This is a genomic window from Bradyrhizobium sp. DOA9, from assembly GCF_000617845.2.
In the GTDB taxonomy this organism is placed as follows: Bacteria; Pseudomonadota; Alphaproteobacteria; order Rhizobiales; family Xanthobacteraceae; genus Bradyrhizobium.
This window is the reverse complement of the sequence record NZ_DF820425.1, coordinates 3773452-3830480: the sequence shown is the minus strand read 5'-3', so window position 1 is coordinate 3830480 and position 57029 is coordinate 3773452. Positions and strand designations below refer to the sequence as shown.

51 protein-coding genes and 3 riboswitches (2 of these 54 only partly in view) are annotated in these 57029 nt (G+C 67.0%); of the genes, 13 read left to right on the top strand and 38 right to left on the bottom strand.

All coding sequences use genetic code 11. The features are described 5' to 3' along the window. From BDOA9_RS17760 to hydA, 10 genes are all read right to left on the bottom strand, one after another. Nucleotides 1–198, bottom strand: partial view of an ABC transporter permease gene (locus BDOA9_RS17760; RefSeq protein WP_025035306.1) — the start only. Its footprint begins 744 nt before the window's first position; the window shows 198 of its 942 coding nt (coding positions 1–198); its start codon is at nucleotides 196–198; its stop codon lies beyond the left edge, outside the window. A gap of 17 nt (nucleotides 199–215) precedes the next feature. After that, entirely contained in the window at nucleotides 216–1820 is a 1605-nt protein-coding gene (locus BDOA9_RS17755) for an ABC transporter substrate-binding protein (protein ID WP_025035305.1), read from the bottom strand. A 150-nt stretch (nucleotides 1821–1970) separates the two neighbouring features. Further along, on the bottom strand, nucleotides 1971–3641 hold the full coding sequence (gene nikE / locus BDOA9_RS17750) for a nickel ABC transporter ATP-binding protein NikE (protein ID WP_025035304.1): 1671 nt from the start codon (nucleotides 3639–3641) through the stop codon (nucleotides 1971–1973). Further along, nucleotides 3638–4486: an ABC transporter permease gene (locus tag BDOA9_RS17745; protein WP_025035303.1), complete on the bottom strand. Its 849-nt coding sequence runs from the start codon at nucleotides 4484–4486 to the stop codon at nucleotides 3638–3640. The genes nikE and BDOA9_RS17745 overlap by 4 nt, the downstream gene beginning before the upstream one ends. Further along, on the bottom strand, nucleotides 4483–5517 hold the full coding sequence (locus BDOA9_RS17740) for an ABC transporter permease (protein WP_025035302.1): 1035 nt from the start codon (nucleotides 5515–5517) through the stop codon (nucleotides 4483–4485). The genes BDOA9_RS17745 and BDOA9_RS17740 overlap by 4 nt, the downstream gene beginning before the upstream one ends. Nucleotides 5518–5545: 28 nt before the next feature. Beyond that, nucleotides 5546–7165, bottom strand: coding sequence for an ABC transporter substrate-binding protein (locus BDOA9_RS17735; protein ID WP_025035301.1), 1620 nt, complete (start codon nucleotides 7163–7165; stop codon nucleotides 5546–5548). Nucleotides 7166–7284: 119 nt separating this feature from the next. Then, nucleotides 7285–8721, bottom strand: a complete 1437-nt coding sequence (locus BDOA9_RS17730; protein WP_025035300.1) for an NAD(P)-binding domain-containing protein — start codon at nucleotides 8719–8721, stop codon at nucleotides 7285–7287. Continuing rightward, entirely contained in the window at nucleotides 8718–9467 is a 750-nt protein-coding gene (locus BDOA9_RS17725) for an SDR family oxidoreductase (RefSeq protein ID WP_025035299.1), read from the bottom strand. The genes BDOA9_RS17730 and BDOA9_RS17725 overlap by 4 nt, the downstream gene beginning before the upstream one ends. Nucleotide 9468: 1 nt before the next feature. Further along, nucleotides 9469–10443 carry an NAD-dependent epimerase/dehydratase family protein gene (locus BDOA9_RS17720; protein ID WP_025035298.1) on the bottom strand — a complete coding sequence of 325 codons (975 nt, stop codon included), beginning with the start codon at nucleotides 10441–10443 and terminating at the stop codon, nucleotides 9469–9471. Between the two features lie 16 nt (nucleotides 10444–10459). Next, entirely contained in the window at nucleotides 10460–11929 is a 1470-nt protein-coding gene (hydA, locus tag BDOA9_RS17715; protein WP_025035297.1) for a dihydropyrimidinase, read from the bottom strand. Nucleotides 11930–11985: 56 nt separating this feature from the next. On the opposite strand from hydA, the gene BDOA9_RS17710 reads away from it, so the two are divergent. After that, on the top strand, nucleotides 11986–12648 hold the full coding sequence (locus BDOA9_RS17710) for an aspartate/glutamate racemase family protein (RefSeq protein ID WP_025035296.1): 663 nt from the start codon (nucleotides 11986–11988) through the stop codon (nucleotides 12646–12648). Here the strand turns inward: BDOA9_RS17710 and BDOA9_RS17705 are convergent. The 8 genes from BDOA9_RS17705 to BDOA9_RS38870 form a co-directional block, all read right to left on the bottom strand. Then, entirely contained in the window at nucleotides 12645–13313 is a 669-nt protein-coding gene (locus BDOA9_RS17705) for a flavin reductase family protein (RefSeq protein WP_025035295.1), read from the bottom strand. The genes BDOA9_RS17710 and BDOA9_RS17705 overlap by 4 nt on opposite strands. Next, a complete protein-coding gene (locus BDOA9_RS17700) occupies nucleotides 13310–14242 on the bottom strand; it encodes an N-carbamoyl-D-amino-acid hydrolase (RefSeq protein ID WP_025035294.1) in 933 nt (310 codons plus the stop codon). The genes BDOA9_RS17705 and BDOA9_RS17700 overlap by 4 nt, the downstream gene beginning before the upstream one ends. A 103-nt stretch (nucleotides 14243–14345) precedes the next feature. Next, nucleotides 14346–16022: a long-chain-fatty-acid--CoA ligase gene (locus tag BDOA9_RS17695; RefSeq protein ID WP_025035293.1), complete on the bottom strand. Its 1677-nt coding sequence runs from the start codon at nucleotides 16020–16022 to the stop codon at nucleotides 14346–14348. Further along, nucleotides 16019–17314, bottom strand: coding sequence for an aminotransferase class III-fold pyridoxal phosphate-dependent enzyme (locus BDOA9_RS17690; protein ID WP_025035292.1), 1296 nt, complete (start codon nucleotides 17312–17314; stop codon nucleotides 16019–16021). Before BDOA9_RS17690 ends, BDOA9_RS17695 begins: the two co-directional genes overlap by 4 nt. A 10-nt stretch (nucleotides 17315–17324) precedes the next feature. Then, complete coding sequence (locus tag BDOA9_RS17685; RefSeq protein ID WP_025035291.1) at nucleotides 17325–18905, bottom strand: hydantoinase B/oxoprolinase family protein; 1581 nt, start codon at nucleotides 18903–18905, stop codon at nucleotides 17325–17327. Further along, nucleotides 18902–20911 (bottom strand): hydantoinase/oxoprolinase family protein, encoded by a 2010-nt coding sequence (locus BDOA9_RS17680; RefSeq protein WP_025035290.1) that lies wholly within the window; start codon nucleotides 20909–20911, stop codon nucleotides 18902–18904. Before BDOA9_RS17680 ends, BDOA9_RS17685 begins: the two co-directional genes overlap by 4 nt. A gap of 430 nt (nucleotides 20912–21341) precedes the next feature. Beyond that, complete coding sequence (locus tag BDOA9_RS17675) at nucleotides 21342–22775, bottom strand: PepSY domain-containing protein (protein ID WP_025035289.1); 1434 nt, start codon at nucleotides 22773–22775, stop codon at nucleotides 21342–21344. A gap of 12 nt (nucleotides 22776–22787) precedes the next feature. Beyond that, nucleotides 22788–25145 carry a TonB-dependent receptor gene (locus BDOA9_RS38870; RefSeq protein ID WP_025035288.1) on the bottom strand — a complete coding sequence of 786 codons (2358 nt, stop codon included), beginning with the start codon at nucleotides 25143–25145 and terminating at the stop codon, nucleotides 22788–22790. 115 nt (nucleotides 25146–25260) lie between these two features. Beyond that, a riboswitch (cobalamin riboswitch) is annotated at nucleotides 25261–25463 on the bottom strand. A gap of 72 nt (nucleotides 25464–25535) precedes the next feature. Here BDOA9_RS38870 and BDOA9_RS17665 point away from each other — a divergent pair. Further along, a complete protein-coding gene (locus tag BDOA9_RS17665) occupies nucleotides 25536–26108 on the top strand; it encodes a histidine phosphatase family protein (RefSeq protein WP_025035287.1) in 573 nt (190 codons plus the stop codon). Here BDOA9_RS17665 and cobT read toward each other — a convergent pair. The 8 genes from cobT to BDOA9_RS17625 all read right to left on the bottom strand — a co-directional run bounded on the left by cobT (nucleotide 26101) and on the right by BDOA9_RS17625 (nucleotide 33293). Beyond that, nucleotides 26101–27153, bottom strand: coding sequence for a nicotinate-nucleotide--dimethylbenzimidazole phosphoribosyltransferase (gene cobT, locus BDOA9_RS17660; protein ID WP_025035286.1), 1053 nt, complete (start codon nucleotides 27151–27153; stop codon nucleotides 26101–26103). The two genes, BDOA9_RS17665 and cobT, sit on opposite strands and share 8 nt — an antisense overlap. A 9-nt stretch (nucleotides 27154–27162) precedes the next feature. Beyond that, nucleotides 27163–27912, bottom strand: a complete 750-nt coding sequence (gene cobF, locus BDOA9_RS17655; RefSeq protein ID WP_025035285.1) for a precorrin-6A synthase (deacetylating) — start codon at nucleotides 27910–27912, stop codon at nucleotides 27163–27165. A 38-nt stretch (nucleotides 27913–27950) separates the two neighbouring features. Further along, complete coding sequence (locus BDOA9_RS17650) at nucleotides 27951–28628, bottom strand: energy-coupling factor ABC transporter permease (protein WP_025035284.1); 678 nt, start codon at nucleotides 28626–28628, stop codon at nucleotides 27951–27953. A gap of 37 nt (nucleotides 28629–28665) precedes the next feature. Then, nucleotides 28666–28884, bottom strand: a riboswitch (cobalamin riboswitch). 45 nt (nucleotides 28885–28929) lie between these two features. After that, nucleotides 28930–29661: a uroporphyrinogen-III C-methyltransferase gene (gene cobA, locus BDOA9_RS17645; RefSeq protein ID WP_025035283.1), complete on the bottom strand. Its 732-nt coding sequence runs from the start codon at nucleotides 29659–29661 to the stop codon at nucleotides 28930–28932. Next, entirely contained in the window at nucleotides 29658–30968 is a 1311-nt protein-coding gene (locus BDOA9_RS17640) for a cobyrinate a,c-diamide synthase (RefSeq protein WP_025035282.1), read from the bottom strand. Before BDOA9_RS17640 ends, cobA begins: the two co-directional genes overlap by 4 nt. Next, nucleotides 30968–31750, bottom strand: coding sequence for a precorrin-4 C(11)-methyltransferase (gene cobM / locus BDOA9_RS17635; RefSeq protein WP_025035281.1), 783 nt, complete (start codon nucleotides 31748–31750; stop codon nucleotides 30968–30970). The genes BDOA9_RS17640 and cobM overlap by 1 nt, the downstream gene beginning before the upstream one ends. Continuing rightward, nucleotides 31747–32115: a cobalamin biosynthesis protein gene (locus BDOA9_RS17630; RefSeq protein WP_025035280.1), complete on the bottom strand. Its 369-nt coding sequence runs from the start codon at nucleotides 32113–32115 to the stop codon at nucleotides 31747–31749. Before BDOA9_RS17630 ends, cobM begins: the two co-directional genes overlap by 4 nt. Continuing rightward, nucleotides 32112–33293: a bifunctional cobalt-precorrin-7 (C(5))-methyltransferase/cobalt-precorrin-6B (C(15))-methyltransferase gene (locus BDOA9_RS17625; protein ID WP_025035279.1), complete on the bottom strand. Its 1182-nt coding sequence runs from the start codon at nucleotides 33291–33293 to the stop codon at nucleotides 32112–32114. The genes BDOA9_RS17630 and BDOA9_RS17625 overlap by 4 nt, the downstream gene beginning before the upstream one ends. On the opposite strand from BDOA9_RS17625, the gene BDOA9_RS17620 reads away from it, so the two are divergent. Then, on the top strand, nucleotides 33292–34038 hold the full coding sequence (locus BDOA9_RS17620; protein ID WP_025035278.1) for a cobalt-precorrin-6A reductase: 747 nt from the start codon (nucleotides 33292–33294) through the stop codon (nucleotides 34036–34038). The two genes, BDOA9_RS17625 and BDOA9_RS17620, sit on opposite strands and share 2 nt — an antisense overlap. Here BDOA9_RS17620 and cobJ read toward each other — a convergent pair. The 7 genes from cobJ to BDOA9_RS17585 are packed head-to-tail and all read right to left on the bottom strand — an operon-like array spanning nucleotide 34014 to nucleotide 41918. Beyond that, nucleotides 34014–34748: a precorrin-3B C(17)-methyltransferase gene (gene cobJ, locus BDOA9_RS17615; protein WP_025035277.1), complete on the bottom strand. Its 735-nt coding sequence runs from the start codon at nucleotides 34746–34748 to the stop codon at nucleotides 34014–34016. The two genes, BDOA9_RS17620 and cobJ, sit on opposite strands and share 25 nt — an antisense overlap. After that, nucleotides 34745–35476, bottom strand: coding sequence for a precorrin-2 C(20)-methyltransferase (locus BDOA9_RS17610; RefSeq protein WP_025035276.1), 732 nt, complete (start codon nucleotides 35474–35476; stop codon nucleotides 34745–34747). Before BDOA9_RS17610 ends, cobJ begins: the two co-directional genes overlap by 4 nt. A gap of 2 nt (nucleotides 35477–35478) precedes the next feature. Beyond that, entirely contained in the window at nucleotides 35479–36108 is a 630-nt protein-coding gene (locus BDOA9_RS17605; protein WP_025035275.1) for a precorrin-8X methylmutase, read from the bottom strand. Next, nucleotides 36108–37271, bottom strand: coding sequence for a precorrin-3B synthase (gene cobG / locus BDOA9_RS17600; RefSeq protein WP_025035274.1), 1164 nt, complete (start codon nucleotides 37269–37271; stop codon nucleotides 36108–36110). The genes BDOA9_RS17605 and cobG overlap by 1 nt, the downstream gene beginning before the upstream one ends. Further along, a complete protein-coding gene (gene cobN, locus BDOA9_RS17595; RefSeq protein ID WP_025035273.1) occupies nucleotides 37268–40513 on the bottom strand; it encodes a cobaltochelatase subunit CobN in 3246 nt (1081 codons plus the stop codon). The genes cobG and cobN overlap by 4 nt, the downstream gene beginning before the upstream one ends. Continuing rightward, complete coding sequence (gene cobW / locus BDOA9_RS17590) at nucleotides 40513–41547, bottom strand: cobalamin biosynthesis protein CobW (protein ID WP_025035272.1); 1035 nt, start codon at nucleotides 41545–41547, stop codon at nucleotides 40513–40515. Before cobW ends, cobN begins: the two co-directional genes overlap by 1 nt. Next, the gene (locus BDOA9_RS17585; RefSeq protein WP_025035271.1) at nucleotides 41544–41918 is read right to left on the bottom strand and encodes a DUF1636 family protein; all 375 of its coding nucleotides are present in this window, start codon (nucleotides 41916–41918) and stop codon (nucleotides 41544–41546) included. Before BDOA9_RS17585 ends, cobW begins: the two co-directional genes overlap by 4 nt. Before the next feature lie 94 nt (nucleotides 41919–42012). After that, nucleotides 42013–42233: riboswitch (cobalamin riboswitch) on the bottom strand. Between the two features lie 40 nt (nucleotides 42234–42273). Here BDOA9_RS17585 and cobO point away from each other — a divergent pair. Both cobO and BDOA9_RS17575 read left to right on the top strand, forming a co-directional pair. Continuing rightward, nucleotides 42274–42909, top strand: coding sequence for a cob(I)yrinic acid a,c-diamide adenosyltransferase (gene cobO / locus BDOA9_RS17580; RefSeq protein ID WP_025035270.1), 636 nt, complete (start codon nucleotides 42274–42276; stop codon nucleotides 42907–42909). A 7-nt stretch (nucleotides 42910–42916) separates the two neighbouring features. Beyond that, the gene (locus BDOA9_RS17575) at nucleotides 42917–44365 is read left to right on the top strand and encodes a cobyric acid synthase (RefSeq protein WP_025035269.1); all 1449 of its coding nucleotides are present in this window, start codon (nucleotides 42917–42919) and stop codon (nucleotides 44363–44365) included. On the opposite strand, the gene cobD is transcribed toward BDOA9_RS17575, so the two are convergent. Both cobD and cbiB read right to left on the bottom strand, forming a co-directional pair. Then, nucleotides 44354–45319, bottom strand: coding sequence for a threonine-phosphate decarboxylase CobD (gene cobD, locus BDOA9_RS17570; protein WP_025035268.1), 966 nt, complete (start codon nucleotides 45317–45319; stop codon nucleotides 44354–44356). The two genes, BDOA9_RS17575 and cobD, sit on opposite strands and share 12 nt — an antisense overlap. A gap of 11 nt (nucleotides 45320–45330) precedes the next feature. Beyond that, entirely contained in the window at nucleotides 45331–46272 is a 942-nt protein-coding gene (gene cbiB / locus BDOA9_RS17565; RefSeq protein ID WP_025035267.1) for an adenosylcobinamide-phosphate synthase CbiB, read from the bottom strand. A 120-nt stretch (nucleotides 46273–46392) separates the two neighbouring features. Between cbiB and cobU the strand changes: the two genes are divergently transcribed. The 5 genes from cobU (at nucleotide 46393) to BDOA9_RS17540 (ending at nucleotide 52178) form a co-directional block, all read left to right on the top strand. Continuing rightward, nucleotides 46393–46896, top strand: a complete 504-nt coding sequence (gene cobU, locus BDOA9_RS17560; protein ID WP_025035266.1) for a bifunctional adenosylcobinamide kinase/adenosylcobinamide-phosphate guanylyltransferase — start codon at nucleotides 46393–46395, stop codon at nucleotides 46894–46896. Continuing rightward, on the top strand, nucleotides 46893–47675 hold the full coding sequence (gene cobS / locus BDOA9_RS17555; protein WP_025035265.1) for an adenosylcobinamide-GDP ribazoletransferase: 783 nt from the start codon (nucleotides 46893–46895) through the stop codon (nucleotides 47673–47675). Before cobU ends, cobS begins: the two co-directional genes overlap by 4 nt. Nucleotides 47676–47679: 4 nt before the next feature. After that, nucleotides 47680–48312 (top strand): 5,6-dimethylbenzimidazole synthase, encoded by a 633-nt coding sequence (gene bluB, locus BDOA9_RS17550; RefSeq protein WP_025035264.1) that lies wholly within the window; start codon nucleotides 47680–47682, stop codon nucleotides 48310–48312. 141 nt (nucleotides 48313–48453) lie between these two features. Then, nucleotides 48454–49488: an ABC transporter substrate-binding protein gene (locus tag BDOA9_RS17545; RefSeq protein WP_025035263.1), complete on the top strand. Its 1035-nt coding sequence runs from the start codon at nucleotides 48454–48456 to the stop codon at nucleotides 49486–49488. Continuing rightward, nucleotides 49485–52178, top strand: a complete 2694-nt coding sequence (locus BDOA9_RS17540) for a hybrid sensor histidine kinase/response regulator (protein WP_025035262.1) — start codon at nucleotides 49485–49487, stop codon at nucleotides 52176–52178. Before BDOA9_RS17545 ends, BDOA9_RS17540 begins: the two co-directional genes overlap by 4 nt. Here the strand turns inward: BDOA9_RS17540 and BDOA9_RS17535 are convergent. After that, nucleotides 52175–53086 carry a LysR family transcriptional regulator gene (locus tag BDOA9_RS17535; RefSeq protein WP_025035261.1) on the bottom strand — a complete coding sequence of 304 codons (912 nt, stop codon included), beginning with the start codon at nucleotides 53084–53086 and terminating at the stop codon, nucleotides 52175–52177. The genes BDOA9_RS17540 and BDOA9_RS17535 overlap by 4 nt on opposite strands. Before the next feature lie 129 nt (nucleotides 53087–53215). Here BDOA9_RS17535 and BDOA9_RS17530 point away from each other — a divergent pair, with 129 nt between their 5' ends. Beyond that, a complete protein-coding gene (locus BDOA9_RS17530; RefSeq protein ID WP_025035260.1) occupies nucleotides 53216–54154 on the top strand; it encodes a ring-cleaving dioxygenase in 939 nt (312 codons plus the stop codon). Further along, nucleotides 54151–54777, top strand: coding sequence for an alpha/beta hydrolase (locus BDOA9_RS17525; RefSeq protein WP_025035259.1), 627 nt, complete (start codon nucleotides 54151–54153; stop codon nucleotides 54775–54777). Before BDOA9_RS17530 ends, BDOA9_RS17525 begins: the two co-directional genes overlap by 4 nt. A gap of 40 nt (nucleotides 54778–54817) precedes the next feature. On the opposite strand, the gene BDOA9_RS17520 is transcribed toward BDOA9_RS17525, so the two are convergent. Beyond that, complete coding sequence (locus BDOA9_RS17520) at nucleotides 54818–55792, bottom strand: magnesium transporter CorA family protein (RefSeq protein ID WP_025035258.1); 975 nt, start codon at nucleotides 55790–55792, stop codon at nucleotides 54818–54820. Between the two features lie 227 nt (nucleotides 55793–56019). On the opposite strand from BDOA9_RS17520, the gene BDOA9_RS17515 reads away from it, so the two are divergent. Then, nucleotides 56020–56934, top strand: coding sequence for an arginase family protein (locus tag BDOA9_RS17515; protein WP_025035257.1), 915 nt, complete (start codon nucleotides 56020–56022; stop codon nucleotides 56932–56934). Between the two features lie 3 nt (nucleotides 56935–56937). Here the strand turns inward: BDOA9_RS17515 and BDOA9_RS17510 are convergent, their stop codons facing one another. Then, nucleotides 56938–57029 carry the 3' portion of a serine hydrolase domain-containing protein gene (locus BDOA9_RS17510; protein ID WP_025035256.1) on the bottom strand. Its footprint extends 982 nt past the window's final position, so 92 of the gene's 1074 nt are visible here — the last part of the coding sequence; its start codon lies beyond the right edge, outside the window; it ends in the stop codon at nucleotides 56938–56940.

The following is a 57029-nucleotide window of genomic DNA, read 5'->3' as shown; positions in this document are numbered from 1 at the left end:
TCCGAACTGGACCAGGAAGGGCCGGTCCAGCCCGAGGCTCTGGCGGATGCGCTCCACATCCTCCGGGCTTGCCTGATCGCCCGCGATCACCACGGCCGGATCGCCGGGCGCGATGTAAAGCAGGCTGAACACGAACAGCGCGACGATTGCCATGACCGGCAAGGTCGCGACGATGCGACGGAGGATGTAGGAGAGCATCTGGCCTCAGCGCACGATCATGCGGACTTCGACACGCCCCAGAAGAACGGCAGCGGTCCCTTGGCAACGCCGGTGACGTTCTTGCGCCACGCGGTGTAGCTCAGGAAGAAACCGGTCGGCGCGTAGACGACGTCATCGATCGCCGCCTTGTTGAGGCGGCCCATGGCGGCCTTCTCCTCGTCGATGTTCTTGGCCTCGAACCAGGAGGCGACCTCCTTTTCGGTGGCCTCGCTGGTGGGCCAGCCGAACCAGGCCTTGTCGCCGTTGGCGCGAATGGCGGTGTAGGGAGCCGGATTGACGCAATCCGCGCCTGCGTGCCAGGTGTGGAACATGTTCCAGCCGCCCTGTCCCGGGGGCGTCTTCTGTGCGCGGCGGGAGCCGACCGTGCCCCAATCGGTTGCGACGAAGTCGACATTCATGCCGAGCTTCTTGAGAAGGTCGGCGGTGACGTCGCCCATCGCCTTAGTGATCGGCTGGTCCTGCGCGACGAGGCACGTCACCGGCTGGCCGGAATAGCCGCTCTCGGCGAGCAGCTTCTTGGCGGCGTCCAGATCGCGCTTGCCCTTCAGGATCTCGCCGCCGACTTCAGTGTAGAGCGGCGTATCCGGCGTGAAGTAGCCGGGCAGCGGCTTCCACAGCGAATTGTCGTCGCCGACGATCGCGCGCATGTAGTCTTCCTGGCTGAGCGCCATCAGCACCGCACGCCGCGCCCTGACGTCGTTGAACGGCGGATAGAGGAAGTTCATGCGGAACGAGCCGATATTGCCGAGGGGATCGCCGATATCGACGCTGATATTCTTGTTCTTCTTCAGAACCGGAACGAGATCCGCGATCGGGTTCTCCCACCAGTCGATCTCGCCGTTCTGCAACGCGGCCGCCGCCGTTGCCGGATCCGGCATGATCACCCATTCGACGCGGTCGACCATCACCTGCTTGCCCCCGGCCAGCCACGACGACTTCTCCTGCCGCGGTGAATAGTCCGCGAATTTCTCGAACACGGCCTTCGCACCGGGGACCCACTCGCTCTTGGCGAACTTCAGCGGACCGGAGCCGATATATTCGGAAATCTGCTTGAACGGATCGGTCTGCGCGATGCGCTCCGGCATGATGAAGCTGCAAGGCGAATTGTTCTTGCCGAGCGCGTAGAGCAATTTCGGGAAGGGCTGCTTCAGCACCCATTTGAAGGTGCGGTCGTCGACGGCCGTGAGCTCCTGCTGCAGCGCCTTGATCATCAGGCCCATCGGATCGCGCGCCGACCAGCGCGTCAGGCTTGCCACGACGTCCTTGCTGAGCACCGGCTCGCCATCGTGGAACTTGAGGCCGGGCCGCAGCTTGAACGTCCAGGTGGTGCCGTCGTCGGTCACTTCCTCGGACTCGACCATCTGCCGCTGCGGCCGGAACGAGGAATCGATGCCGTAGAGCGTGTCCCAGACCATCGCGGCGGCATTGCGCACGACATATTGCGTGCCCCAGATCGGGTCGAAATTGGCGAGATTGGCCTGGGGCACGAAACGCAGGGTGCGCGCCGCGGCACCCTGGGCGATCGCCGGGGCCGACAGGCCGCCCGTCAATGCCAGGCTGCCCGCGCCAGCCAGTCCCTTCAATACCGTCCTGCGATCCATGAAGTCCTCCCAGAAATGCCGTGATGCCAGCTGTTCATTGGCAAAGGGCAAGTGAAACCGAACCCATTTGCAAGCAAATGGTATGCCACTAAATGCGGCTTCGCCAGCGGGATCTCACCCTTTGGCGGTCCAGCAATGCGGGTTCGGGGCTCACAGAGCGGCCGCCAGCATCGGCCCGGTCTCGATATGCGGGATCGCCTCGACCAATTTGCGCGTGTAGTCGGTCTTTGGATTATCGAACAGCGCCCGGCTCTCGCCCTGCTCCACGATGCCGCCGTTGCGCAGCACGATGGTCCGCTCGCACAGCATGCGCACGACGTTGAGATCGTGGCTGACGAACAGCAGCGCAATATCGTTCTCGCGCCGGAGGCGATCGAGCAGCTGCAGCACCACCGCCTGCACCGAGACGTCGAGCGCGGCGGTCGGCTCGTCCAGCACCAGCAGCCGCGGCCGGCAGGCGATGGCGCGGGCGATGCCGACGCGGGCCTTCTGCCCGCCGGAGAGCTGATGCGGAAACCGCGGCAACAGATCGAGCGGCAGTCCGACCCGCTCGGCGCATTCTTCCACCCGTTTGCGCAAGCCTTCGCCCGCGCGCATGCCGCCCAGCCGCATCAAGGGATGGGCGATGCAATCGAACGCCGAGAAGCGCGGGTTGAGGCTCTCGTTGGGGTCCTGAAAGACCATCTGGATGTCTTTGCGCAACGGCGAGCGGTGGAAATCGCGCGCCGCCACGTGTCCGATCGATTGCCCGTCGAACACGATGTCGCCCTCGCTCGGATCGATCAGGCGGCAGATCATGCGCGAGGTCGTGCTCTTGCCGGAGCCGGATTCGCCGACCAGCCCGACGCTCTCGCCGCCCGCCATCGTCATCGAGAAGTCGGCCACCGCGGCGGCACCCTGATCGAAACGTTTTGCCAGTTTACGCACTTCCAGCAGCGGCGGGGTGCCGTGTGCTGGCTCCCGCCTGGACTTGCTCACGATAGGTGCGTAGCGCTCGCGCTCCTCCTCCGTCACGAGATCCTCGATCCGCGACGTCGCCGTCGGCGATGCCGCAACCAGGCGCCTCGTATAGGCGTGCTGCGGCGCGCTGAAAAGGATGCCGGGGCTCGCCTCCTCGACGATGCGGCCGCGCTCCATCACGGCGATGCGGCGGCAATAGCGCGCCGCGAGGCCGAGGTCGTGCGTGATCAGGATCGTGGCCATGCCTCGCGCGGCGGCAATGTCTGCCAGCAGATCCATCACCACCTTCTGCGTGGTGACGTCGAGGCCAGTGGTCGGCTCGTCCGCGATCAACAGCGCAGGATTGCAGGAGATCGCGATCGCGATCATGACGCGCTGGCACATGCCGCCGGAGAGCTCGTGCGGATAGGCGTTCATCCGCGCCTCGGGATCGCGGATCTGAACGGCGCGCAAGAGGTCCAGCGCCTCGGCACGCGCGGCCTCTTTCGAGATGCGCTTGTGGGTCAGGATCGCGTCCGCGATCTGCAGGCCGATGGCGCGGATCGGATTGAGCGCCGCCCGCGGATTCTGGAAGATCATCGACATCGCGGCGCCCTGCAGCTGCCGCAGGTCATCGCCGCGGAGCTTGGTGACGTCCTGCCCGCGGAACAGGATCTTGCCGGCGGTGACGCGGCCGGCGGCATCGAGCAGCCGCGTCGTCGCAAAGCCGGTGACCGACTTGCCCGAGCCGCTCTCGCCGACGAGGCCGAGCATCTCGCCGGCCTTCACCGTGAGCGTCACGCCGCGCACGGCCTCGACCATGCCCCGCCGCGTCGAGAACGCGACGTGGAGGTCGTCGATCCTGAGCAATTCCTCGCTCATGTGCGCATCCGGGGATCGAGAATGTCCCGCATGCCGTCGCCGAGAAGGTTGAAGCACAGTACCGCCAGCATCAGCGCAAGGCCCGGAAAGGCCACCAGCCACCAGCGTCCGGTCGAGATGAAGCGCGCCCCTTCCGCGACCATGATGCCCCACTCCGGCGTCGGCGGCTTGACGCCGAGGCCGATGAAGGAGAGGCCGGCGGCGTTGAGAATGGCCCAGCCCAGATTGAGCGAGATCTGCACCGCCATCGCCGGCAGGATGTTCGGCAGCAGGAAGCGCAGCACCACCGAGAAATGGCTCTCGCCGCAGGCGCGCGCGGCCTCGACCCAGCCGACATTGCGGCGGACGTTGACCTCGGCGCGCGCGAAGCGGATGTAGAACGGAAGATTGATGATCGCGGTCGCGATCACGATGTTCTCGATCCGGTTGCCCAGCGCTGCGACCATCGCCATCGCCAGCACGAACAGCGGAAACGCCATCATCACGTCGACGAAGCGGCCGACGGCGCGATCGAGCCGTCCGCCGGCGTAGCCGCAGAAGGAGCCGACGACGGCGCCGATCACGAAGGAGATGCCGACCGCGGTGACCGCGATGGCAAGGTCGAGCCGTGCGGCGATGATGAGACGGCTGAACACGTCGCGGCCGAGCTGGTCGGTGCCGGCGAGATGCGCGGCGCTCGGCGGCTGCAGCGCCTCCGACACATTGGAGACCACGGGATCATAAGGCACGATCCAGGGACCGAAGATCGCGACCAGGACGAACAGCGTCACTCCGGCCGCGGCCACCGCCGTGAGCGGATTGCCGCGCAGGATCCAGACCGAATGGCGAAGGGTTGCGCTGGTCATTCGATCGACACCCTGGGATCGGCGATGCCGTAGCAGATGTCCACGACGAGATTGACCAGCACGAACAAGCTGGCCATCAGCAGCACGAAGCCCTGCACCGGCGCATAGTCGGACGACAGCAGCGCATCGAGCGCATAGGAGGCAACGCCCGGCCAGGAGAACACTTTCTCCACCAGCACGTTGGCGCCCAGCATGGTCGAAAACACGATGCCGGCAATGGTGATGACGGGCAGGATCGCGTTGCGGAGCGCGTAAGTGACGACGACCTTGCGCCAGGACAAGCCGACCGAGCGCGCGGTGCGCACGAAATCGCTGCCGAGCGAGACCAGCATCGAGGCGCGGGTGATCCGCGCCAGCGGCGCGATCACGAACAGCGCCATGCTGACCGCCGGCAGGATCAATTGCCTGCAGGCCGCCCACCAGCCCTCGAAGTCGCCGGCGAGCAGGAAGTCGATCGACAAGAAGCCGGTGCGCTGCGGCGGCAGCGAGGTGAAGACGTCGATCCGACCGGTCGGATCAGGGGCCAACCCGAACAGATAGTAGAAGACGTAGATCAGGAGCAGGCCCGAGACGAAGGTCGGCACGCAGACGCCGAGGGCGCAGAACAGCCGCACGCCGTGATCGATGATCGATCCCGGCCGCAGCGCCGCAATGACGCCGAGCGGCACCGCCGCGATCAGCGCGATCAGGAGGGCGGTGAAGGTGAGCTCGAGCGAGGCCGGCAACCGCTCGCGCAAATCCTTCAGCACCGGCTGCCCGGTCATCATGGAGCGGCCGAGATTGCCGTGGCCGATGTCGGAGAGATAGAACACGAGCTGCTCCGGCACGGATTTGTCGAGCCCCATCTGCCTGCGGATCTGCTCGATCTCCTCCTTGCCGGCATTGGGCCCCGAGGCGAAGAACACCGCGGGGTCGCCGGGCAGCACGCGCATCAACAGGAAGGTGAAGACCAGCACACCGAACAGCGCCGGCAGCGACGACAACAGCCGCCTGCCCGCCCGCACCATCGTTGCACCGAGACCGGTCCTCACCATTCAGCGTCCCTGCTGGCCGCTGAAGTCACTTGCGGCTGACATCGCGATAATCCACCTGGCGATGGAACTCGTAGGTGTAGCCTTCGATCGACGGCGCCATCACCGCGTCCTGATTGGGTTGCCACAGCATGATCTGCGGCATCAGGTCGAAATGCATCGCGTTGAGCTTGCGGCCGGCTTCCTCGTACTTGGCCTTGTCAGGCTCGAAGCGTGCCTCCTGCGCAATCGCGGCAAGGTCCGGATTGTTGATCGAAGAGTAATTCCAGCGCTGATTGCCGGTGTAGAAGTTGCGGTAGAAATAGTCCGTCGACGGCAGCCAGGCGACGATGCCTTCGGTGAAGAACGGCAGCTTCTTCTCGTTGATCTGCGTCGACATCTGCGCGTCCGGCAGCTTCTGGATGTCGACCTTGATGCCGATCTTGCCGAGCGATTCCTTGACGAGGGCCGCCATCGGCTCGGCCGTCGCGGCCTGGCCGACATTGAAGCTGAAGGTGGTCGAGAAGCCTTCGGGCAGACCTGCAGCCTTGAGGTACTCCCTGGCCTTGTCGAGATCCATCTTCACCGGCTGCTGGAACGGATAGATGCCGTTCGCCGGCTTGCCGTCCGGCCAGGTCGCGCCGAACAGCGGCGCGCCGCGGCCGAACAAGGCCGCCTTGAACATGTCCTCATAGGGCAGCGCGGAAGCGATGGCGCGGCGCACATTGACGTTGTCGAAGGGCGGGATCTGGTTGTTCATCGAGACATAGGTGACCGCGTTGTATTGCGGCGTCGAGATCACCTTGAGCTTGCCCTTGGCCTCCAGCGACTGCACGTCGCTCGCCTGCAGATCGAGCACGAGATCGGCATCGCCGCGCTCGACGAGGTTGGCGCGGGTCGCCGGCTCCGGCACCGACTGCACGATCACGCGCTTGAAGAACGCGGGCTTGTTGGCCGAGCCGCGGTTCCAGCTCTCGTTGCGCTTGATGATCACCTGCTCGCCGGGCTTGAAGCTCTCGACCGCATAGGCGCCGCTGCCGGCGGTGTGCTCCTTCAGCCAGGCCGTCGCCCAGGGATCGTCAGCCGTCGCATGCTCCTTTGCCACTTTCGAGTTGATGATCATGGGATAGACGGTGGCAAGATTAGGCAGCGCAAGCTTGTCGGGCTTTGGCAGCGTCACCTCGATGGTGAGGGGATCGATCACCTTGAACTGATCGGCCGACGTCAACGATCCCGTCAGCAACTGCGCCTTGCCGAGGATCGGCGCGGTGACGCAGCGATCGAGCGACCACTTCACGTCCTCGGCGGTGACGGGCGAGCCGTCCTGGAACTTTGCATCCTTGCGCAGGCGAAAGGTGATCTTCAGGCCGTCCGGACTGACGTCGTAGGATTCGGCGAGCTCGCCGGTGATCGTGTCGAGGTCGAACACCCATTTGCCATTGAGCTGCTTGCGGCCGAACGCCACCAAGCGGTCGTAGGTGCTCATGCTCAGCGCGAAGGATTCGCGCGTCGAGCCGGGAATGTTCGGATCGAGCGTGTTGACGGATGCGCCGGTGACATAACGCAGCGTCTCGGCCCGGGTTTGCGCCTGCGACGGCGCGGCGGCGATGAGCAACAGCGCGGTGGTGGCGAGGACGGACGAGGCCAGCCTGAAAGACACAAAACGCATTGGTTTTTCCCTGAATTTCGAACGAGAACGCCAGCAAGGCAGGTTCAGAAGGAAGCAAGTTGCGCGCCAGTCCGATCGGACATTTCGAGGGGCGCGACGTCGCGACTTCGCATGGGTGATCACAGCGATTCCCCCATTTCTCGCGCCTGACGCGTCACCACGGCCTGCGGCACGTCATAGGCGCTGAGCGAAGCCCAGTGCCGTTCGATGTCGGCGCGAAACAGCCCGCGCGTCAGGCCGTGGACCAGCTTCGGCACGGCGGTCGTCATCGCGTTGATCGACGAGCCTGACGGACCGAAGCTCATGGTGGAGGCGATGGCGAAGAGATGGATGTCGGAGACCCACGGCGTCTGCCCCGGCACGCGTTCGGTGAAGGCATAGTCGTCGGCGAGATAGGGAAAGCGGCCGAGGCGTTCGTTGCGTTCGTCCTTCGGCGGCTGGTAGCGGTCGGCCCAGGTGGCGATGTTGCCGGCGAATTTGGCGAGCTCGCCGCGGCCGGCAAAATCCATGTCGATGCCGGTCCCGCAGATGACGAAATCGGCGGTGATGGCGCCGCGCGGCGTCTGGAGTTCAATGCCGCTATCGGTCTTGCGCGCGGCTTCGACCGGCGCGCCTTCGTGCAGTGTGAAGTTGGCGTGACGCGCGCAGCGGTCATAGGTGGCCTGCGGAAATCCCTCGCGCATCTCGAGAATCTTGCGCATGAAGCGCCAGCGCCAGGCATCGTCGAGATCGCTGAGATGACGCAGGAAGCCGCGGAAGGTCAGCCAGCGATAGGGCTGGATCAACTGGATCTGCGCACGGCGGCACAGCAGGTGCACTTCAGCGGCACCGGCCTCCAGCGCAGTCGCAGCATTGTCGAAAGCGGACGCGCCGGCGCCGATCACGGCGACGCGCTTGCCGCGCAGGCGTTCGAAATCGATGTCGTCGGCGACAGTCGCGACTGAGCTTTCCGGCAGATGCGCCAGCTGCTCCGGAATCATCCAATCGCCCATGCCCTCCTGCCCCGTCGCCAGCACGATCTTGCGAGCGTAGAACGTCTCGGCACCAGCCGCATGCTTCACCCGTGCGGCGAGCAGGCCGTCGGGGCCTTGTGAAATCTCCAGCAGCTCGCAGCCATTGGCCACCGGCAGACCGATCGCCCGTCGCAGCCAGAGCAGATATTCCGCCCAATGCTCACGCAGGATCAGGCTGAGCTGTTGCCAGCTCTCCTTGCCGAAGCGGGCTTCGTGCCAGGACTGGTAAGTCAAGCTCGGGATGTCGAGGTCCGGCCCCGTATAATCCTTCGGGCTGCGCAACGTGGGCATGCGGGCATAGGTCCGCCACGGGCCCTCCTTGCCTTCCTCCGCCTTGTCGATCACCAGGATGCTGCTGACGCGGGAGCGCATCAGGCCGAAGCCGATGGCAATGCCGGACTGGCCGGCCCCGACGATCAGAACGTCCAGCGCAGCGTTGCCGTCCGGTCCGATCTTCGGTTCGAGCCAGGCGGCGTGGGGATGCGCGATCCTGGCGAGATCGGCGCGCACGTCCGCTTCGAGCTGGGTGAGCGCCTCACTCATGCCGCGAGCCAGCCTCCGTCGACCACCATCACGGTGCCGGTCGTGAACGACGAGGCATCGCTGGCGAGATGCAGCGCGGTCTGCGCGATCTCCTCAGGCACGCCGAACCGCTTCATGGCGTGGCGGTTGCGCGAGGCTTCGCGCACCTCGTCCGGATTGGCGTGGCGGGCAAAACTGCGCCGGAGCATCGGCGTGTCGATCGCACCGGGCGCGATCGCGTTGACACGGATCCCGTCGGTGGCGAAATCCACCGCCATGGTCCGCGTCAGGCTGACGATCGCGCCCTTGGCCGCGATATAGGCGCTGTTGCCCTTGCCGCCGGCAATCGCGAGCTGCGAGGCCAGCGTGATGATCGAGCCGCTGTTCTGCCGCTGCATCTGCGGCACCGCGGCCCGCGCCCACAGCCAGGTGCCGCCGACATTGGCGCGGAACACCGCATCCCAATCCTCCAGGCTCGTCGTCAGCACCGTGCCGCCGCAGGAGAAGCCGGCTGCCGTTATGAGGATATCGAGCCGGCCATAGCGGGCCACGACGTCGCCGACAACGGTCTCGGCGAATGCGGCATCGCCGACGTCGCCGAGATGCGTCGTCGCTTCGCCGACCAGGCTCATTGTTTCCTCGAGGCCCGCGGCATCACGATCGACCAGAGCGAGGCGCGCGCCCTCCTCCGCGAACAGTTTTGCGCTGGCGCGGCCGATGCCCGAGCCTGCTCCCGTGATGATGGCCGTGCGCCCCTGCAGCCGCATGTCAGATCCACTCCTTGTGCTGCTTCAGCCACGCGCTCATCGCGGCAGCGGACTCGTTGCAGCCGAACCGCGCGCGCCAGCCGAATTCGTCGGCCATTCGCGTCACCGACAGCGGCGCGCGATAAGGCCCGTGCAGCTTGATCGCCGTCTTCTCTCCGGGCGCCGCGAGCCGGCACTCCAGGCCGGGATGCAACGCTGCGAACGCCTCGCCCCATTGCAATGCGGGCCACGCCGCGCCGTTCGAAATGTTGTACAGCCGGTGGCGAGGGCGCTCGGCCTCGACCAGAATCGCGACAGCTTCGGCAGCGTCCGGCGCGTAGGTCCAGTCTCGCAGACCCGGCTCCGGCATGATGGCCGGCTCGCCGCGCGCGAATGCGGCCAATATCTGATATTGGAGGCTCGGCGTATCGCGCACCGAACCGGGGCGCTCCCACGGCCCGAACACCGCAGTCAACCGCACACTCAGGAAATCACCGCCGAAAAGTTCGGCGTGCCGTGCCACCGATCGTTCCGAGGTGAACTTGCTGATGGCGTAGAACGAGACGGGATCGCAGGGCGTGTCCTCGTCCAGAATATCGACCCGCGCACCCGCGGCGCCGTAGGCCGACGCCGACGACAGATTCACGACGCGGCGAACGCCGTGGCGGATCGCGGCTTGCAGGATCGGGATCTGCGCCATGACGTTGATCTCGAGAACGCGTGCGGGCGATGCCCGTTCGAGGTCTTCGCCGGCGGTGACTGCCGCGCCGAGCACGATCGCATCGCAGCCTTTTGCGACAAGGGCATCGATGCCGTCCGCGTCGGTGATATCGCCCTGCACCGCCTTGAGCCGTGCGCCGTAGTCGGCAAGAGCTCGCTGCGCGGATGACGGCAACGGTGCACGATCATAAAGCGTCACCTCGTGCCCGCGCGCGAGCAGCACCTCGGCGAGATTGAGGCCGACAAAGCCGGTGCCGCCGAAGATGACGATCCTCATCGCGCGCGTTCCACCATCACAGCAGCTTTGCCCCGAAATTCCGCTCCGGATCCATGTCGGCGACGAGCCGGCCGGTGGGCTTGGCCGCCTCGCCGCCGCTGCGCGCCAGGAATTTTCCGCTGCCGGCGCTCGCAAGGCACTTGTCGCCCTCGATGATCACGCGGCCGCGCGAGAGCGTCGTCACCGGCCAGCCCTTCAGCTTGCGGCCCGCGAACGGCGTGTAGCCGGTGAGGTCATGCATCATCTCGTCGGCGATGGTGACTTCGCGGTTCGGATCCCAGATCGCGATATCGGCGTCGGCGCCGACGGCGATCGAGCCCTTGCGCGGATGCAGGTTGTAGATCTTTGCCGGCGCGGTCGCGGTCAGCTCGACGAACTTTTCCAGGCCGAGCCGTCCCTTCGACACCATCGCGTCGAACAACAGCGGCAGCCGCAGTTCCAGGCCCGGCAGGCCGTTGGCGACCTGCTTGAAGTTGGGATTGGGGCCGGCGAGCAGCTTGCCGGTCTCGTCATAGCGATACGGCGCGTGGTCCGACGAGATGGTCTGGAGATCGCCGAGCGAGAGCGCCTGCCACAGCGCCTCCTGGTCGGCATGCGTGCGCGGCGGCGGGCTGCACATCCACTTCGCGCCCTCGGACCCGGGCTTGTCGAGATCATTGGCGGTCAGGAACAGGTATTGCGGGCAGGTCTCGGCGAAGACCTTGAGCCCCTGCCCGCGCGAGTCGCGGATCACCTTGGCGCCCTCGGCGGTCGAGACATGGAAGATCATGATCGGTTGGTCGATCAGCGCCGCCATGCCGATCAGCCGGGTGAAGGCTTCCGCCTCCGACACGCGGGCGTGGCTGACGGCGTGGTATTTCGGCATGGTGTAGCCGCGCGACAGCAGCCGCTTGACCATCCAGGCGATGATGCCGTGGTTCTCGGCATGCGCGCACAGCATCGCGCCGGACTGACGCGCGGCGAGCAGGATGTCGAGCAAGGGCTCGTCGTCGACCTTGAGGCGGTCGTAGGTCATGAAGATCTTGATCGAGGCATGGCCTTGCTTGACCAGCGCCGGGATGTGCTCCTCGACCGTCTCCCTGGTCGCGTCCGCAATGATCATGTGAAAGGCGTAGTCGATCACCGCGCCCTTCTTCGCCAGGGCGTGATAGTCCTCGACGACCTCAGGCAGCTTCATGCCGACATGCTGGGCTGCAAACGGAATCACCGTGGTGGTGCCTCCGAAAGCGGCGGAGACGGTGGCGCTCTCGAACGTATCGGCGTTCATGATGCCGGCGGCCGAGAGCTGCTCGATATGAGCGTGGCTGTCGACGCCGCCGGGCAGCACCAGCTTGCCGCGCGCATCGATCTCGCGCTTGGCGGGGGCAAGCCCGCGGCCGACGGCCGCAATGGTCTCCCCGGAGATGGCGACGTCAGCCTCGAAGACGTCGGTCGTGGTGGCGACGCGGCCGCCGCGGATGATCATGTCGTAAGCGGGTTCAGTCATGCGGCACTCCGTGATAGGCTCAAGGCACGTTCTCTTAATCTCGCAGGAAGACCATCATGACCCGGCCGCGCATTCTCGTCATCAACCCGAACTCCAACCACAAGGTCACGCAAGGGCTCGAGGATGCGCTGAAGCCGCTCGATTTCGAGGGCGGGCCGGAGGTGGTCTGCCAGACGCTGGCCGAGGGTCCGTTCGGCATTGAAAGCCAGGCGGACGCCGACAGCGTTGCGATACCTTTGCGAAAGCTGGTCGAAAGCGACAACAGCTCGGCCGCCTTCGTCATTGCCTGCTACAGCGATCCCGGGCTCCAGGTCTGCCGCGAAGGCACCGACCGGCCCGTGTTCGGCATTGCCGAGTGTGGCGTGCTGACGGCGCTGTCCCGCGCGGAGACCTTCGGCGTCATCGCAATCGCGCAGCGCTCGATCCCGCGGCACATGCGCTATCTCAGGCAGATGGGCCTGACCGACCGCTTTTCCGGTGAGCGGCCGCTCAACATGAGCGTCGCCGAGACCGCCTCCGGCGAAGGCACGCTCGCCAAGATGATCGAGGTCGGCCGCGAGCTGCGCGACGAGGACGGCGCCCGGGCCATCGTGATGGGCTGCGCCGGCATGGCGCGCCACCGCCGTGCGCTGGAAGACGCGCTGCGCATCCCCGTGATCGACCCGACACAGGCGGCCGTCACCATGGCGCTGGGCACGGTGCAGTTCTCGGCTCACTAGGCGTCCTTCAGCTCTTTGGTTTCCTGGCGCGCGAGCCATTGCGCATGGCTCTCGCGGACAAGGGCAAACGTGTCCCGCTGCGTGGTGTAGAGATTGCCGAACATGCGGCCGATCGGCCGATAGGCGTCGAGATCGACATACATGTTCGCGGTATCGACCAGGCCCTCGCGGGCGTGAACCCGCAAGACCTCGCCGAGCAGGAGCTCGCGATCGGGCGAGAAATTCAGCACGACATGGCGCCGGCATTCCAGCGCGAAGGGCGCAGCCGCGAGGCGCGGCACCTTCACATCGACCGAGGGAAGCGTGGCCAGGCCCGTCGCGGCGACTTCGCTGTCGCCGGAGGGGAAATCGACCGCGCAGTCGTTCATCGCCACCGACAGCGCCTCGTCCACCATGTGCACCACGAACTCGCCGTCGCGATGGATGTTGCGGGTGGTGTCCTTCGGCGAGTGATCCGGCTTGTGCTGGAGCCCGAGCACGATCAGCGCCGGACTTTCGGAGAACACGTTGAAGAAGCTGAACGGCGCGGCATTCACCGCGCCGTTCTCGTCCAGCGTGGTCACCAGCGCGATCGGCCGCGGCACCACCACGCCGCAGAGCAGCTTGTAGCGATCGCGCGGATCGAGCTCACGCAGTGAGATGCCCTTGTCAGCCATCGGCGTCATTTCTCCGGCGGCGGCACTGCGCCGGTCTGGCTGGTGATCAGGCCGTAATGCTCGATGCGGCGATGCCGGGCGAAGTCGAAGATCGTCGTCTTGCCGAAAATGGTGGCGTCGAGGTCGCAGGCGTGGACCAGAACCTCGTCGTCCTCGGTCTTGGCTTCGGCGACGATCTCGCCATTGGGATCGACGATCAGGCTGCCGCCGAACAGCGGGTGACCGTCCTCATTGCCGGCCTTGGCGACCGCGACCACCCAGGTCGCGTTCTGATAGGCGCCGGCCTGCACCGAGAGGCGGTTGTGGAACAGGCGCTTCTCGACGCCCTCCTCGCTCTTCTCCGCATTCACGGATGGGGTGTTGTAGCCGATCAGCACCATCTCGACGCCCTGCAGGCCCATGACGCGATAGGTCTCGGGCCAGCGGCGGTCGTTGCAGATCGCCATGCCGATGATGCCGCCGAGCTCGCGCCAGACCTTGAAGCCGAGATCGCCCGGCTCGAAATAGCGCTTCTCCAGATGCTGGTGCGAGCGCTTGCTGTCGTAGTCCACATGGCCCGGCAGGTGCACCTTGCGGTATTTGCCGACGATCCTGCCGGACTTGTCGGTCAGGATCGCGGTGTTGAAATGATGACCGTCCGGCGTCAGCTCGGCATAGCCGAAATTCATCGCCATTCCGTGCTGCGCCGCGCGCTCGAACAGCGGCCTGGTTGCCGCGTTCGGCATCTCGCGCTCGAACCAGATATCGAACTCGGCGCGGTCCTCCACGTACCAGCGCGGGAAGAACGTCGTCAGTGCCAGCTCGGGATAGACGATCAGGTCGGCGCCCTTCGCTTTCGCCTCGTCCATCAGCGCGATCATGCGCTTGACCACGACCTCGCGGCTGTCGGCTTTCTGGATCGGGCCCATCTGGGCGGCGGCGACATTGACGATGCGCATCAGCGAGTTCCTGGTGATGTCTGGGAAAAAGGGTCGGCCTGCAGGATGTTCCGTCGCGCCGAGCATAGCGCGGCTTGGTGCCGATATTCCAGCCAAGCAGCTTTCATGCCGTCCGCCCCCATTCGGCATCCTGCAACAGCCGCCAGTTGATCTTGTTGCTGGCAGTGCGCGGCAGGGACTCGACGAAGACGACGGCGCGTGGCGCCTTGTAGCTCGCCATCGCGCCGCGCGCCCAGCCGACGATATCGCCCTCCGACGTCGTCGCGCGCGCGCCGTCATCGAGCACCACCAACGCCTTGACGGTCTCACCGCGATAGCCGTCCGGCGCCGAAATGATGCAGCATTCCCGGATGGCGCGGTTCTGGTACATCGCCGCCTCGACCTCGGCCGGCCACACCTTGAAGCCGCTGACATTGATCATCCGCTTCAGGCGGTCGACGGCGAAGAAATAGCCGTCGGCATCGCGGTAGCCGAGATCGCCCGTGCGCAGGAACCGCTTGCCGTCGCGTTCGATGAAGGCCTCGGTATCTGCCTCCGGCCTGTTCCAGTACCCCTGCAGCACCTGCGGCCCGTGCACGATGATCTCGCCGACCACGTTGTCGTCCAGCTCGATCAGGCTGTCGGGATCGATCACCCTGGCGTCGGTCTCGTGCACGGCGATGCCGAGGCACTGCCGCTTCGGCGCGGCCATCGGATTGAGGTGCGTCGGAGACATCGTCTCGGTCATGCCGTAGCCCTCGACGAAATCGAGGCCGAACCGCCCCTTCAGCCGTTCGGCGACCGCGGTCGGCATCGCCGCGCCGCCGCCAGTCAGCACCTTGAGCTTGGCAAAGCATTTGTCGCGGAAACTGGCGCTGGCGAGCACGTCCACGATCATGGTCGGCGCCGCGTTCCAGAACGTGACGCCATAGGTCTCGAACAGATCCGGCAGCAGATCCTTGTCCCAACGCGCCATCAGCAGCAGCGTGGCGCCGGCGACGATGGCGGCATTCATCGAGCCCTGCATGCCCGCGACATGAAACAGCGGCATGAAGCCGGTCATCACGTCGCTGCCGTCGAGCCCGTACCAGCGCGCCTGCAAGACGGCGGTGAACAGCGCGCTGCGATGGCTATGCATGCACGCCTTGGGCTTGCCCGTCGTGCCAGACGTGTAGGGCAGGATCATGAGATCTTGCGGCCCCGCCTCCATCGCGCCCGGCCGCAGGCCCTGCGCGATCGCAAACGACCAGGAATGCCAGCCCGGCGACGACGGCGGCTCCGACGGCGCCTCGGTCACGCAGAGCGGCAGCGTGTAGGGCGTGGCGCTGGGCACCTCGTCGCGATACTGCGCGACGATTGCATGCGTGATGGCCTCGCCGACCAGCGGCGCAAACACATCGCCCAGCTCGCTGCCGATGATCGCAACTCGGGCACCGCTGTCCGCGGCGAGATAGACGATCTCGGCGGTCTTGTTCATGGGATTGACCGGCACGATCACGGCGTCCGCCCGCATCACCGCGTAATAGGCGATGATATATTGCGGCGAATTCTGCAGCGCGATCATGACGCGGTCGCCGCGCTTGATGCCGCAAACGAATTGCAGGAAACCGGCCATGGCATCGACCCGGTCACGCAGCTCGGCGTAGCTCAGGCTCGCACCGTAGAAGACCGTCGCCGGATGCGAGGGACGTTCACGTGCAGCACGCACCAGGGCGTCGTAGAGCGTGCCCTCGGGCATCGCGAGATGCCAGGGCTCGTCCGCCGGCCAGGCCGGTGACTGCGGGGGCGTTGTGTGGCTCACCCGTGCTCCTCGTCGGCGACATCGAGACCGTGATCGAGCGCATCCAGAAGCAGTTCGGCCTCCCGCTCGGAAATCACCAGCGGTGGTGCCAGGAACAGCGAGGTCTGCTCGCCGCTGGTCCCGATCACCGCACCCGCCTCCAGCGCGCGTTCCGCGACGCGCGAGGCGATCGGCACCTCCGTGGTGTCGGCGTGCCAGGTGCGCCAGTCCGGGCCGTGCAGCTCCACCGTCCAGTGCAGCCCCTGCCCCGCCACGCGCTGCACGCTCGGGTGCTTTTGTGCGATCGCGAGCAGTCGGCAGGCAAACAACTTCTCCAGACCTTGCACGTGGTCCAGAATCTTGTCCTCACTGACGACCTTCAGATAAGCGCTCACCGCGGCCATGCTGATCGGATGGCCGCGCAGCGTACCGTAGTTCTGCCAGCTCGTGCCCTTCAGCCGCGCGACGATGTCTTTCGACACCACGACGGCAGCCACAGCAGCCGCACCGCCGCCGAGCGACTTTCCGAGCGTCACGATATTGGGCCGGCTCTGCGCGCCCTGGAACGCGAACCAGCGGCCGGCGCGGCCCGCGCCGGTGACGACCTCGTCCGCGATCCAGTAAGAGCCGGCCTGCCGCGCGCAGCGCGCGACCTCGTCCTGATAGGCGCCGTCGTAATAGATGCCGCCCTGGGTGTAGTCGATGATCGTTGCCGCCGTATCCGACAAAAGGCGCGGGGCATCCGCGAGATATTCGCTGGGCGGCGTGTTGTTGGCCGGCGCGCCATAGATCGCCCCATCCGGCGCCGGCAGAATCCGCACCGGCGCCATCGGAGCCGGCAGCTTCGAGCCGCCAGCGTGCACCGCGAGGCCACCGTGCCATTGCGGCTGCACCGTCATGCTGCGCGACAGCCCGGTGATGCCGTGATAGGCGCGCTCGCGCGTTGCCAGCGCCGAGCGCTGCGTCAGCGCCTGGCACAGCGACAATGCCATGTCGTTGGCCTCGCTGCCGCTGATACAGAATCGAACCGCGCCGACCCAGTCCTCCTCGCCCTTGAATGCGGTGGCCATCAGATCGTCGGCGGCCTGCTCGCGGCCGACCCAGGTCCAGCCCTCGTTGACGACGGGCGTATCGGCCGCACGGCGGATCGCCTCCACCATTGCGGGATGGCGGTGGCCGAGGCCGCCGCCGGTATTACTGCCGTCAATCAGCTTGCGGCCGTCCGCAAGGTGAAAGTAGACGCCCTCGCCGCCGACCACCGCCATCGGCGCGGCCTCGCCCGCATTCAGCCCGGTCCGCAACAATCTGCTCATCGCCATCGTCTCAGTTCGCAGCCGCGGCGCCATAGCCGCCGCCACCGCACATCTCGATCGTGACGAGATCGCCTTGCTCCAGCACCAGGTTCGACTTGCCGTCGATGGCGACGTTGGCGCCCTGCCGGACCAGCGAGATACGGCACGCCTTGCCGGGAGAGCCGCCCTGCATGCCCCACGGCGCTATCACCATGCGCTCGATGCAGGTGGTCAGGTGCATCGAGGGCGCGAGAATGCGGTAGGTCCGGACCGACCCGTCCCCGCCGCGATGCGCGCCCGCGCCGCCGGAATTCCGGCGAATGGCCTGCTGCTCGAGCCGGATCGCGTAATTCGCCTCGATCACCTCGACCGGCGTGTTCGAGGTGTTGGACAGATGCACGCGGGTAGCGGACGTGCCGGCGCGATCGTGCCGCGCGCCTTCGCCGCCGCCATGGACCTCATACAGCATCTTCCAGGACCCGTTCGGCCGCGGCTCGGCGAAGAACAGCACGCCCGCGGTGGTCGCACCGCCCGCCGACAGGCGCTCGCGAATGGTGTCCTGCATGGCGCGGAAAATCGCATCGACGATGCGCATGGAGGTCTCGTGATTGCCGGCGGCGACGGAGGCGGTCCAGCCGGGCTCGAGGATCGATCCCGGGCGCGTGATGATGGTCAGCGGGCGCAGCGCGCCGGCGTTCTGCTGCATGTCGCGCCCGCTCATGATGCGCGCGGCATAGGCCACAGCCGAGCGCGCCATGAACGGCGTCGTGTTGCAGAAATTGGAGACGCGGTCGCAGCTTCCGGAGAGATCGAAGGTCGCTTCATCGCCGCGGATGGTGATCTTCACATGGATCCGCGCCGGCGCGTTGTTCGCGCTGCCGTCGTCGAGATAATCCTCGCCCTCGTAGACGCCGTCCGGCAGATCGCGCAGCGCTTCCCGCATCTCGATTTCCGAGAGATCGTGCAGGCGCGACTGCGCCGCCATGAAGACCGCCTTGCCATGCTCGCGGCAGAGCTCGACGATGCGCTTCTCGCCGGCCTTGGTCGCCGCGATCTGGGCCAGGAGATCGCCCTCGCAGGATTCGGCATCGCGAACGTTGGCCTTGAGCAGCTGCACGATCGGCGTGTTGAGGCCGGCCGACGTCGCGATCAGCACCGGCGGAATCCGCATCGCCTCCTGGAACGTATCGACCGCCCTAGCGAAATAGCTGCCGGGCCAGGTGCCGCCAATGTCGGGCCAGTGCGCGAGGCTGACCGCGAAGGCCACGATCTCGCCGTCGACAAACACGGGCCGCACGACCTTGACATCGTTGAGATGATTGCCGCCGAGCGCCCCGACATTGTAGATGACGACGTCGCCGTCGTTCAGGCCGTCGCGCGGCATCACCTTGAGGAGTTCGGGGATGGTGTAGGCCATCGCGCCGAGATGGATCGGGATGTCGCGGCCCTGCCCGACCAGGCCGCCGTGGCCGTCGGTGATCGCGGAGGAGAGGTCACCGGCCTCGCGCAGCAGCGGCGAGCGCGCCGAACGCGTCATGACGAGGCTCATCTCCTCGGCTGCGGCGGAGAGCCCGTGCCTGATGACCTCGACGACGAACGGATCGAGCTTCATGCCGCCCCCCGCGTCAGGAACAGATTGCCTGTTGGATCAGGCCTTGCCTGCCAGCCGGGCGGCACCACCACGGTCGACCAGGCGTCTTCGATGATAGCGGGACCATTGACGGTCTCGGTCAGCGAGGCGCGGTCGATGATCGCGGTTGCGATGTCGTGGAAGCCATCGAACGAGCAAGTGCGCGTAGACCTAGACACCGCCCGCGCCGCGGTTGCCGGCCGGCTGACGACCGTCGTCGACGGGCGACGCGCCTGCACCCGCACGGATTCAATGACGCAGGGCTCGCCGGTCGCATAGCCGAACAGCTCGTGATGTCGCGTCAGGAAATCCTGCTTCAGCCTGGCGACATCGAGCGGCAGCATGAATGGCACCGGAATGGCGTCGTTCTGCGCCGCGTAGCGCATCAGGGCCACCAGCTCGATCTGGATCTCGGCCTTCGCAACATTGTTGGCGAGAAGCGGTGCCGAGGCATCTGCAATCAGGGCCTCGATCCGTTCCGAAACGCGGGCGAGATCGATGCCGTCAAGCGCAGCGCGAAGGGTCTGCTGCTGCAGGAAGCTGAAATCGGCGGTGAGGCAGCCCAGCGCCGAGAACGCGCTCGAGGCGCTCGGCACGACCACCTCGGCAATGCCGTAGAGATCGGCGAGACCCGCGGCATGCATCGGGCCGCCGCCGCCGAAGGCCAGCAGCGTGCAGTCGCGGCCGTCGATGCCGCGCTCGACCGTGACGCGGCGGAGCGCGCGGGCCATGGTCGCATTCGCGACCTTGATGATGCCGAGTGCCGTTTCTGTGAGGCTCAGTCCGAGCGCATGCGCGATCGGTCCAATGACGCGCCTTGCGGCCGCGATATCGATGCCGATACGGTCACCAAGTTTCGTATCGGGATTGAGGTAGCCGAGCACGGCATTGGCATCGGTGATGGTGGGCTCCGTGCCACCACGACCATAGCATGCCGGGCCCGGCTCGGAGCCTGCGCTCTCCGGCCCGACGGTCAGGCCGCCGGGACCGTTGCGCACGATCGATCCGCCGCCTGCGCCGATCGAATGCACCGCGAGCATCGGCTGGCGCAGCGGCTTGTCGCCGAGCATGCGGCCGTCGGTCATTTCGGCCTGGCCGTCGACGATCAGGCACACATCCGTCGTGGTGCCGCCCATGTCGAAGGTCAGCATGCGCGAGGTGCCGAGCTGACGCGCGACGCTGACGGACGCGGAGACGCCGGCGGCCGGCCCCGACATCGCCATCACCAGCGGACGCTGCTTCACCGCCGAGATCGGGACCATGGCGCCCGCCGAATGAAACACCTGCAGGCCAGGCCCGATCGGCAGCCGCTGCTCCAGCTCGCTGAGATATTCCACCGCGATCGGCATCGCGGCGGCGTTGAATACGGTTGCCGAGGTCCGCTCATATTCGCGCGCCTCGGGATTGACCTCGTGCGAGAGCGAGACATGGGCGACGACGCCCCTGAGCCGCTCGCCCAGCATCTTCTCATGCACGGGATTGGCATAAGCGTGAAGCAGCGCAACCGCGACGCTCTGCACGCCGGTCCCCTTCAGCCACGCCACCAGGCGTTCGATCTCGGCTTCGTCGAGCGCCCTAAGCACCCGGCCCTCATGATCGAGGCGCTCGGCAAGCCCAAAGCAGCGTTCGGGCGGCACCAAGGGCGGCGATTTCGGCGGAATGTCGAGCCGATAGAGATCGCGCCGGCGATAGCGCGCGATCTCGAGCACGTCGGCAAAGCCCTCGGTCGCAACCAGCGCCACCTTCGGCAGCCGGTTCTCGACGATCGCGTTGGTCACGCGCGTGGTGCCGTGGACGAAGCGCCTGACCTCGCTCTTGCGCAGACCCACCGCCTCGATCGCCTCCAACATCGCCTGCACCGGCGCATCGGGGCGCGACGGCACCTTCGCGATCCGCGCCTCGGCGGTGCCACGCCGGATCGCGATGATGTCGGTGAAGGTGCCACCGATATCGGTGCCGACCTCCCAGTGATTGCCGGAATCGTTCATCTGCACAGTCAGCTACGCGTGACGTTCATCGTCATTCCCTGTCATGCCATCAGGTGCGAGCGTGCGACAGAGCGATGGCCGCGGGATAGGGTCAGAGTTGTCGCAAACCAAAGCGTCAGCAAACTACCGCCATTGCGCGGCGCAGCATCGGCTGCACGTTTTGGTGCAGCGCTGCTCGCGCAGAGGGCAGAAGGATGCCAAGCAGAAATGTGCAGCGCACCCTTGGATTCTTCGGCGCAAACGGAACGTCCGTTGCAGTGCAATCGGATCGCACCAGGCCGCTTGTCTAATTTGCAGGCGATCGAACGGCGGTGCGGGAGAGCGCACTGACCAGGAGCTATGCACACAGGTCGGCTCAGCCTCTCTTTATTGTACGGTCAGTAAGCGAGGACATCACGGGCCGCTGGTGGATAACCAGCGCGCGCCTGTCTCAGGCTGCCAGCGACGCCCGCAAGCGTCGCCAACCGATGACGATGCCGGTGACGGAGAACACCAGTCCGAGCGTACAGAGTCCGACAATGAGAGCGTCACGCATCCGCGCATGAGCCTGCAGAATCGGGAAATCAAGCGTGTGCAGCGCGCTGTAAAGCCAGCGATAGGCCCGCCGCGACGGGTCCAGTCTTTGCAGCACCTTGCCGTTGGCGGCATCGACATCGAACCAGAGATCGCCGCAGGTCGTGCGGTAGACGGGAGCCCCCGGAAGTGCAGATTGCGCCGGATAGTCGTCGTTGCCGACGAGCGGGACCGGTGCGGCACAGCCGGCGCCAAGGCGCGCCATCAGATTCCCGATCTCCCGCACGTCCAGATATGCCGCCTGTCCGTCGCGCGGCGCGTGTCCTGCCCGGATCAGTGCCTGGCGGCCGAGCGCGATCCGATCGCGCCGATAGACCTTGCCGTCGAAGGCGAACCATTCGACCTCACGCGCCGAGCGGGACAATGGCTGCAGATCGAGCGATGACGCGTCTCGCCAATCCGGGGCGGCGTTCATCACGCTGGCCTCTGCCGGCGTTAGTTGCCCGCGCGAGAACAGCCGGCCGTGATCCATCGACAGCCAGCCGCTGAAGATCCAGCTCAGCACGAACACGGTCGCGACAAGACCGATGATGTGATGCAGGGCGCGCCAGCCCCGATAGGGCGACGAGAGCTGGCGTCCCCGTATCTTCACACGCACGATTCCGAGCACCGCGCCGAGCAACGCCGCGATCAGGGCCAGCAGCGACAGCGTCCAGACCACGCGATCCCACAGCACCCAGCTGCTGCGCAGAACCGTCGGATAGATCCAGTGCAGCACACTGCCGGCCCAATTCCACGCGCGTTCGCTGCGCGTCGTATCCAGGACGACGTCGCCGGTCAGCGACGAAACGTAGACCTCCGTTCCCTGGGCATCGCCGAGAGCGGCGCGAAACAAGGGGCGATGGCGGTCAAAACCGTTCGGCACGCTCCACTGATCGTAGTCCGACCGCGCGGCGATCGCGGCGCGCGCTAGGTCGAGCCCGCGCCGACGTGAATAGGCTTGCACGATGCCGAGCGCGACATCGGCTGACGTCACCGACGCGTCTCCTCCATCGGAGGCGCGCACCGCTCGCGAAGCTGCGGGGCCCGAGACCACGTAAACCGGTCCATCACTGCGCTGGACCAACCGAACCCGCGTCGCATCGGCGATTCCGCTCGCCGCAACGGCGTCCGCGACCGAGATCGTCCTCGCGCCAGGTTCCAACGGCCCGAGTCCGGCAAAGCGCTCCGCCTCCGTCAGCGACGGAAACGGAACGAAATGCATCACGATTCCGGTCGCGAACCACATCGCGAACAGCAGACAGAACGCGATGCCGAGCCAGCGATGCGCCAGGACGATCGCGGCCATCATGCGTTCAATGCCCTACCATTTGAACGCCGCCGAGATCTCGTAGGTGCGCGGCGCGCCCAGGAGGATCTGGTCGGGATAAAACGGATCGCCCCAGATCGCGTAGCGCTTGTCGGTGAAGTTGCGCACGCGGAAGGTCAGGCGCGCCTGGTCGACGGCATTGAAAACGGTCTTCGGGATATCGACGAAGGCGTAGACGTCGCCGACCGTGTAGGCGTTCATCGTCACCGTGTTGGCGTCGGTGTTGTAGCGATCACCGACGTGCCGGCCGACGATGCCGAGCTCCACCGGCCACGGCGTGAAGAACCGGTACGACGCGCCGGCATTGGCGACGATACGCGGCACGTTCGGCGGCGTATTGCCGGAGAACGAGCCGCCGGCGAAATTGTAGTCGGCATAGCGCGCATCGACATAGGCGATGTTGCCCCACACCCGCAGCGGCTCGATCGGACGTATCGAGGCGGCAAGCTCGAGGCCCTTGGATTCCTGCCGCCCGGCGATATTCAGCTGCATGCCGCCGGCGGCCGCATAGACGTTCTTGCGCAGGATATCGTAGGCCGAGAACGACCATTCTGCCCGATTGTCCCAGAACAGGTGCTTGACGCCGGTCTCGTAGGTGCGCGACGTCGTCAGGTCGAGCGGCTGGGTGGGCGAGAGCAGGAAGATGTTGTTGGCCGCGACGTCGGCGCCGGTGGCGTATTGGCTGAAGAAGGTGAGACCGGGAACGGCGTCCCAGGTGTAGCCGATGCGGCCCGTGACGGGCGCCCAGTCCTTCGTGAACGGAAAGCCCGCCTTCTCCACACCGTTCTTGTCGGTCGAGTTGCGGTCGAGCCCGATGTGCTCGACACGCAAGCCCCCGATCAGCGCGAAGCTGCGCGTCAGCTTCAGCCGGTCCTCGAATGACAGCGCCTCGTTGTCGATACGCGCGGTCTGCTGCTGTGTCGTGAGCAGGCCGTAGTAGCCGCGGTTGGGATCGACCAGCGAAACGGAATCGCCGGGAAAGTTTGCCGCGCCCGGCCTGACGAAATCGAGATAGCTCGAGGAGAGCGTCGTGACCAGGCGGTTGTCGAAGCCGGCGATGTTGGTGTCCCAGATCAGGTCGGTGATGTTGCCGACCAGACGCTGGCTGTGCGCGACATAGAAGCGCTCGCGATCGACCAGGTTCGTGGTGGAGTTGAACGCCTCGATCTCGTTGTTGAACCAGGTCCGTTCGGCGCCATAGCCATAGGCCTGGCTCTTCAGCGTGAGGTCAGGCGCGAGCTTCAGCTCAAAACCGCCGCGCAGCCAGACTTCCTGCGCCACGTTGCGGTTGTCGAGAACGTTGTAATTGGTGTTGAAGGTACGGTCGTCGATGGTGACGGCACCGAGATTGGTACCGTTGTAATTCGAGACGTAATTGCCGGAGGCGATCCCCGTCGTCGCATGCGAGCCGCTATAGGAGACCGGCACCAGCGGCGCGCCCCAATAGGCCTTCGAGCGGTCCTCCCGATACTCGATCGCACCCCAGATCTTGAGGCTGTCGGAGACCCGGTAATTGAGCTGGCCGGACGTGCCGAACGTCTTGACATTGGTGTCGTCGGCAAAGCCGTTGAGCGCGGAACGGCTGATGTCGAGGCGGTAGTCCAGCCCCTGCACATTGGTGCTGCCGCCGGAGCCGTAATGGGCACGGAACGAATTCAGCGAGTCCCAGGAGAAATCCGCCTCGTTGTTGACAGCTCCGGTGTGCGGCTGCTTGGTGACGAAGTTGATGGCACCGCCCGCGGCGCCCTCGCCCGAGATCAGCGAGGCCGGGCCCTTGAGGAATTCCACGGCCTCCAGATTGGCGGTGTCCGCAATCCGCGACGTCATGTTCTGCGGACCGATCTTGATGCCGTTGTAGAGCGTGTTGATCTGGCTGTTGGTGAAGCCGCGCATCGAGAAGGCCGAAGGCTCGGCCGGATTGTCGCCGGAGGTGACGCCGACGGCGCCCTGCGCCACCTCGGACACGGTGCGATAGCCCTGCTCGCGCATAGTTTCGGCGGAGATCACTTCGACGGTCGCGGGCGTCTGCCGCACCGTCAGGCCGAGCCGCGAGGCGCTTTCGGCAACGGCATTGGTGTTGAGCGGCGTTTGCACCGTCGCATCCGGCATGACGGGTTTTGGCGCTGCGGGTGCAGCCGCCGGCCTGCGCGCTGCCGCGCGACGCGCGCTCTGCGCCGCCCCTGCTGCCGGTTTGGCCGGCTTGCGCGCCTGGGCGGGCGACACCTCGATGGGCGGCAGCGACTCTCGGGCCTGCTGCGCCAGAGCGGCAGGCAGATCGAGAGCGGCAAAGGACGTGAACGCGGCGGAGGCAAGCAGGACGCGGCGCGGTCGTGCGATACGGATGGAGGACACAGGACAAAACCTCGGTATGACGTCAGTGGCACGTCACAGCGAACGAGGTTTCACCTTTGGCCTTGGGGCCGTCCGATGAAGCCGAATGTCTGTACTCCCCGACCGACATCTTCGCGTGTGACCACGGCTGACGGCAGGTCTCCTGGCTCGCGGGTCGTGACCGCTTCGTCGCCTTCCCGGGACCGAGGACCCAGTGGCTCGTGACGAAGGATTCACCGCTTACAGTTGCGGGGGCAGCCGCGGCATTGGGGACAATTTTCCCCGCACCGCATTCCCTTTTCATTCCCTCTCGGGAAAACCGTCGCGAGCATCTAGGATTACCACCAAGACAGAGTCAATGTGCCAGTTGCGGCGTCGTGGCCACAGTGACCAACTTCCTTGGAGATGAGCATGGAAGGCGAGACCTTCCTCTGGTTGATCAGGCACGCGGCCGTCGCGGGCGTGGCCGGAACGATCCATGCAGTCGATGCGCCGGCCGACCTCGGCGATCACGCCACATTGGCGGCTCTCAGGCAGCGTTTGCCCGCGGATGTCACTGGCTATGCCAGCCCGGCCCGGCGCACGGTCGAGACGGCGCGTGCGCTGGGACTCGAACCGGAGCTGGTCAGCGAATTCGGCGAGCAGGATTTCGGCGATTGGACGGGCCATCGGCATGACGAGCTCGCCGCGAGCGGCGGCGAGGCCTACGCGCAAGTGTGGCGCGATCCGGCGCACGGACGGCCGCCGAACGGCGAAAGCTTTGCGGATCAGGTCGCTCGCGTTCGCCTCGGCCTCTCGCGGGTCGGCGCAGGCTCCGCAGCGCTGGTGGTCCATTCCGGCACCATTCGGGCCGCACTCTGCATCGCGCTCGATCTCACGCCGGAAGCGGCGCTGCGCTTCGTCGTCGATCCGCTGTCGCTGACCCGGATCGACCGGCTCGCCACCGGCTGGCGTGTCGTCTCCGTCAATCAGCGGGTCAGCTAGGCCTGTCAGGCACGTTGGCCTGCGCAAACGTCGCCATGCCGTTATGAAGTGCGCAGGCAGAGCGCACCAGCGGCAGCGCGATCGCGGCCCCCGATCCCTCGCCGAGCCTGAGATCGAGGCTGATCAGCGGCTGCACGTTCAGCGCGCGCAACACCAGCCGATGTCCCTGCTCCGCCGATTGATGCGAGGGCAGCAGGAACGGCTGGCAGGACGGGTTGAGGCGCACTGCGGCCAGCGCCGCCACCGAGACGATGAAGCCGTCGATCAACACGGGAATGCGGCGTTGCGCAGCCGCGATGATCGCGCCCGAGATCGCCGCGATTTCGAGGCCGCCGACCGCGCACAGGATCTTCTCGACCGAGGCCCCGGTGACGCCGTGGCGCGCGATCGCCGCATCGATCACCCGCGCCTTATGCGCGCGGCCGGCCGCATCGACGCCGGTGCCGCTGCCGGCGATCTCCCCGGCGCTCACTCCGAGCAGGCTCGCAGCAATCGCCGCTGACGTCGTGGTGTTGCCGATCCCCATCTCCCCGAAGATCAACAGATCAGGCCGGCCGGCCTCGGCGCGCGCCACCGCGCGCTGCCCGGCCTCGAAGGCGAAGGCCAATTCCGCCGGCGTGAGCGCGGCCTCGACACTGAAGTCGCGCGTGCCGCTGCGCGGCTTGTCGGTGACGATTCCCGGCATTTGCTCATCGGCCAGCGTGCCGGCGTCGACCACCTCGAGGTTTGAGCCCAGCTCGCGCGCCAGCACCGAGATCGCCGCGCCACCGGAGGCAAAGTTCGCCATCATCGCGATGGTGACCGCTTGCGGATAGGCCGACACGCCCTGCGCAACGATGCCGTGATCGCCGGCGAACACGATGATCGGCACGCGCGCGGCGCGAGGCTGCTCCGTCGCTTGCAGCCCCGCAAGCTCGATCGCGAGCTGCTCAAGGCGGCCGAGGGCGCCGGTGGGCTTCGTCAATTGCGCCTGCCGCGCGATCGCCGCCTCGCGATGGACTGCGGAGATCTCGGGGCACTGTCGGTAGACCCATTCGGGAAGCATGCTGCCTCGCTACGTCACGCGCTTGAGAATATAGCTGTCCATGATCCAGCCATGCCGCTCGCGCGCCTCCTGCCGCAGGGCGACGATGCGCGGGCCGGCTTCGCCGAGCGCGCCGGACATAATGATCTGATCGGGCATGCCGAGATAGGCCCCCCACCAGATGTGAAGCCCAGCCGGATCGAGCGACTGGAACGCGGCGCCGCCGTCGAGCATCACCACGACCGTATCGACACCCGCCGGCCAGCCGCCTTCGCGCAAGCGCCGCCCCGTCGTGACCAAAAAGGGCTCGCCGATGTCGTTGAGCGGCAGCGCATGCGCCGCGCACAGCGCCTGGATCGAGGTGATGCCGGGCACGACCTCGATGTCAGGCAAAGGATTGAGCCGCCGGGCGATGCGCAGCGAGGAATCGTAGAGCGAGGGATCGCCCCAGATCAGCAGTGCAACCTTGCCGTCACCACCGAGATGGCTTGCGATGGTCTGCGACCACGCGGCGGCGACCGCGTCATGCCAATCGTCGACGCCCTTGCGGTAGTCCGCCTCGGTCGCATCGCGCACGGGAAGATCGAACTCGGCGATGCGCGCCGTTTTGTCGGTGAGCACGCCGGCGCAGATCGTTCGCCTGAGATCGGCAAGATCGGACTTTGCGCTTCCCTTGCGCGGGATCAGGACGAGATCGGCCGCGTTGATGGCGCGGGTCGCGGCGCGCGTGAGCTGCTCGGGATCGCCGCAACCGATGCCTATCAGGGAGAGCGTGAGCATCGGCGTGTGGGGCGGCCATGACGGCCGCCCCTTGTCTCTTAAGCCGCGTTGTGCAGGCGCGGGGTGACGAGGCCGGGTGCGGTGACGCCGCGCAGCGACTTCGCCAGCGCCAGCACGGCGAGATCGGCCAGCGGCTCGATCACGATCACCAGCGCATAGGACGCCGCGAAGGTCGCGATGCTGGCGAGGTTGCTCATCGCAAAGCCGGAGCCATAGAGCGCCCAGAACGCCACCCAGGCGATCACGCCGGCCTGGTAAGTCGTCGAAAGCGCCAGCGCCTGGCGATACTTCAAATCCACATAGGCGGTGTTGCGCGAAATGATCCGTGCGGCGATTGCCTGGATCGCGAACAGCGGCACCAGCAGCGTCGTGACGTTCATGCCATATTGCGGGATGTCGGCGGGCTCGAAGAAGACGCCCTGAAGCAGCAGGCCAAATGCAAGGCCGAGGGCTGCAGGCGCCGCACCGAACAGCAGGAACAAGGTCGAGCCGAGGATGAAGTGCACCTCGGAGACGCCGACCGGGAAGTGCGGCAGGATCTCGAAGAAGATGAAGACGGCCGCGGTGGCCGCGAGGGTGCGCAACGCAAGCGAGCCGATGCCCTGCTCGCGCACGGTCTCGACCGCGAGCTTCAAGGCAACGCCGCCTGCGGCGATGCCGGTTGCGTAACTCAACACGAGCTTGGCGCCCGTCACGATGCCGGGTTCGATATGCATGGCTCAATTCCTTCCTGCCGTCACACCCGACGGCCTTGGCCTCAATACGTGCACGGCCGGTCTCCTGGCTCGCGATTCACTGGGTTCTCCGGCCTTCCCGGACCTTGCGGTCCAGTGGCGGTTCGGAGCCCCTCACCGCTTACAGTCGCGGGGGCGGCTGGGGTTTTGGGCGCCGCAACTGGGTCCGCCCATCCCCATTCCCGATTATGCTCCGGCGCTTTGCGCCGCGTCGAGCACCATGCCGCTCCTGTGTGCCCCTTTCGCATCGCGGGCGTCAAGGGGCGAACCGCTGCCGGAGCCGTCATGCCGGATATTCTCCCGCCAGCGCGCCGAACAGGATCACGGCGGCGGTGGAGGCGGCGCCGCCGCGCCCAAGCTGCTCGGCAAGCTCGGCAATCGTGGTGCGGACCAGCCGTTCGTCGGGACGCCCGAGAGATTCGGCGAACAGCGCCGGGGTGCGCGGCGCGAGACCGTGCGCGATCAATTTTGCGGCAAGCGCCGGAAAGGTGCGCCGGCCCATATAGACCACGGTCGTGGCCTCGGGATCGGCCAGCGCCGCCCAATTCAGATTGGGCGGCAACTCGCCGGTGACGTCGGCCCCGGTGATGAACTGCACCCGGCGGGAGGTATGCCGGCGGGTCAGGGGAATGCCGGCCTCGGCGGCGGCGACACAGGCGGAGGTGACCCCGGGAATGATCTCGTAGCCGATGCCGGCTTCGCGCAGCGTTTCCAGCTCCTCCTCGAGCCGGCCGAAAATGCCGGCATCGCCGGACTTCAGCCGCACCACGCGCACGCCGGTTGCGGCGTAGTCGACCAGGAGACGGTTGACGTGATGCTGCTTGGTCGAAGGACGCCCGGCCCGCTTTCCCACCGCGACGAGATTGGCGCCGGGCCGGGCGAGATCGAGGATCGCGCCGGAGGCAAGATCGTCATAGAGCACGACGTCTGCCTCGCGCAGCCGCGCCGCGCCCTTCACCGTGAGGAGCTCGGGATCGCCAGGGCCGGCGGAAACGAAAGAGACGAAGCCGCTCACCGGTCCTCCGCGATCAGATGAAAGAATGTGCCCGTGGCATGGCCACGGCGCGAGCCGGTCTCGGCGATGACCGCGCCGGTGGCGTCGTGCACGACCGCCAGCGGCGTATCGGGCTGGGCGAGGATGGTCGAATAGTGGAACTCGTGGCCGCGCAGGCGCGCGCCAGGCCGATGCCCCGGCATCGGCGCGGCGAGTTCGGCGAGACGATAGCCGAGATGCATGCGGCGCTTGGCAAAGCTGGTCTCCAGGCCGAGCAACCCCGTCATCTCATGACGGACGCCGTCGGCGTCGGTGAGGCCTGCGCCCAGCACCATATAGCCTCCGCATTCGCCATGCACGGGCCGCGTTTCGACGAACGCGCGCAAGGAGCTGCGAAAGCGCGCGTTGGCCGCGATCTTTCCGGCATGCAGCTCGGGATAGCCGCCCGGCAGCCAGCACACGTCGGCGCCCGCATCGGGCGCTTGATCGGCCAGCGGCGAGAACGGCACGATCTCGGCGCCCGCCGCGCGCCAGGCTTCCAGCATGTGCGGATAGACGAAGGAGAACGCCGCATCGCGCGCTAGCGCGATGCGCTGGCCGGGCGGCGTTACGTTCAGTCCGTTCACCATTCCTTGCGGCGACCATTTGCCTGCTGCGTATAGCACCGCATCGAGATCGACATGCTCGCCGACAAAGCGCGCGGCCTCGTCGATCAGCTTGCCGATCTCGGCCTGCTCCTCGGCCTGCACGAGGCCGAGATGCCGCTTCGGCAGGCTGATCTCGGCGTGGCGCGGCAGCGCGCCGAACACTTTGATGCCGGCCTCGTTCAGCGCGCGCCGCACCAGATCCTCGTGGCGGGGGCTGGCGACGCGATTGAGCACGACGCCCGCGAGGCGCACGCCGGCGCGGTAATCGCGAAGGCCTGCAGCGATCGCCGCTGCGGTCTGTGCCTGTCCCGAAGGATCGATCACCAGAACCACCGGCCAGTCCAGCATCTCCGCGATATCGGCGGTCGCTCCCGTGCCGGAGACACCGCGCGCGGCGACGCCGTCGAACAGGCCCATCGATCCCTCGGCGAGCACGACATCGGCGTCGGCGGCACGGCCGACGAGATGCGCGATGGTGCTGCGATCCATCGCCCAGCTATCGACATTAACAGAGGCGCGCCCGGTGGCGGCGGCGTGAAAGGCGGGATCGATGTAATCGGGCCCGCTCTTGAAGCACTGCACGTTCAGGCCGCGATGGCGCCAGGCACGGGCGAGCGCCAGCGTCAGCGTGGTCTTGCCGACGCCGGAGGCCGGCGCGGAGATGACAAGGCTCGCGGGCATCACGACGCCTCCGGAAAGCGCGGCTCGGCACCGACGGGCCGGTAGCGGCGGTCGTAATCGGCGGCGTAGAGACGGCTCTCGTCGAAATCGGCAGCGCCAAGCGTCCTGCCGACCAGGATCAGCGCCGTGCGCTCCATCTCGCCACCCACGGCCGCATCGAGCGTTGCCAGCGTCGCGCGCACGATGCGTTGCTCCGGCCAGCTCGCGCGCCAGACGATCGCGACCGGGCAATCCGCGCCGCAATGCGGCGTCAGCTCGGCGACGACATGGTCGAGCAGATGGATCGACAGGTGGATCGCGAGCACCGCGCCGGTCGATGCAAACGCGGCGAGCTTCTCGCCCTCGGGCATCGCGCTGGCGCGGCCCGGCGTGCGCGTCAGCACAACCGTCTGGGCCAAGCCGGGCAGCGTCAGCTCGGCCTCCAGCGCAGCCGCGGCAGCCGAGAACGAGGGAACGCCGGGTGTCACCGTGTAGGGAATCCCCAGCGTGCGCAAACGGCGGAGCTGCTCGCCCATCGCCGACCAGATCGAGAGATCGCCGGAATGCAGCCGCGCGACGTCCTGGCTCGCCGCATGCGCGGCTGCGATCTCGGCGATGATCTCGTCGAGCGACATCGGCGCGGTGTTGACGATCCGCGCCCCCGGCGGGCAATGCGCCAGCACGCCCTCCGGCACCAGCGAACCGGCATAGAGACAAACGGGACAGGCCGCGATCAGGTCGCGGCCGCGCAACGTGAGCAAGTCAGGCGCGCCCGGCCCGGCGCCGATGAAATGCACCGTCATGCGCCGTCTCCTTCGGCGATCGCGGCGGTCGCGGTGCGATCCTGCGAGACAACCCGTGTTGCAATCAACCGCGCGCCGGGACCGGCGACTGCGAGCGCCGCAGCCTCGGCCACAGATCCCGTGCCGAACCCTTCGGTGATCCGCACCGATTGCGTCGGCGTATCAATACCGGCCAACGCGTCGGCCGGGACAGCCTTGATGGGAACGCCACATTCGAGGGCGAGCTGCTTCAGAGGCTCCGCATCCGCCTTGTCGCTGACGGTTGCCATCGCCGCAAGCCCTTCCGCACCGCCGGCAGCCAGCAGCGCTTCGCGCAAGGAAGCCAGCGTCACATCGCGCTTGAAGCCGAGTCCGGCGACCTTCATCGCACCACACTCCACTGCACCACGGGGCGTGCCGCCTCCCATGACCGATAGCGGCCAAGAGGGGCGGCATGCGCAATCTCGGCCCGCATCAGCTCGCCGCCGTGGCGCTGATGGAGCTCGCCGAGCATCGCTTCCGTCTCCAGCGTGACCGAATGTGCGACGAGCCGCGCTCCCGGCGAGAGCCGCATCCAGATCGCATCGAACATCGCATTATCGAGGCCGCCGCCGATGAAGACGGCGTCCGGCGCGTCCAGTGCAGCCAGTGCGTCGGGCGCCCGGCCCGTGACGATACTGATCCGATGCGCCAGCCCGAACGCAGCAGCATTCTTGCGGATGTTCGCGGCGCGATCCTCACGCGCTTCGACCGCACTCGCCGTCCCACCACAGAGCGCCCACTCCACGGCGATCGAGCCTGAACCAGCGCCGATATCCCACAGCCGCTCGCCGGGCCGCGGCCCCAGGGCCGAAAGCGCAAACGCGCGCACCGGACGCTTGGTGATCTGGCCATCGTGAACGAAGAGATCGTCCGGCAGGCCGGAGCTGCGCGGAATGCCCTGCGTCCCCATTGCCAGCACCGCCACCGCGACCAGATCTCCAGCGATATCCTCGGCAAAGAGATCGGCGCGATGTTGATCGATATATTCGCGTGGACCGCCAAGCGCCTCGAGAGTCCACAAGAGTGAGGCGCCCCATCCGCGTTCCGTCAGCCATTTGGTGAGCTTGTCCACCGCCGCTGCGTCGCGCACCAGGCAAATGATGCGTGCATCTTGCGCCAGATGCGGCACAAGACGCTCGAACGGCGCAGCGTGGAGACCAAGACAGACAGTTGCTTCGAGGCGCCACCCCAACCGCGCGGCGGCGAGCGAAAACGTCGACGGTGCCGGATGCGCGATCCATTCGTCGCTGCCGAGCTTCTCGGCCAAGCTTGCGCCGGCGCCATGCCAGAACGGATCGCCCGAGACGAGCACGGCCGTCGGCCTTCCGCGGCAGCTCAGCACGACATTGGCATCGAACGGCACCGGCCACGGACGGCCGCGGCTGCCAATTTCGGCGAGCGCAAGATGGCGCTCGCCGCCGAACACGGTTTCGGCACTGGCAAGCGCCTTTCGGCTTGCCTCCGACAGCCCGGCAAGGCCATCTTCGCCGATACCGATGATGGTCAGCCAGGGATCAGACATGATTCGCGCCCTCATTCTGGGCGGAACGGCCGATGCGAGCCTGCTCGCCGCGGAGATCGCGCGCGCCGGCATCGACGCCGTCTATTCCTATGGCGGCCGCACCCGCGCGCCGGCCGATCAGCCGCTGCCGACCCGCATCGGCGGTTTTGGCGGCGTGAGCGGGCTGGCCGACTATATCCGCCGCGAAGGCATTACCCACGTGATCGACGCGACGCATCCGTTCGCGGCCGAGATGAGCCGCAATGCGGTCGAGGCGTGTGCGGAGACCGGCACGCCGTCGATCGCACTCGAGCGCGTGCCCTGGACGAAAGCGCCCGGCGATAACTGGATCGAAATTCGCGATGTCAATGCTGCCGTCGCCGCGCTGCCCGAGGCGCCGGCAAACGTGTTCCTCGCCATCGGCCGTCAGCACGTCGCGCCATTCGCGATGAAGCCGCAGCACACCTATACGCTGCGCTTCGTCGATCCCCCCGAGGCGGCCCTGCCCTTCGCCGCGGACGTGATCGTGTCGCGCGGACCGTTCACGCTCGAGGATGAGCTGGAGATGATGCGCACGCGCGGCATCGCCTGGATCGTCGCCCGCAATTCCGGCGGCGACGGCGCACGCGCCAAGATCGATGCGGCCCGCAGGCTCGGCCTTCCCGTCATCATGATCTCGCGACCGGAGCTGCCCGAGCGCCGACGGGTCGAGCGCGTCACCGACGTGATGCAATGGCTCGGTCATTCTGCCCGCCTCGGCGCATAGACCCAGCGGCCGACGCGGCGCGTCTGCGAATTGCCGAGGATCACCAGCGTGCGCATGTCGGCCATCTCGGGTGTCGCTTGGTTCAGCGTCACTATCTCGATCTTTTCATCAACCGCGCTGATCGCGCGCGCGAAGATCACGAGACGCTCGCCGCAGCCCGCCTCGCGAAGCACCGCCAGCGCCCGGGCGAATCCTTCCGGCCGGCTCGCCGAGCGCGGGTTGTACATCGCGATGGCAAAATCGGCTTCCGCCGCGAGGCGCAGGCGCTTCTCGATCACAGCCCACGGCTTGAGATTGTCGGACAGGTTGATCGCGCAGAAATCATGGCCGAGTGGCGCGCCGGCGCGTGCCGCCGCCGCCAGCATCGCCGTGATACCCGGCAGCACGCGGATCTGCAGCTCCCGCCATTGCGGCGCCTGCTCGAGCGCCTCGAACACGGCGGAGGCCATCGCGAAGACGCCGGGATCGCCGGAGGAGACGACCACGACCTGCCCGCCTTCGGCTGCCAGACGCAACGCCTCGCTCGCACGCTGCAGCTCCTCGCGATTGTCGGAGGGATGCAGGGTAAGGCCTGCTCGCGACGGCACGCGCGCGACATAGGGCGCATAGCCCAGAATATCGGTCGCCGCCGCGAGCGCGGCGGAAACCTCCGGCGTCACCAGCGCGTCGCTGCCCGGCCCGAGGCCCGCGATGGTCAGCGTGCCCGTCATTCGGCGGCGTCCAGATGCCGGCCCTTGCCGTGCACGAGCACGATCGCGAAATAAGGACAATCGCCGGCATCGATCTCGGCGAGCCGCACCACCCGCTCGCCCGGCATGGTGCCGCGCTCGACCAGCCAGGCATCGTCCAGCCGCCCTGCAGATAAGAGCGCACGGCGCACCTTTGCGAGATTGCGGCCGGTCTTCATGACCACAAGCGCATCGGAATCGCGCATGCGGCGTTCGAGCTCGTCCTCGGCAAGCGTGCCCATCAGCACGGTCGTCACGTCGTCGCCGAGCGCGATCGGCTGCCCGACGCCGTTCCAGCAACCGACCATGCCGGGAATGCCGGCGATCACCTCGATCTCTACGCGGCCTTGCAGACGCGTGTGCAGATGCATGAAGGAGCCGTAAAAATAAGGGTCGCCCTCGCACAGCACGACGACGTCGACGGCGCGCGAAAGCCGCGCCAGGCGCTCGGCCCATTCATCGTAGAAGCCTGCGAGCAGCTGGACATATTCCGCGCTATCGAACGCGATCTCGGTCGTCACAGGATATTCCATCGGATATTCGGTGACACCGACCGCCAGCATGCCGTCCACGATGCGGCGCGCCTGACCGGGCCTGCCCTTCTTGCGGAAATAGGCGACGTGGCTGGCGCCACGGACCGTGCGATCGGCGCGCACGCTCATCATATCGGGATCGCCGGGGCCTAGACCGCAGCAGATGATGCGTCCCATCTCTATTCGCTCCGGCTCGCCAGCGCATTCACGGCAGCAACCGTGATGGCGGAGCCGCCGAGGCGGCCTTCGACGGTCAGCGCAGGCGCCGGCGGATCGGCCATCAGCGCGGCCTTGGACTCGGCCGCGCCGACGAAGCCGACGGGACAGCCGATGATCGCCGCGGGCCGCGGGCAATCGCGATCCTCCAGCATGTTGAGCAGATGAAACAGCGCGGTCGGGGCATTGCCGATCGCGACGATCGCGCCGTCGAGGTGCGGCCGCCACAGCTCCAGCGCGGCAGCCGAGCGCGTGTTGCGCATGGACTGCGCGAGCGCAGGAACCGACTCGTCTCCGAGCGTGCAGATGACGGCATTGGCCGCCGGCAGCCTCGCGCGCGTGATGCCTTCCGAGACCATGCGCGCATCGCACAGGATCGGCGCGCCCTTCTGCAACGCCGCGCGCGCGGCAGTCGCCATACCAGGCGTGAAACGGATATGCGCTTCCAGGCCGACCATGCCGGCGGCATGGATCATCCGCACCACCACCTGTTCCTCGTCCGGCGTGAAGCGGGCGAGATCGGCCTCGGCCCGGATGGTGGCGAAGGATTGCCGGTAGATCGCAGCGCCGTCCGTCTCGTAGGTGTGCGGCATCAGTTCCCTCCCACGAGGATGGAGGGATCGCTGACGATGTCGGCCCCATTCAGGCCGCGCAGGGCCGGCTCGTCACGCGTCGACCCGTCGCGGACGAGATCGAAACCGGCGCGCGTCGCCACCAGCGTAACCGCAGCCGTGCCGGAATGGGCGCAGCCCTTGCCGCAACCGGACACGTGGAGGCGCGCATCGGCAGCGATGCGCGGCGCGAGCGCTGCTGCGAGCGCACGCGTATCGGCATGGGCTTCGCGGCAGCGCGGCGCACCGCTGCAGGCGATGACGCGCAACGCAGGATCGAACGGCTCGGTGATGAGGCCCGCCCCGCTCGGCATCTCGCGCTTGCCCTCGCTCAACACCATCCGCCACGGCGTCATGCGCAGCGCATGGCCGCAGGCCGCGAATTGCTGCAGCGTCGTGTGCAGCATCTGCCCGAACGCGACGCCGACCATGGCGCCTTGCGGATACTGCCCGGGCCGCACCGCGGCCATCACCGGCGCCGGCTCGGTCTCGCCGCGCAACGATTGAGGCAACCCGGCGCCGGATGCGATGTGGGCTGCCATGCGCCCACGCCCGTCCTTCACACCGCCGGAGATGAGGAACCAGCTTGCGAGCGCCAGCGCCGCGCTCACAGCCTGGCCGCGATCGACGGAACGGCCGAGCCTGGCGCCGTCGGCGCGCACCAGGAGAGCGCCCGAGCGGTCGCGCTCGATGCGGATGTCGGCGGAATCGGCGGCGAGAACGCGCGACCGTCCGTCATCGATGGCGAAGCCGAACTTGGTGGGAAGCGCGAGGCCGCTATCGGCAAGCGCCTCCTCGAGCTCCGCCGCAAGCGATTGGGTTTCGTCGCCGCTGCTCCAGAACGGCGTCACCAGGATGTTGCGCCTGGCTTCGATATCGGCGTCGGGATCGAGCAGTGCCAATCGCGCAAGACCGTCGAGCAGCGGCCGATGGCCGTCCTCCTTGACGCCCCGGATCTGCAGGTTGGCCCGGCTCGTGACGTCGATCAGACCATTGCCGAAGCGTTCAGCGAGTTCCGCGAGCCCGGAGATTTGTGGTGCTTCAAGGCGTCCGCCGAACGGGCGCACGCGCACCACAAGGCCGTCGCCCGATTGCATCGGGCGCAGCGCGCCGGGACACCAGCCCTTGACCGAGGCCGCGCTCATGAGGCCTCCCGCAGCGCCGCCGCGATCGAATTGCGCCGGGTTCGCCACAGCGAAGCCTCGTGCAGGCGCGTGAAGCAGGTTTCCATTGCGGCCAGCGCCGCCGGATTCTCGCGCGCCATGAAGGCGCGGACGTCGTCATTGCCGAGCGTCGCGTCGTAATAGAGGTCGAACAGATGCGGCGGCACGGCGCCGGCGAGATGCGCGAAGGCGGCCATGTGCTCAAGCGTCGCGGTGATCTCGGCGGCGCCGCGAAAGCCGTGGCGCATCATGCCGGCGATCCAGGCCGGATTGGCCGCGCGTGCCCGCACGACACGCGAGATTTCTTCGGTCAGCGTCCGCGCATGCGGCTCGGCGGGGCGCGTCGTGTCGAGGTGGTACAGCGACGGCGCGCCTGCGCCGAGATGCGCGGCTGCCGCAGCAACACCTGCCTCATGCGCGGCATAATCGGCAGCCAGCAGCAGATCGGTTTCGGGCAGGTCCTGGACATGGACAAAAGCGTCGGCCGATGCGAGACGCTGTTCGATGCCGGCGCGATCCGGCTGCATCGCGCCATCGGCAGAGAACGCCCAGGATGATGCCGACAGCCAGGCTTCGCCGGCGGCCTCGCGCGTCTCCGGCGTAAAGGCATCCGGGATCGCCGAGAGGCCGACTCCGTATTGTCCGGGCCGTGGCGCGAAAACGCGGGACGCGCGGTGGCGATACGGATTCTCCTCGCCCTCCTCCTCGCGCGCGGCGAGCGCCTCGGCGGCGGCTTCGAACAATTGCGCCAGAGGCGCGAAGACATCGCGGAACAGGCCGGATACGCGCAGCGTGACGTCGATGCGCGGGCGTCCGAGCTCGGCCGGCGCGATGATGTCGTAACCGGTGACGCGGCCGGAGGCATGATCCCAGCGCGGCGCGAGGCCGGCCAGATGCAGCGCCATCGCGAACTCCTCGCCCGCGGTGCGTATCGTCGCCGAGCCCCAGAGATCGACGACGAGGCCCTTCGGCCAGTCGCCGTGATCCTGCAGGTGACGGCGCAGCAGCTCTTCGGCGAGTTTTATCCCCTGCGCATGCGCCGACGGCGTCGGCACCGCGCGGGGGTCGACGGCGAAGAGATTGCGCCCGGTCGGCAGCACGTCCTGTCGCCCGCGATAGGGTGAGCCCGACGGCCCCGGCGCAACGCGCCGGCCGGCAAGCGCCACACGCAGCGCATCGCGCTCGGCGTCGCCGCAGGCGCCGCGGCCGAACACGTGCAGGCCGTCGCCGAACTGGCTCTCCTTGAGATCGCAGACGAAGCGATCGATCCGCGGGATGGCTTCGGCCGGCGCGGCCGAGGCATCCAGACCGAGATCGGCTTCGAGACCTGCCGCGCGCGCCTCGTCGCGGATCGCCGCAATCAGGCGCTGACGACGGGCGGGATCGAGTCCGTCAGCAGTGGAATATTCGTCGAGCAGGCGTTCGAGCCGGCGCAGGCCTTCCGGCACCGCGGATGTCTCCAGCGGCGGCGGCAGATGGCCGATGGTGACGGCACCGATACGGCGCTTGGCCTGCGCGGCCTCGCCGGGATCGTTGACGATGAAGGGATAAATGACGGGGAGATCGCCGATCAGCGCTTCCGGCCAGCACGACGACGACAGCGCGACGGATTTGCCGGGCAGCCATTCCAGCGTGCCATGCGCGCCCATATGCACGACGGCATCGATCCCCTGCTCGCGAAGCCAGAGATAGAACGCGACGTAAGCATGGCGCGGCGTGCGGGCGAGATCGTGATAATCGGCATCGCGCGTGGCCGCATCGCCGCGCTCGGGCTGGACCGCGATGATCGATTGGCCGCTTGCGATGGCCGCGAAATGGAACGTGCCGTCGCGGCAGTCCGGATCGGTCTCCGGCGCGCCCCAGGCTTGCGAGAGATCATCCTGCAAGGATTGGGGCAAACGCGAGAGCGCCGCGCGATAGTCGGGAATGCTCCAGGTCAAGCTCTGCTTCAGCAGCGTCTTGCCGAGCGCATGAACGGGCGCAATTTCGAAGCCGGCCTGACCGAGATCGGACACCAGCGCCTCGATCGAGGCCAGCGCATCGAGACCGACCGCATGCGCGATCTGATGCGGACGCCCCGGATAGTTCGAGAGCACGATCGCGGCACGCTTCCCGGCAGCCGGCGTTTCCGCAAGACGCTGCCAGGCCGCGACACGCGCGGCGACCGCTTTCACACGCGCTTCGTCCGGCCGGTGCGCCAGATGCGAGAACTGCAGATCGGCATCGCGCTCTGCCGCCGACTTGAAGCTCACGACACCAGTGAAGACGCGGCCGTCGACCTCGGGCAGCACCACATGCATCGCGAGATCGCCGGGCGACAGGCCACGCAGCGAGGTCGCCCAGTCCTCGCGCCGCGCCGTGGAGAGTGCGACCTGGAACACGGGACAGGATGCGGTATCGAACGGCGTCGTGCCGTCGTCGCCCACGGCCGAGAACGCCGTCGCGTTGACGATCGCAGCCGCCGGATTTTGCGCAAGATACGTGCGCAGCCAATCGGCGACGCCTGGAGCCCTCAGCGAGGTGACGAAGGCGCCATAGGCGTCAAAACCCTTCTCGCGCAACGCTGCGATCAGCGCATCGACGGGCCCGGTGTCCGCGGCGGTGAGATAGGAGCGATAGAACGTCACGAGCGCGAGCGGCTTCGCTCCGGCTGCCGGCGTAGCAATGACGCCGCGCGCGGGATCGTAAAATCCCATCTCGGGCACGGTCATCTCGCCGATGACAGGCCCGGCATAGAGACCCGAGGCCAGCGCGAGCTGCGCGATCGCCGCTTGCGCCGCGACCGGGCCGCCAGTGTCGCAGAGCACCTTGAGCCGGCGCAGCGTCGAGACCGGCAGGGTCGAATACTCATCGAGCCGCGTGTCGTCGCGGCCGTCGGCCGGCAGCACGGCGAGCACGATGTTGCGGTCCTTCGCGAGTTGCTGCAGCGCTGCGAGCCCATAGGGCCAATAGGATTCACCGCCGATCAGGCGCACCAAGATGCCGCGCGCCTGAGCCAGCGTGCGCTCGATATAGGTGTCGACCGACAGCGGATGACGCAGCTCGGCGAGATTGGCGAGCCGCAGCGACGGCAGGCTGCTGCGGCCGCGCCGCCAGCCGGCCGCAAACGCGGCAAGGTCGGAATCCGAATACGAGAGCACCACGAGATCGGCCGGGTCCTGGCCGATGTCTCTTGGCGTCGCGGTCTCCTCGAGACCGCGGCTCTCGCGGAAGACGACGTGCATCAGACTCCCAATCCCGCCTTGATCGCAGCCTCGTCGATATCGCCGTGCTCGCCGATCACGACGAGCTTCGACTGCCTGAGACCCGCGCCCCATGGCTTGTCGAACTGATGGCGCACGCGCTCGCCGACCGCCTGCAGCAACAGCCGCATCGGCTTGCCCGCGACCGCGATATAGCCCTTGGCCCGCAGCACGTTCTGCTCGCGCGCCAGCTTCTGGACCGATGCGACCAGCGCATCGACGTCAGCGACCTCCGGAAGCTCGATCACGACCGAAGCAAAGTCGTCATGCTCGTGCTCCTCTTCGCCGTCATGATGCGAGGGCCGCGCGGCAAGATCGTTCTCGGCGGCAGCACCGAGCCCGAGGATGACGCGCGCATCGATCGCGCCGTCGGTGACTGAAAGCATCGGCACGCGGCGCGGCATCTCGGCGGTGATCGCCGCCTTTGCGGCTTCGATGCCGGCCGCGCCCGCAAGATCGGCCTTGGTCAGCAGCACGATGTCCGCGCAGGCGATCTGGTCCTCGAACACTTCCGACAGCGGCGTCTCGTGATCGAGATTGTCGTCCGCCGCGCGCTGCGCCTCGACCGCCGCCGGATCGGGTGCGAAGCGGCCGGCGGCGACAGCCTCGGCATCGGCGAGCGCGATCACGCCGTCGACCGTGATGCGCGAGCGGATCTCCGGCCAGTCGAACGCCTTCAACAGCGGCTTCGGCAGTGCCAGGCCCGAGGTCTCGATCAGGATGTGATCGGGCCGCACCGGGCGCGCCAGCAATTGCTCCATCGTCGGAATGAAATCGTCGGCGACCGTGCAGCAGATGCAGCCATTGGCGAGCTCGACGATGTTCTCCTCCGGGCAGTTCGCATCGGCGCATGACTTCAGGATCTCGCCATCGACGCCCTCGCTGCCGAACTCGTTGACGAGCACGGCGAGCTTCTTGCCGCCGGCGTTGCTGAGCAGATGCTGGATCAGCGTCGTCTTGCCGGAGCCGAGGAAGCCGGTGACCACCGTGACCGGGACTTTTGCGAGCGAGTTCATTCGGCGGCCTCCGGCACGACGGCTATGGGGGGAATGCGGGCAAGCGACTGCTTGCGGAAGATTTCCGGCCGGCTGCGCCAGGGCACGATGCCATCCGGCGCGGCCGCATAGGCCGCAGCGCCTGCGACCACGTCCTGCGCATTCGCGTCGGACAAGCGGCCATAGACATAGGACCAGCGGCCGGGCGCGCTGAGCGCGACCGAGCAGCCCTGGCTGCAGGCCGACAGGCATTCGACGGGAACCACGCTGACGCCCTCGGGCACGCCGGCCTCGAGAATCGCGCCATGCAGGCGCTTGCCGGGCGTCGTCTCGCCCTCGCCCAGCGTCTGGCCGGCGCGGCAGGTGATGCAGACATGAAGTGTGACGGTCATCGCCTCTTCCAGATAACAGCGGGAGGCGATGAGGCGCACGGACCATTTTTCGAAAGGCCCGCTTCCCCGTCGCGGAACACCCCGTCCGCCGGTCCAAAACTCGTCCGCGCTGGCAGGTCTCCCGGCTTGCGGAGCAGGGTTTTCACCCTTCGATCCCCGCCTTCCCGATTCCCTAGGGAATCAGTGGCTTCGGGCATCTCTCCGGTCACGGTCGCGGGGGCGGCTGCAGTTTGGATCCCAATCTTGCCGATTCGGACCCTATCGCATTCCCTCTTCGCCTGTCATAGGACAGGAACCAACGCCCGGCCACCATTTGCCGGTGGCCGCCACTTGTCAAGCCGAAGGACCGGGTCCCATGACGCCTGAACCGGATACCCAAACAGCAGAGGAAACCGACACCAGGCATGCCCAGAAAATGGCGAAGAAGAAGGCCGCCCGCGACAAGATCATGGCGACCAAGAGCGGCGAAAAGGGCCTGATCATCGTCCATACCGGCGCAGGCAAGGGAAAATCCTCCTCGGCCTTCGGCATGATCGTCCGCTGTGTCGCGCACGGCTTCCCTTGCGCCGTCGTGCAATTCATCAAGGGCGCCTGGGATACCGGCGAACGGCGCCTGCTCACCGGCCATTTCGGCGATCTCTGTCAGTTCCACGCGATGGGCGAAGGTTTTACCTGGGAGACGCAGGACCGCGCTCGCGACATCGCCGCCGCGCGCGCCGGCTGGGAGAAGGCCAAGGAGCTGATCCTCGATGAGAGCTTGCGCATGGTCGTGCTCGACGAGATCAACATCGCGCTCCGCTACGACTATCTCGACATCGCCGAGGTGGTGGAGTTCCTGACGACGCAGAAGCCTGCGATGACGCATGTCGTGCTCACCGGCCGCAACGCCAAGGACGAGCTGATCGAGATCGCCGACCTCGTCACCGAGATGACGCTGGTCAAGCATCCCTTCCGTTCCGGCATCAAGGCGCAGGCCGGCGTCGAGTTCTGAAGGCACGATGGCACGCGCATTGATGATCCAGGGGGCCGGCTCGGACGTGGGCAAATCGCTCATCGTCGCGGGCCTCGCGCGCGCCTTCACGCGCCGCGGTCTGCGGGTGCTGCCGTTCAAGCCGCAGAACATGTCGAACAATGCGGCCGTCACTGTCGACGGCGGCGAGATCGGCCGTGCCCAGGCGCTGCAGGCGCTCGCCGCCGGCGTCGAGCCGCACACCGACATGAACCCGGTGCTGCTCAAGCCCGAGACCGATGTCGGCGCGCAAGTCGTGGTCCATGGCAAGCGCATCGCAACGGCCCGTGCGCGCGACTACGCGGCCATGAAGCCGTCGCTGATGGGCGCGGTGCTGGAGAGCTTCGAACGGCTGAAGGCCCGCGCCGATCTGGTGCTGGTCGAGGGCGCCGGCAGCCCGGCCGAAGTCAATTTGCGCAAGGCCGACATCGCCAATATGGGCTTCGCGCGCAAGGCGAACGTGCCGGTCGTGCTGGTCGGCGATATCGATCGCGGCGGCGTCATCGCGCAGCTGGTCGGCATCAAGACGGTGATCGACCCCGACGATGCCGCGATGATCTCCGGCTTCGTCATCAACAAGTTCCGCGGCGATCCCACGCTGTTCGACGACGGCTACAGGCTGATCGAGCAAAAGACTGCATGGCGCGGCCTTGGCGTGCTGCCCTGGTTTCCGCGTGCCGGCGAGTTGCCGGCCGAGGATGCGCTCGGCCTGAGCGACGCGCGCAAGCCCGGCCAGTGCAAGATCGCCTGTCTCGCACTCTCGCGGATCGCCAATTTCGACGATCTCGATCCGCTCAAGCTCGAGCCGGGTGTCGATCTCGTGATGGTGCGCCCGGGTGAGGCGATTCCGGGCGACGTGCGTCTCGTCATCATTCCCGGCTCGAAATCCACGCGCGGCGATCTCGCCTTCCTGCGCGCGCAGGGCTGGGACATCGACCTCTTCGCGCACCACCGCAGGGGCGGCCATGTGCTCGGTCTCTGCGGCGGCTACCAGATGCTGGGACGCAGCGTCGCCGACCCCGAGGGCATCGAGGGACCTGCGGGCGACACGCCGGGCCTCGGGCTTCTCGATGTCGAGACGGCGATGAGCCCGCAAAAGACCCTCACGCGCGTTGCGGCCGTGCATGCCGCGACCGATCAGCCGATCCAGGCTTACGAGATCCACATCGGCCGCACCGACGGCCCGGATCGCGCCCGCCCGTTCGCAAAGCTGGACGGCGAGCCTGAAGGCGCGATCTCAAGAGATGGTCGTGTGCAGGGCAGCTATCTGCACGGCCTGTTCACGTCGGATGATTTCCGCAAGGCCTATCTCGCCAAGCTCGGCATTCCCGCGGGCGAAGAGCTTTATCACGCCAGGGTCGAGAGCGCGCTCGAGGCGCTGGCCGATCAGATGGAAAAGCATCTCGACGTCCCAAGCCTGCTCGCGCTAGCGCGCTAGAGCCTCGGCAAGGCGCGTCCATTCGGCTTCGCGGCCGGGAAGTCCGAGGCGCAGCCATGTCGGCTGCTGCGCGAAGACGCGGGACCAGATGTGCCTGCGCGCCAGCTTGTCCTGCGCAGCCAGCGCGTCGGGCGTCTCGTACAAGCGAAACAGCGGCGTGCCGCCGATGAGCCGCCAGCCTTGCGCATGCGCCATCGCGTCGAGACGAAGACAATCGCGGGCGAGCCGCGCCGACGTTGCCTCGGCCCAGGCCTCATCGCGCAAGGCACGGCAGCCGATTTCGATCGCCGCGCCCGAAACAGGCCATGGGCCGGACATCGCAGCAAGCCTGTCGATGTCGGCGGCATGACCGATGGCGAAGCCGAGCCGCAGGCCGGCCAAGCCATAGAACTTACCGAACGACCGCAGGATCAACAGGCCCGGTCGATCCGCATCAGTTGCAAGCGACAATTGCGGAACGGCATCGGCAAAGCTCTCGTCGATGACGAGGCGGCCGACGCGTGGCAGCAGCGCGAGCAGATCCTTGCGCGAATGGCAGCGACCGTCGGGATTGTTGGGATTGACGACAATGGCGAGGTCCGCACAGGCCAGCGCATCGAGCTCCGCAACCTCCTGGACATCCCAGCCGGCGGCCGACAGGACGCCGGCATATTCATTGTAGGTCGGCGCGAGGATGCGCGCCCGTCCCGGCGTCGCGAGTTGCGGCAGCAATTGAATGGCGGCCTGAGCACCGCCCACCGCAACAACCGGCGCGCTCGTGCGATAGGCCTGCCGCGCCGCCCGATGCAGCGCCTCGATCTCGGCACGCGACGGCAGCGCGCTCCAAGCATGCAAGCTCACTTCGCCCACCGGATAAGGCAGCCGGTTGATGCCCGTCGACAGATCGATCCAATCTTCCGCGCGGCCGCCAAAACGCTGCTGGGCCTGGTCCAGATTTCCACCGTGCTCGCGCATGCCCTGTTTTTTCACACGAAGGCCAGGATCGCAAGCAGGCCTGCGAGCAGCAGCATGGCACGGCGGTAGACCGCCAATGCCTCGGCGATGTCGGCGGCGCGCGGATCGCGCGCGCCTTCGTTCAGCCAGGGCTCGTCGGTCGCGCGGCCGTGGTAGATGCGGGGGCCGCTGAGCCGCACACCGAGTCCGCCCGCCATGGCCGCTTCCGGCCAGCCGGCATTCGGCGAGCGATGCCGGCGCGCATCGCGCGTCATGCAGGCCAATGCCTCCGACCGCTGCGGTGCCAGCAGCACGAACAGGAATCCGGTCAGCCGCGCCGGAATGAAATTGGCGACATCGTCGATGCGCGCCGCCGCCCAGCCGAACGCCTCATGCCGTTCGCTGCGATGGCCGATCATGGAGTCCAGCGTGTTGATGGCCTTGTAGCCGAGGATACCGGGCAAGCCCAACAGCGCGCCCCAGAACACCGGCGCGACGATACCGTCGGAGGCGTTTTCGGCGAGGCTCTCGATCGCCGCGCGCGCGATGCCGGCTTCATCGAGGCTTGCGGGATCGCGGCCGACGATGCGCGAGACCGCATCGCGCGCCGCGGCAAGGTCGCCGGCCAGCAAGGGCGTGGCAACGGCAGCGACATGATCATGCAGCGAGCGCAGCGCGACCGATGGCCAGGCCAGGATGCCAATCAGCACGACCTGAATCCAGCCCGAAGGAAGCAGCGATTGAAGCGCCCAACCGACCGCAGCGGAGAGCGCGATCACCGCAAGCGCGCCGGCGATGCCGGCGGCTCGACGCAATGCCGGCGGATCGGACGCGCGATTCCAGGCGGTGTCGATGACCGCAATCAGCCAGCCGAGCCAGGTGACGGGATGGCCGATCCACGCGAACAGCCGGGCCGGCCAGCCCAGAAGGGCATCCACCGCCATCGCCACAACCATCGCGCCCGCAAAGTCCACATCTAGCTCCTGTCCCGCCCCTGTTGCGCAAGACGGCGGCCGAGCGCAAGCCCCTCGCCGCCTGATTTCGGCTTTGTCTTTGGCCGCGTTTGATGATTAGTGCTGCGGCAGGAGACCTTCATGGCCGTCATCTTGATCACCGGCGGGGCGCGATCGGGCAAAAGCACCCGGGCGGAAGCGCGCGCGCGCAGCTTTCCCGGCCAGCCCGTCTACATCGCGACGGCCGAAGCGCTCGATGGCGAAATGCAGGAACGCATCGCAAGACACCGTGCGCGGCGCGGAGCCGATTGGATCGAGCGCGAGGTGCCACTCAATCTGGTGTCGGCGCTGGTCGCGAGCGATGGCGGCGGCGCGCGACTCGTGGACTGCCTGACCCTCTGGCTCTCCAACGTCATGCATGCGGAGCTCAATTGGGAGGGCGAGGTGAACGCGCTTGCCGCCACCCTCCTCAACCTCAAGAGCCCTGTCGTGCTCGTCACCAACGAGGTCGGCCTCGGCATCGTCCCTGACAACGCGCTGGCGCGCAGTTTTCGAGACGCCGCCGGAATCATGAACCAGACGATCGCCGAGTTCGCCGACGAGGTCGAGTTCGTCGTCGCCGGCCTGCCGATGAAACTGAAATGATCCCGCGCGCCGAATTTCTCAAAGATATCTTCGCCGATCTCAGAATGGCGACATCGTTCGTGACGATCCTGCCGGTGGCATCCGCGAAGCCCGCGAGCGACGGCGCGATCACGCGCGCGACCTGGGCGCTGCCGGTCGCGGGACTGCTGGTCGGCCTCGCCGGAGCGCTCGTCTACAAGATCGCCATTCGCTTCGGACTGACGCCGGGCCTTGCCGCCTTGCTCGTGCTGGCCACGACGGCCCTCGTCACCGGCGCGCTGCACGAGGACGGACTCGCCGACACCGCGGACGGGCTCGGCGGCGGCCGCACCCGCGAGCGCAAGCTCGAGATCATGCGCGACAGCCGGATCGGGACCTACGGCATCTGCGCACTGATCCTGTCGTTCGGACTGCGCTGGAGCGCGCTTGTGACGATCGCAAATCCATGGTCGGTCATGCTCGCGCTGTGCGCGGCGCACGTTGCTGCCCGCGCCGGCGTGCCGGCCTTCATGTCGCTGGTGCCGCCGGCGCGGCCTGACGGTTTATCGGCCGGCGCCGGGGCGCCGCCGGGCCGCAGCGTGGCGATCGCCTTCGCGCTTGGAACGCTCGCGCTTGTGCTGGCGTTGGGGCCGGGCAAGGCGCTGGTCGGCCTGATCCTGCTGTCGCTTGCCGGCCTGATGCTGGCGCGGCTTGCCGTGCGCCAGATCGGCGGGCAGACCGGCGACATTCTCGGCGCATTCGAGCAGACCGGCGAGATCCTGATCCTGCTGGTGGCCGCGTCCTTCCAGCTGGGGCGATGACCTCATGGTCGAGTTCGACGATACCTTCCGCCAACACTTGCGCGAGCTGTTCGTGTGGCGCCGCGACGTGCGCCGCTTCCGCAGCGATCCGTTGCCGCAAGGCGCGATCGATCGCCTGATCGAGACCGCCTGCCTCTCGCCTTCGGTCGGCCTCAGCCAGCCCTGGCGCTTCGTGGTCGTGGAAGACGACGCACGGCGCCGGGCGGTCACCGACGATTTCAAGTCGTGCAATGCCGACGCCTTGAATTGCTATTCCGGCGAGCGCGCGGCGCGCTATGCCACGCTGAAACTGTCGGGCCTCGAACAGGCCCCCGGCCACCTTGCCGTGTTTGCCGACAAGGCCAGCGACATCGGCCACGGCCTCGGCCGCGCGACCATGCCGGAGACGACCGAATATTCCGTGGTCGCCGCGATCACCGCGATGTGGCTCGCCGCGCGTGCCGAGGGCATCGGCCTCGGCTGGGTGTCGATCCTCAATCCCGATCGCATTCACGCCATTCTCGATGTGCCTGATACCTGGAAATTCATCGCCTATCTCTGCATCGGCTATCCCGAGGTCGAGTGCGACCGGCCGGAGCTGGAGCAGGCGAAATGGGAGCAGCGGCGGAACGCGGAAGCGTTCACGCTGCGGCGCTAGGCTGGCACTCGAACGGTAACGCGACCGGGCGCCGGATCGAAAGCCTGCGAACGAACATTCACATGCGCCTTTCGCCGATTGTGGGCACCCCGCTTTCACGCTAAGCATCGAGCAGGGCAAGGCGATCGTGCAACGTAGTCCATGACGGGGCGATCCTTCGTTTCCGCGGCGATCAATCGCCGCGGCTTCATTCGTCTCGCGACTGCATCGGCCGCGGGATGGATCGCGCTCGGCGCAACGCCCGATCGCATGCGGATCGTCGCCTCGCTCACCGCATTGCCGCTCGACGACGAGCTGACCAGGCGCGGCATGATCGACAGCGCGAGTTCTCGCCTCGGCAACCTCGTCGCCGGCTTGCGGCAGCGCGGCTGGGTCGAAGGCGTCAACTTCCACCTCGAGCTCCGCTCGACCTTCGGCGCACCGGACAGACTGAAGGCGGCCGTCCAGGAACTGCTCGACCTCAAGCCGGACGTGATCCTGACGGGGTCGACGATCGAGACCGCCGCGGTCCTTGCCGCCACCAGGACCATCCCGGTGGTGTTTGCGACCGCGAACGATCCGGTCGGCAACGGCTTCGTCGAAAGCCTCGCCCATCCAGGCGGCAACGCCACCGGCTTCACCAACAGCAGCGCCGAGATGGGCGGCAAATGGCTGCAGCTGATCCGCGAGGCCGTGCCTGATGTCGCGCGCGTCGGCGTGCTGTTCAACCCGGCGACCACGCCGCGCGGCGGGCGCTTCTTTCTCGACTCGATCGAGCAGGAGGCCGCAGCGTCCGGCGTGTCCGCGGTCCCCGCCCCCGTCAACGCGCCGGCGGAGATCGACGATGCCGTCAGGCGCTTCTCCGAACCGCCCAAGGCGGCGATGCTGGCGCTGGTCGACAGCTTTCTCGTCGTCAACCGCAAGGCGGTCGTCGCGGCAGCCGCCCAGTACCGCGTGCCCACGATCTATCCGTTCCATTATTTCATGGATGCAGGCGGGCTGATGAGCTACGGACCGACGCTCGAGGTGCGCTCGGCCGACTACGTCGATCTCATCCTGCGCGGCACCAGGGCCGGCGACCTTCCGGTGCAATCGCCGCGCAAATACGAGCTGTTGATCAACCGCACGGTCGCCCGCACGCTCGGCTTGACCATCCAGTTCACGCTGCTCGCACGCGCCGACGAGATCCGCGAGTGAACGAGCCGATCGACCAGGGACAATCGCAGGCGCCTCCCGGCCGGCTGTTCAGGAAATATCTCTACGCGATCGTCGCCCTCGCCTTTGCCGCGCTCGCCATCAACACCGGCTTCGACGTCTGGTTCTCCTATCGCGAGCAGAAGCAGCTGCTGGCGGCGACCCAGCGCGAGCAGGCCGCTTCCGCAGCGATCCAGATCGGCCAGTTCATCGGTCAGATCGAGAACCAGATCAGGTGGCTCGCGCGCCTGCCGCCGGAGCTGTCGACCAACGAGGACGAGCGGCTGAACGCCACCCGCCTGCTGCGCCTCTCGCCTGCGATCGCGGAGATCGCCCAGCTCAATTCGGAAGGCCGGGAGCAGGTGCGCGTGTCGCGCCGCATCGCCGACAAGGTCGGCAGCAACGCCGACCTCTCCGCTTCAGCCGCCTTCCGCGGCGCCAGTGACAGCCGGGCCTACTACGGTCCCGTCTACTTCTTCGCCGACACCGAGCCGTTCATGACGCTCGCCACGCGCGGCACCGGGCGCGACCCCAATGTGATCGTCGCCGAGGTCAACCTGCGCTTCATCTGGGACCTGGTCGCCGGGATCAGGGTCGGCAACACCGGCAAGGCCTATGTCGTCGACCGCATGGGCGTCTTGATCGCGCATCCCGATCTGTGGCGGGCGCTCCAGCGCAGCGATCTCTCCGGCCATGCCGACGTCCGCTCCGCGCTCGACAGCGTCGGGCCGCCTTCGGGCGGCCTCGTCAAGCAAGGTCTGTCCGGCCAACGCGTGCTGTCGACCTATGCGACGGTGCCCTCGCTCGGCTGGCTGGTGTTCGTCGAGCTGCCGCTCACCGAAGCTTACGCGCCGATCTATGCCTCGATCGGCCGCTCGAGCTTCCTCCTCGTGATCCTGCTGGCCTGCGCCGTGCTGGTCTCGCTGGTTCTCAGCCGGCGCATGACCGTGCCGATCCAGCTGCTGACGCAAGGAGCGAGGCGGATCGGCAGCGGCGATCTCGACTCGCGCCTCGCGATCAAGACCGGCGACGAGCTGGAGGCGCTCGGCGAGCAGTTCAACCGCATGGCGGCGCATTTGCGCGAATCCTACGCCACGCTCGAGCGCAAGGTGATCGAGCGCACCTCCGAGCTGGAGAAGGCCCGCGACCACGCGCTCGCCGAGCACGATTCCGCCGAGCGCGCGCGCAGCGCGGCGGTGGCGGCCAACGAGACCAAGTCGCGCTTCCTCGCCGTCGTCAGCCACGAGCTGCGCACGCCGCTCAACGGGGTCATGGGCGTGCTGCAACTCCTGGACGACGGCAGCCTCGGCGAGGCCCAGCGCCGCCACCTCGCCACGGCGGCGGCGTCGGGCGAAACGCTGATCGCACTGGTCGATGCGGTGCTGGAATATGCCCGCCTCGAGGCCAGCACGGAAATGCTGGAGACGCGCGACTTCCGTCTCGGCCAGCTCATCGAAGCCGCCGCAGACCTGATGCGTCCGCAAGCCCTGGATAAGGGCCTCAGCTTCGACCTCGCCTGCGATACGACGGTCGCCACCGCCGTGCATGCCGATCCGGTCAGGCTCAATCGCATCCTGCTCAACCTGATCGGCAACGCGATCAAGTTCACCCCGAGCGGCGGCATCGGCGTGAGCGCAGCAGCCGAGCGGCACGACGATCACCTCCTCCTGCGCATCGATGTGCGCGACACCGGCATCGGCATCGCGCCCGAGCTGCACGAGCGGATCTTCGAGGATTTCGTCCAGGCCGACGACAGCATCGCGCGGCGCTTCGGCGGCACCGGCCTCGGCCTTGTGATCGCGCGCCGCCTCACCCGCCTGATGCGCGGTGAGCTCAAGGTCGAGAGCGCGCCTGGCGCGGGCAGCACCTTCACGCTTCAAGTGCCGCTCGGACTTGCCGGAAACAGCGTGGCGCAAGGCGCGCTTGCGCCGCCCTCGCGGCAGCTCCGCGTGCTCCTGGTCGACGATGACCCCGTCAATTGCGAGGTCGGCGCGGCGATCCTGCACCGGCTCGGCCACCACGCCACGATCGCCAGGAACGGCGCCTCCGCCGTCGCGCTCGCCCGCGATCAGACCTTCGACGTCATTCTGATGGATCTGCACATGCCCGACATGGACGGCGTCGAGGCGGCCTTCCGGATCGGCGAGCTCGGTCTTGCCAAGATGCCCCGCATCATCGCCGTGACCGCCGACGTCTCCCGCCGCGCCCGCGATCGGCTTGCCGGCGCCGGCATTGCCAAGGTCGTCAGCAAGCCGATCCTGATCAACGCGCTGCGCGAGGCGATCGAGGATGACCTTGCGGCCGAGCCTGTAGCGGCGCAACGCCCGGCAACCGAACTGATCGATCGGCCCTTCCTCGATGACCAGCGCGAGCTGCTGGGCGCGGCGCAAATCGACAAGCTCCGGCAGCTTCTGCAGCAGACGGGCGCCCGGCTGATCGACGACATCGCCACGGCCGCGGCGGCCTGCGACCACAGGCAGCTCGCACGATTGGCGCACCAGCTCGGCAGCGCGGCAAGCGCGCTCGGCCTCGTCCGCCTGTTCGAGCGCTGCCGCGAGGTCGAGGAAGCAGCGCCCGCGATGTCACGGCACGAGCATGAGAGTGCGGCGCGTGAACTCGCCGAGCTTCGACGGGCCTCGATGCGGGCGCTGGACGATCTGCTTCAGCCGGCCCAGCAGCATTCGGTCGGCTAACCCCGGCTCGTCCGCGCGCCCTCCTCCCTGCCGAACCGCTCCACCAAAAAATCGATGAAAAGCCGCACCTTCACCGACAGGTGCCGGGTCGGCGGATAGACCGCATAGAGCGCCAGCGGCGGCGCGGAATAGCTGTCCAGCACCGTCCGCAGCTCGCCCTTCCGCAACGCATCGGCCGCAATGAACTCCGGCAGCAGCGCCAGGCCCCTGCCCTCGATCGCGACGTCGCGCAGCACCTCGGCATTGTTGACGCAGAGCGACCAGGCCGGCTGGATCCAGTGGTCGCCGTCGCTGCCTGTGAGCTTCCACTGATTGCCGGTGAGCAGGAAGCCGTAGGTCAGCGAAGCATGCTCGCGCAGGTCCTGCGGATGCCTTGGCGTGCCGTGCCGCGCCAGATAATCCGGCGACGCACAGATCATGCGCGGCACCGGCATGATTTTTCGCGCGATCAAACTCGAAGACTCCAGCTCCGCGATCCGCAACGTCACGTCAAAACCGTCCTGCACGGGATCGAGCAGATCGTCGCTGAGCACGATCTGGAGCTGAAGCTCCGGGTAACGCGCCATGAAATCGGCGAGCACCGGCCCGAGCCGCATCGTGCCGAACGACATCGGCGCGTTGACACGAAGCAGCCCCCGCGGCGCCGACTGGGCCTGCGCCACCGCCTGGTCGGCGGCTTCGATCTCGGAGAGGATCACGACTGCACGTTCGAAATAGCGCTGGCCGTTCTCGGTGGGGCTCGCATGCCTTGTGGTGCGGTTCAGGAGCTGGACGCCGAGGCTCTCCTCGAGGTCGGCGATGTATTTGCTGATCGCCGAGCGCGACAGCCGCAGCTGCCGGCCGGCCTCGGCAAAGCTGCCGCTTTCGACCACCTTCACGAACGCCCGAAGGCTGCCGAGCTTATCCAAGGCGTCGCCCTGTCGATTGTTTCCAAATCGTAGACATAGCCGTCATATTTGCATGGATTGTCTCCAATCCAAAGCGGAACGATATTTCCGGTCAGAGCAAGACCGCTCCCCGAATCCAGGAGGACGACCATGTCTGGACTGCACCATGTCACCGCGATTGCCGGCGACCCCATCCGCAATTTCGGCTTCTACACGCGGGATCTCGGCCTGCGCTTCGTCAAGAAGACGGTCAATTTCGACGATCCCGGCACCTACCACTTCTATTACGGCGACGAGACCGGCCGCCCCGGCACCATCCTGACCTTCTTTCCCTGGGCCGGCGTCCCGGCCGGGCGCCGCGGCGTCGGCGAGACCCATCAGACCGCCTTCCGCGTGCCGCAGCGCTCGCTCGGCTACTGGACGCAGCGCTTCACCGAGAAGGGCATCGCGTATGAGGCGCTGGAGAAGCGTTTTGGCGAGTCCGTGCTGCCGTTCACCGATCCCGATGGCATGGCGCTCGCGCTGGTCGGGATATCAGGCGCCGAGAACGAGCCGGGCTGGAGCAATGGCGACGTGCCGGCCGAGCACGCGATCCGCGGCTTCCACGGCGTCACCCTGCTGCTCGACAGCGCGGCGAAGACGGCTTCCGTCCTCACCGACGTGTTCGGCTTCAAGGAGACCGGGCGCGAGGGCTCGGTGATCCGCTTCAAGGCGCCGGGCGATGCCGAAGGCAGCGTCGTCGACATCTACGAGGCCAAGGGTTTTCTGCGCGGGCACCAGGGCGGCGGCTCCGTCCACCACATCGCCTTCCGCGCGGCCGACGATGCCGAGCAGGGCCAGATGGCGCAAAAGCTCGTCAGCAATCACGGCCTGCACCCGACCGAGCAGAGGGACCGCAACTACTTCCGCTCGATCTACTTCCGCGAGCCCGGCGGCGTGCTGTTCGAGATCGCGACCGACATCCCGGGCTTTGCCGTCGACGAGCCCGTGGCAAGCCTCGGCCGCGACCTGAAGCTGCCTGCTTTCCTCGAACAGCATCGCAAGCAGATCGAGGGCGTTCTGCCGAGCCTGGAAGAGACCGCGTCATGACCGAGACTGCATTCATCCATCGTTTCGAGCCCGCAGGCGATGCGGGCTCTCCACCTCTGCTGCTGTTGCACGGCACCGGCGGTGACGAGAACGATCTGCTCGGGCTCGGCCAGATGATCTCGCCCGGCTCCGCCCTGCTATCGCCGCGCGGCCGCGTGCTCGAGCACGGCATGCCGCGCTTCTTCCGCCGTCTCGCCGAGGGCGTGTTCGACGAGGACGACGTACGCCGCCGCGCGCACGAACTCGGCGAGTTCGTCACGGAGGCGCGGCAACGCTACGGCCTCGCCGCACCGATCGCGGTCGGCTTCTCCAACGGCGCCAACATCGCGGCCGCGCTGTTGCTGCTGCAGCCGGAGGCGCTTGCCGGAGCGATCCTGCTGCGCGCGATGGTGCCGTTGTCGGATCCGCCCAATGCTGACCTCGGCGGCAAGCCGATAATGCTGCTCTCGGGGCAGGCTGATCCAATCGTCCCGGCGAGCAATTCGGCCCGGCTCGCCGCGCTGCTGTTGCAAGCAGGTGCCAGCGTCACCCACAAGGTGCTGCCGGCAGGACATCAATTGTCGCAGGCCGACGTGGCGCTGGCCCGCGACTGGATCAGCAGCGTCGAGGCCAAAGCGGCATGATCAAGCGGCGGCGCATCGTTAGACCGATTCGCCGCTGCCATCATTCGAACCAGCCGCGGCGCTTGAACCAGATCAGCGGCAGCACGCCGCTGGCGATGACCGCGAGCCAGGCCAGCGGATAGCCGAAGCTCCAGTCCAGCTCGGGCATATGCTTGAAGTTCATGCCCCAGATGCCGACCATGATCGTCGGCGGCACGCCGACGACCGACACGATCGTCAGGATCTTGAACAGCTCGTTCTGCTGGATGTTGATGAAGCCGAGCACGGCATCGAGCAGCAGCTGGATCTTGTCCGACAGTCGCGTCTCGTAATCGCTGAGCGAGACGACGTCCTTGGACACGGCCTCCAGGCGCTTCTTCGACGACGCCGTGATCCACTCGCTGCCGACATCGCCGGCAAACGCGGCGATGCGGCCCACCCCGAGCAAGACATCGCGCGCCTTGGCGAGCCGGTCGGCCAGTTCGCCGACATTCTCCAGCGCCTCCCGCATCCTGCGGCTGGAGCGCACCGGGCGTTGGGTGCGCACCAGCCCGCCCCTGAAGACACCCCGCGAGAGCTGATCGACCTTGGCGCCGAGATGCTCCAGGACATCGGCGCCGCGATCGATCATGGCCTCGAGCAGGCTCACGAACACGCACATGCCGTTCTCCAGGCTGTCATCGGAGCCGATGCGCTTGCCGATGTCGTCGAAAATCGGCAGCTCGGCAAAACGCACCGTCACCAGCACGTGCGGGCCGATGACGAAGCCCACCGGCGTGATCTCGGCCTCGTTGGCCTCGGTGACCCTGACCGCGGGCGAGCTGAGATAGAGCGTGCCGCGGTCGAAGATCAGGCGGCTCGACGCCTCGATCTCGCTCAGCGAGTCTTCCGAGGGAATGCGGATGCCGAGCAGCCGCTCCACGAACTGCTTTTCCTCGTCGGTGCCGTTCAAAAGATCGGCCCAGATGATCTCCGAGGGCATTTCCGCGCCGATGCCGTGCCAGTCGTCGGACGGCCACCTGTAAAGTCTGAGCAAGAACCGAACTCCGTGGCAGCATCGTCAAGCTGGATCGCGCATGGCCGTCATCCGCCGACTAACGCATGAGAGTTCCAAACGTTCAAGACCTCTCAGTGACAGCAATATTCACGCCCTCCTCGCCGATGCTTCCATGGGACATCGAAAGATACCGATCGGAACGCGGCCGGACGATACACGTTGACGGACGCGCGGGTGATCCGTGGATACGCGTAGTGCATCCCGACATGACGACATTTCTGGGTGTTGAGGCCTGCGACTTGACCGCCGCACTGCCGGCGGCCGACGCGATCCTGTTCGGCGCGTCGGATGCCACCCCGTACCTTGCAGGTCAGACCAGCCATGCCGCAAAAGCGCCGGAGGTCATCCGTCGCGCGCTGCGTCACTATGAGAGCGATCTCACCCGTTGGGATTTCGACCAGGACGCCGAGTTGCTCGATCCGGGCAAAACGAGGGTCTTGGACGGCGGAAACGTGCCCACCGACCCAACGACGCCGGAGACCAACCGCGATGCGATCAGGGCAGCCACGCAAGCCGTCCTTTCCGTTGGCGCCGTTCCGATCCTCCTGGGCGGCGATGATTCCGTCCCGATCCCTTTCTTCGAGGCGTTCCAGGACAGCAGGGGGCTGACCATCCTGCAGATCGACGCCCATCTTGATTGGCGTGATCAGCGCAACGGATCGGGCTATACCTTCTCCAGCACGATGCGGCGCGCCAGCGAATTGCCCTGGGTCAAGCGCATCGTGCAGGTCGGCTTGCGCGGCATCGGCGGCTCCGGTCGTGCCGAATTCGACGATGCAAAGGCGTGGGGCGCGAAGATCTTCACGGCAAGACATGTCCAGCATCACGGGATCGCAAGCGTGCTCGAGGCGATCGAGGGTGGCGGCGAGTGCCTGATCACCATCGACTGCGATGGTCTCGATCCATCGGTCGTCCCGGGCGTGCTCGTCCCACAACCCGGCGGCCTGTCTTATTTCGACGTGGTCGACCTCATACGGGGTGTCGCGGCGAAGTCCAGAATAGTCGGCCTCGACATCGTCGAATACGTTCCCGAGCGCGATGTGCAGAATCTGGGGGCGATTGCGGTCGCGCGGATCATCTGCAATGCGTTGGGTTGCGTTCGAGGACGAAAGGGTAGCTGACGACTAGGATATACTCGCCAGAACGATTTCCCGGAGCACGCGCGTCGGCGGAATCCACTGATCTTCGGTGCCGTAGTTTCCGGCCGTCAAAGCGA

Bases quoted from the DNA above. Each gene is read 5' to 3' on its own strand.
- BDOA9_RS17625 (WP_025035279.1), bottom strand. From the start codon at position 33,293: ATGTCTGATCCCTGGCTGACCATCATCGGTATCGGCGAAGATGGCCTT.
- BDOA9_RS17720 (WP_025035298.1), bottom strand. From the start codon at position 10,443: ATGAGGATCGTCATCTTCGGCGGCACCGGCTTTGTCGGCCTCAATCTC.
- BDOA9_RS17690 (WP_025035292.1), bottom strand. From the start codon at position 17,314: ATGAGCAGATTGTTGCGGACCGGGCTGAATGCGGGCGAGGCCGCGCCG.
- BDOA9_RS17605 (WP_025035275.1), bottom strand. From the start codon at position 36,108: ATGCCGCACACCTACGAGACGGACGGCGCTGCGATCTACCGGCAATCC.
- cobD (WP_025035268.1), bottom strand. From the start codon at position 45,319: ATGCGCGAGCACGGTGGAAATCTGGACCAGGCCCAGCAGCGTTTTGGC.
- cobG (WP_025035274.1), bottom strand. From the start codon at position 37,271: ATGAGCGCGGCCTCGGTCAAGGGCTGGTGTCCCGGCGCGCTGCGCCCG.
- cobO (WP_025035270.1), top strand. From the start codon at position 42,274: ATGACGCCTGAACCGGATACCCAAACAGCAGAGGAAACCGACACCAGG.
- BDOA9_RS17630 (WP_025035280.1), bottom strand. From the start codon at position 32,115: ATGAAGGTCGCCGGACTCGGCTTCAAGCGCGATGTGACGCTGGCTTCC.
- BDOA9_RS17705 (WP_025035295.1), bottom strand. From the start codon at position 13,313: ATGACGCCGATGGCTGACAAGGGCATCTCACTGCGTGAGCTCGATCCG.
- BDOA9_RS17525 (WP_025035259.1), top strand. From the start codon at position 54,151: ATGACCGAGACTGCATTCATCCATCGTTTCGAGCCCGCAGGCGATGCG.
- BDOA9_RS17755 (WP_025035305.1), bottom strand. From the start codon at position 1,820: ATGGATCGCAGGACGGTATTGAAGGGACTGGCTGGCGCGGGCAGCCTG.
- BDOA9_RS17725 (WP_025035299.1), bottom strand. From the start codon at position 9,467: ATGCGGCTGCAGGGGCGCACGGCCATCATCACGGGAGCAGGCTCGGGC.
- BDOA9_RS17730 (WP_025035300.1), bottom strand. From the start codon at position 8,721: ATGAGTGAGGCGCTCACCCAGCTCGAAGCGGACGTGCGCGCCGATCTC.
- BDOA9_RS17650 (WP_025035284.1), bottom strand. From the start codon at position 28,628: ATGCATATCGAACCCGGCATCGTGACGGGCGCCAAGCTCGTGTTGAGT.
- BDOA9_RS17515 (WP_025035257.1), top strand. From the start codon at position 56,020: ATGACGACATTTCTGGGTGTTGAGGCCTGCGACTTGACCGCCGCACTG.
- cobN (WP_025035273.1), bottom strand. From the start codon at position 40,513: ATGCACGTCGTCTTCCGCGAGAGCCGCGGTCTCGAGGAGACCGCGACG.
- cobT (WP_025035286.1), bottom strand. From the start codon at position 27,153: ATGCTTCCCGAATGGGTCTACCGACAGTGCCCCGAGATCTCCGCAGTC.
- BDOA9_RS17585 (WP_025035271.1), bottom strand. From the start codon at position 41,918: ATGACCGTCACACTTCATGTCTGCATCACCTGCCGCGCCGGCCAGACG.
- hydA (WP_025035297.1), bottom strand. From the start codon at position 11,929: ATGACTGAACCCGCTTACGACATGATCATCCGCGGCGGCCGCGTCGCC.
- BDOA9_RS17735 (WP_025035301.1), bottom strand. From the start codon at position 7,165: ATGCGTTTTGTGTCTTTCAGGCTGGCCTCGTCCGTCCTCGCCACCACC.
- cobS (WP_025035265.1), top strand. From the start codon at position 46,893: ATGATCCCGCGCGCCGAATTTCTCAAAGATATCTTCGCCGATCTCAGA.
- BDOA9_RS17685 (WP_025035291.1), bottom strand. From the start codon at position 18,905: ATGAAGCTCGATCCGTTCGTCGTCGAGGTCATCAGGCACGGGCTCTCC.
- BDOA9_RS17530 (WP_025035260.1), top strand. From the start codon at position 53,216: ATGTCTGGACTGCACCATGTCACCGCGATTGCCGGCGACCCCATCCGC.
- BDOA9_RS17710 (WP_025035296.1), top strand. From the start codon at position 11,986: ATGACCCGGCCGCGCATTCTCGTCATCAACCCGAACTCCAACCACAAG.
- cobJ (WP_025035277.1), bottom strand. From the start codon at position 34,748: ATGACGGGCACGCTGACCATCGCGGGCCTCGGGCCGGGCAGCGACGCG.
- nikE (WP_025035304.1), bottom strand. From the start codon at position 3,641: ATGAGCGAGGAATTGCTCAGGATCGACGACCTCCACGTCGCGTTCTCG.
- bluB (WP_025035264.1), top strand. From the start codon at position 47,680: ATGGTCGAGTTCGACGATACCTTCCGCCAACACTTGCGCGAGCTGTTC.
- BDOA9_RS17675 (WP_025035289.1), bottom strand. From the start codon at position 22,775: ATGATGGCCGCGATCGTCCTGGCGCATCGCTGGCTCGGCATCGCGTTC.
- BDOA9_RS17640 (WP_025035282.1), bottom strand. From the start codon at position 30,968: ATGCCCGCGAGCCTTGTCATCTCCGCGCCGGCCTCCGGCGTCGGCAAG.
- BDOA9_RS17620 (WP_025035278.1), top strand. From the start codon at position 33,292: ATGATTCGCGCCCTCATTCTGGGCGGAACGGCCGATGCGAGCCTGCTC.
- BDOA9_RS17665 (WP_025035287.1), top strand. From the start codon at position 25,536: ATGGAAGGCGAGACCTTCCTCTGGTTGATCAGGCACGCGGCCGTCGCG.
- BDOA9_RS17545 (WP_025035263.1), top strand. From the start codon at position 48,454: ATGACGGGGCGATCCTTCGTTTCCGCGGCGATCAATCGCCGCGGCTTC.
- BDOA9_RS17575 (WP_025035269.1), top strand. From the start codon at position 42,917: ATGGCACGCGCATTGATGATCCAGGGGGCCGGCTCGGACGTGGGCAAA.
- cobF (WP_025035285.1), bottom strand. From the start codon at position 27,912: ATGCTCACGCTCTCCCTGATAGGCATCGGTTGCGGCGATCCCGAGCAG.
- BDOA9_RS17700 (WP_025035294.1), bottom strand. From the start codon at position 14,242: ATGCGCATCGTCAATGTCGCCGCCGCCCAGATGGGCCCGATCCAGAAA.
- cobU (WP_025035266.1), top strand. From the start codon at position 46,393: ATGGCCGTCATCTTGATCACCGGCGGGGCGCGATCGGGCAAAAGCACC.
- BDOA9_RS17610 (WP_025035276.1), bottom strand. From the start codon at position 35,476: ATGGGACGCATCATCTGCTGCGGTCTAGGCCCCGGCGATCCCGATATG.
- BDOA9_RS17680 (WP_025035290.1), bottom strand. From the start codon at position 20,911: ATGAACGATTCCGGCAATCACTGGGAGGTCGGCACCGATATCGGTGGC.
- BDOA9_RS17745 (WP_025035303.1), bottom strand. From the start codon at position 4,486: ATGACCAGCGCAACCCTTCGCCATTCGGTCTGGATCCTGCGCGGCAAT.
- cobM (WP_025035281.1), bottom strand. From the start codon at position 31,750: ATGACGGTGCATTTCATCGGCGCCGGGCCGGGCGCGCCTGACTTGCTC.
- cobW (WP_025035272.1), bottom strand. From the start codon at position 41,547: ATGAACTCGCTCGCAAAAGTCCCGGTCACGGTGGTCACCGGCTTCCTC.